Raw genomic sequence first — 56,736 nt, 5'->3', positions numbered from 1 at the left:
CCTCACTCGCCCCCAACACACCCGCCTGCTTACCCTGGTCGGCGAGTGATTGGCGGTGCCCCTTCCGAAGGAGGAGCACCGTACGTCCACTAGTGTGCTCGCTCCGCCAGGAGGCGCATAGTCAGCACTTTAGGGGACTAATCGGGGGACAAATTTCACGTTCCGCGTCGCGGATCGCTCGTTCCCCGACGGGCTGCGTCTGCGAGTCCGCTCAGCCGGAGAAGGAGCGCCACGCTCCGGGTGCCGGCCGGAGCGGCCTGCGGACCGCCGCGGCGCGGTCGTTCCAGCCCCCGCTGAGCTCCTGCGGGGTCTCCGGCTCGGCCTCGGTGCGAGAGGTCAGTGCGGTGACGACGGCCGTGACGGCGGCGATCTCGGCGGCGTCGAGGCCGGGGGTGGAGATGACGACGGCGGGTGCGGAGTCGGAGGCGGTCATCCCGTGACGCTATCGCATGCCGTTCACGGCGCCGGTCGGCGGGGCATGGCTATGCTGACGCCGGATGCCGCCGGAGCGTCGTCCGTCCGTTGCGAACAGGAGCGTCCCCGCATGCCGACGTGGTTCCCGAGGAGCGGTGCCGCGGCGCTGCGCCCCCTGCGTCTGCTGGTCCGGAGGTCGCCCGCGGCCGTCTCGGTCGTCCTGGTCCTCCTGGCCGCGAGCGCGATCACGGGGACGCTCGTCGCCCCCGCGGGAGCCGAGACGACGTCCTGGTGGGCGGCGGGCCCGATGACGACCCTCGACGGCCGTCCGTGGACAGCGGTGACCGCCCTCCTGATCGCGGCGGACCCGCTGCAGCTGCTCCTGGACGTCGTGCTGGTGCTCCCGATGCTCCTCGCCGCGGAGCGCCGCCTCGGCTCGGCCCGCACCCTCCTCGCCTTCCTCGTGACCGGCGCCGTCGGGATCGTCGTCGGGTCCTCCGTGCAGTCGATCGGCGCTCTCGCCGGCGAGTGGTGGGCGGGCGACACCGTCGGCGACCACACCTTCGACCCGCTGATCGGCGCGGTCGGCGCCCTCATCGCCTCGACCGCCTTCATGGGCGCTCTGTGGCGTCGCCGGCTCCGGGTGACCGTCTTCGCCGTCGTGCTGATGTTCGTGCTCTACGCGGGCGACTCCGCCGACGCGTACCGGCTCCTCGCGGGCGGCGCGGGGCTCGTGCTCGGCGCGGTGCTCGCGCGGGGAGCGTCGGGACTGCGTCCGCAGCGTCCGGCCCCGAGCTCGCACCGCGAGTCCCGGGGGCTGCTGGCGGCGGTCGTCGTCGTCACCGCCATCGGTCCGCTCGTCGCCGTCCTCTCGGACTCGGGCTACGGTCCGTTCTCGTTCCTCGGCCGACTGCTGCAGAGCGCCTTCACGGGGACGACGGACCTCGAGGACCCGTGCAGCCGCGCCCTCCGGCACTGCGCGCACCACGTGAAGCTGAGCCTGGTCGCCCCCGGGCCGATCCTGCTGACGTTCGTCCCGCTCCTCCTCCTGCTCGTCGCCGCCTACGGCCTGCGCTCCGGGCGCCGCCTGGGCCTGCTGCTGGCGGTCGGGGTGAACATCGCGATCGCGATCCTGGAGGTCTTCTCCCTCCAGCGCGCCGCCCGTCACCCCGAGTTCCTGTACTACGCCGAGTACCTGCTCTGGGTGGCGACGACGGTGCTGGTGCCGCTGGCCGTCGTGGCGATGCTCGTGATCGGGAGGAGGCACTTCCGCATCCGCGCGCCCCGTGCCGCTGCGAGGCTCTGGACGCGGGTCGTCGCCATCGCCTTCGTCGTGTCCCTCGGCGGCTACCTGGCGCTCTCGGCCGGCGTGCGCACGAGCTTCGAGCCGCTCCTGGGCCTCGGGAGGCTCCTCCTGGACGGGCTGCTGCGCTTCGTCCCGGTGAGCTTCCTCGGCGGCGCCGGACTGCTCGCCGTGCCGCGGGAGCCCGTTGCGCGGATCGTCTTCGAGTGGGTCGGCCCGGTGTTCTGGCTCGTGGTCGTCGTGGCGGTGGTCGCTCTGCTCCGGGCCACCGACGTGCAGCGGAACCGCGGCGACGAGGCGCGGTACCGCGCGCTCCTGTCCGTGCACGGCGCCGGCAGCCTCGGCCACCAGGGGACCTGGGAGGGCAACGCGCACTGGATCTCGGCCGACGGGACCGGCGGAGTCGCCTACCGGGTGATCGGCGGCGTGGCGATCACCCTCTCCGACCCGGCCTGCGCTCCCGAGCGGCGGGAGGACGTCGTGGCCGAGTTCGTGCGTTTCTGCGACGAGCGCAGCTGGACGCCCGTCTTCTACAGCATCCACGACGAGCTGCTCCCCGTCTTCGACCGGCTCGGCTGGTCGCGCCTCTCGGTCGGCGAGGAGACGATCATCGAGCTCTCCTCCTTCGAGCTCACCGGCAAGCGGTGGCAGAAGGTGCGCTACCCGCTCACGCGCGGCATCAAGCTGGGCATCGAGGCGCAGTGGACCAGCTGGCCCGAGCTCTCCCTCGGCATGGCCAACCAGATCGTCGACCTGTCGGAGCGCTGGGTCGCCGAGAAGGCGCTGCCCGAGATGGGCTTCACCCTCGGTGGGATCGACGAGGTCCGCGATCCCGACGTCGCCCTCCTGCTCGCGGTCGGACCGGACGGCGTGCTGCAGGGGGTGACGAGCTGGCTGCCCGTGCATCGGGAGGGGCGCGTGGTCGGCTGGACCCTCGACTTCATGCGCCGCTCCGACGACTCGATGCCCGGGATCATGGAGTTCCTCATCGCCTCCGCGGCGCTGCGCGTCAAGGAGGAGGGTGCCGAGTTCCTCTCGCTCTCGGGCGCACCGCTCGCCACCGCACCGGTCGAGGAGGGGGAGGAGCCTCCGGAGCCGACGGTCCTCTCGCGCCTGCTCGAGTTCCTCTCGCGGACGCTCGAGCCGGCCTACGGCTTCACGTCGCTGTTCCGCTTCAAGGCCAAGTTCCACCCGCGCTACGCGGGCCTCTGGATGACCTACCCCGACGCGCTGCAGCTGCCCCGGATCGGAGCCGCGCTGGGTCGCGCCTATCTGCCCGACCTCTCCGCCGCGCAGGCGCTGGCGTTCGCGCGGGTGGTCGGGGCGAAGCCGGAGGAGAAGCCGTCCGAGGCGTCCGCGGCGAAGCCGGATGCTCCGGCCGCCAGGGCAGGCGCTCCTGCGGCGAAGGCGGGTGCTCCGACAGCCGAGCCGGACGGTCCTGGGGTGAAGGCGGGTGGTCCTGCGGTGAAGGCGGGTGCTCCGGCTGCGAGGGCGGATGCCCGGGAAGCGGAGCCCGATTCCGCGACAGGGAAGCCGGATGCTCCGGCCGCGGAGCCGGACGCTCCCGTCGTGCGGACCGATGCTCCCGCGGAGTCCGCTGCCCGACGGACCGGGCCCGGCTCCTCCGACTGATCGTTCCGCCCCCTCCGCCCCGTGAGGAGGCGGTCGCAGCGGAACGCCGCGGCACGGACGGTCTCCCGTCTCCTGCCGCGGCGTCCGAGCGAGTCGGGTCAGAGCGGGATGTTGCCGTGCTTCTTCGCGGGCAGGTTGGCGCGCTTGGTGCGCAGCGCCCGCAGCGCCTTGATGACGGAGACACGCGTCGCCGAGGGCTCGATCACGCCGTCGAGCTCGCCGCGCTCGGCCGCGAGGAACGGGCTCGCGACGTTGTAGGTGTACTCGTTCGCCAGGCGCGTCCGGACGGCTGCGACGTCCTCGCCGGCCTCCTCCGCCTTGCGGATCTCGTTGCGGTAGAGGATGTTCACCGCGCCCTGGCCTCCCATGACGGCGATCTCGGCGGTCGGCCACGCGAGGTTGATGTCGGCTCCCAGCTGCTTGGACCCCATCACGATGTACGCGCCGCCGTAGGCCTTGCGCAGGATGACCGTGACCAGCGGCACGGTCGCCTCGGCGTAGGCGTAGAGCAGCTTCGCGCCGCGGCGGATGACGCCGGTCCACTCCTGGTCGGTGCCGGGCAGGTAGCCCGGGACGTCGACCAGGGTCAGGATCGGCAGCGAGAACGCGTCGCAGAAGCGGACGAAGCGGGACGCCTTCTCGCCCGCCTCGATGTTCAGCGTGCCCGCCATGGCGCTCGGCTGGTTCGCGATGATGCCGACGGAGCGGCCCTCGACGCGGCCGAAGCCGATCACGATGTTCGGCGCGAACAGCGGCTGCACCTCGAGGAAGTCGCCCTCGTCGACGATGTGCTCGATGACGGCGCGCATGTCGTACGGCTGGTTCGGGCTGTCCGGGATGACCGTGTCGAGGAAGCGGTCCGCGTCGGTCGTCTCGAGATCGACCTCGGTCTCGAAGACGGGTACCGGCGACAGGTTGTTGTCCGGGAGGAAGGAGAGGAGCGTCCGCGCGTAGTCGAGCGCGTCGTTCTCGTCGCTCGCGAGGTAGTGCGAGACGCCCGAGATCTTGTTGTGGGTCAGCGCGCCGCCGAGCTCCTCCATGCCGACGTCCTCGCCGGTGACGGTCTTGATCACGTCGGGCCCGGTGACGAACATCTGGCTGGTCTTGTCGACCATGATCACGAAGTCGGTCAGGGCGGGGGAGTAGACCGCGCCTCCCGCGGCTGGGCCGCAGATGATCGAGATCTGGGGGATCACGCCGCTCGCCGCGGTGTTGCGGCGGAAGATCTCGCCGTACTTGCCGAGGGCGACCACGCCCTCCTGGATCCGTGCTCCGCCGGAGTCGAGGATGCCGATGATCGGGACGCCGGTCTTCAGGGCGAGGTCCATCACCTTGATGATCTTCTCGCCGGCCACCTCGCCGAGCGAGCCGCCGAAGATCGTGAAGTCCTGCGAGTACACGGCGACCTGGCGGCCGTGGATGGTGCCGGTGCCGGTGACGACGGCGTCGCCGTAGGGTCGCTTCTTCTCCATGCCGAAGGCGTGGGTGCGGTGGCGGACGAACTCGTCCAGCTCGACGAACGAGCCCGGGTCGAGGAGGGTGTCGATCCGCTCCCGTGCGGTCATCTTGCCCTTGGCGTGCTGCTTCTCGATCGCCGCCTCGCCACTGGCCGTGACGGCCTCGTGGTAGCGGTTCCTGAGGTCCGCGATCTTCCCCGCGGTCGTGTACAGATCGGGCGCGGGACGTTCGGTGTTCGCGGTCACCCGCTCACCCTACCGGCGGGGCGGACGCCTCCTCTTGTCGCACTCGCACAGGGAGGGCCGCTCCGAACGGGAGGATCCGGACAAGGGCGGGACGTCGCGAGCGGCGCTCGGAGCGGCCTCGCGGGAGCCGCCGCTACCGTGGCGGCATGCTCCTCCCGCTCTCCTCCGCCGTCTCCCCCCGCGTCCTCGCGCTCGAGTCGGCGGGGTCGACGAACGACGAGCTCCGCGAGCGGGCGGCCGCCGACCCCGCCGCGTGGCCGCACCTCTCCGTCGTCGCCACCGGCGACCAGCGCGCCGGGCGCGGCCGGCTGGGGCGCGTCTGGCAGGCGCCCGCGGGCCGCACGCTCGCGGCCTCGACGCTGGTCGACGCCTCCGCCCTCGGCGCCGAGGCCTCCGGCTGGCTGCCGCTCGTGGCCGGCGCCGCTCTCGCCCGGGCCCTCGCACCCCTCGTCGACGGGGATGTCGCCGTCAAGTGGCCCAACGACGTCCTGATCGACGGCCGGAAGGTCGCGGGGATCCTCGCCGAGCGCCTGCCGGACGGGCGGGTCGTCGTCGGCACCGGCGTGAACCTGCTGCTGACGGAGGCGGAGCTGCCGGTCCCGACCGCCACCTCGCTCGCCCTCGCCGGAGCACGGACGACGAGCGCCGACGAGGTGCTCGCCGCGTTCCTGACCGGATTCCAGGGGCTGCTGGCTCCGCTGCTCGCCCAGGGCGACGCCGAGGCCTCCGGAGCGGCCGCCGCCGTCCGCGCCTCCTGCGGCACCCTCGGCACGCGCGTCCGGCTCGAGCTGCCCGACGGCACGCAGGAGGAGGGGACCGCCGCCGCACTCGCCCCGGACGGCTCGCTCCTGCTCGAGCAGGGCGGCGCGCTGCGCTCGTTCACGGCCGGCGACGTCACGCACCTGCGCTCCTGATGGCCAGGACCGACCCCGCCGACCGCGAGCTGGCGCGGCTGACCCCGCGCGCCCGCCGGGCGGTCGCACCGGTCGTCGGCCTCCTCCTGCTCACCTGGACGGGCTTCTACTTCGCCGCGCAGTTCGAGCTCGCCCTGCAGCGCTGGATCATCGGGCTCGGCACCGCACTTCTGGTGCTGCTCCTCTGCGCTCCCGGGATCGCGGGCTGGGCGAGCGTGCGCTACCGCGTCACCGCCTCCGGCCTCAGCGCGCGCCGGGGCGTGGCGTCGATCCGGCGGGCCGAGGTGGTCTTCGATCGGAGGATGGAGGTCGTGGTCGAGCGCTCCCTCGGCCAGCGCCTCGCCCGGTGCGGGGACGTCCGGATCCTGCAGGCGGGAGCCGAGGTGTTCGTGCTGCGGGACCTGCCGGATCCGGAGCTCACGGCCGACCTGCTGCGGGAGGCGATCGGCGCGGCTCCCGCTCTCGAGCCGGAGTGGCCGCCGCCCGCGTGAGCGCGTCGGGGCCTCGGTAGCATGGAGCCGCCCCGCGCCAGCGGGCGGAGACGGAGGAGCGCCATGCGCGTCGGCGTGATCGGGGGCGGCCAGCTCGCCCGGATGATGATCCCCGCGGCGGTGGAGCTCGGCATCGAGATCGCCGTGCTCGCCGAGAGCGAGGGCGCCCCGGCGGGGCTCGCCGCGACACGGGTCGGCGACTACCGCGACGAGGCGACCGTGCTCGCCTTCGCCGAGACCGTGGACGTGGTGACGTTCGACCACGAGCACGTTCCCCAGCCGATCCTCCGCGAGCTCATCGCCCGCGGCGTCGCCGTGCACCCCGGCCCCGACGCCCTGATGTTCGCCCAGGACAAGCTGATGATGCGGCGCCGCCTGACCGAGCTCGGCGTGCCCGTGCCCGAGTGGGCCCAGGTCTCCTCCGCCGAGGAGCTGGGGGAGTTCCTGGCCGAGCACGGCGGCAGCGCCGTGGTGAAGACCGCGCGCGGCGGCTACGACGGCAAGGGCGTGCGCGTGGTGCGCGGCGCCCACGAGGCGGACGACTGGTTCACCGCCCTCGCCGAGGACGGCCGGGGCGGCTCGCTCCTGGTCGAGGAGCTGGTGGGCTTCCGCCGCGAGCTCGCGCAGCTCATCGCCCGGCGCCCCTCCGGCGAGAGCATCCTCTGGCCGGTGGTGGAGTCGGTGCAGCGCGACGGCGTCTGCGCCGAGGTGATCGCTCCGGCCCCCGCGTCCGCCGGCCGGCTCGCATCAGCCGCGGCCGAGATCGCGCAGACGATCGCCGACAGCCTCGGGGTCACCGGCGTCCTGGCCGTCGAGCTGTTCGAGACGACGGACGACCGGATCCTGGTCAACGAGCTGGCCATGCGCCCGCACAACAGCGGCCACTGGACGATGGACGGATCGACCACGTCGCAGTTCGAGCAGCACCTGCGCGCGGTCCTCGACCTGCCGCTCGGCGCGACGGGCTGCCGCGATCCGTGGACCGTGATGGTCAACGTGCTCGGCGGCCCGGTGGGGGAGTCGCTGACCGACCGCTACCCGCGGGTGCTCGCCGATCACCCGGGTGTGAAGGTGCACAACTACGGCAAGGAGCCGCGACCGGGCCGCAAGGTCGGGCACGTGAACGCCGGCGGCGACGACCTCGACCTCGTGGTCTACGAGGCTCGCGCGGCGGCGGCCGTTCTCACGGACTGACCCGTACGATGGTCGCCGTGACGAGCCTGCCGACCTCCCCGACCCCTGCCGGAGCCCTCTCGTGAGCGCGGACGCGCTCGTGAACGGGCCCGCGCCGCTCGTCGGCGTCGTGATGGGGTCGGACTCGGACTGGTCCGTCATGCAGGCGGCGTCCACCGTCCTCGCCGAGTTCGGCGTGGCGCACGAGGTCCGGGTCGTCTCCGCGCACCGCACCCCGGAGGCGATGATCGCGTACGGCCGCGAGGCCCGCGGCCGCGGCCTGAAGGTCGTCATCGCCGGAGCGGGCGGAGCCGCCCACCTCCCCGGCATGCTCGCCGCCGTGACCTCGCTCCCCGTCGTCGGAGTGCCGGTCCCGCTCGCCCGACTCGACGGGCTCGACTCCCTCCTCTCGATCGTGCAGATGCCCGCGGGCGTCCCCGTCGCCACCGTCTCCATCGGCGGAGCGCGGAACGCCGGACTGCTCGCGGTGAAGATCCTCGCGACCGCGGACGACGCCCTCTCCGCAGCGCTCGACGCCTTCGCCGCCGACCTCGAGGTGCAGGTCGCCGCGAAGAACGACGCCCTGGTGGCGGGCCTGTGACGGCCGTCGCCCTGCCGCTGCGGCACCCGGACGTCGCCTCCCGCGCCTTCATGACGCGGCGGGCGTGGTGGTTGCTGATCGTCAACCTGCTGGTGCCCGGGTCCGCTCAGGTCCTCGCGGGCAACCGCCGGCTCGGGCGCCTGGGGCTCGGCTTCACCCTCGGGCTCTGGGTCGCCCTCCTGGTCGCGGTGCTCCTCTACTTCGTCTTCCCGACCGGCCTCTACACGCTCGCGACCTTCGACGTCTCGATGCTCGCGCTCCAGGCCGCGCTCGTCGTCTACGGGGTGGTCTGGGCCGTGCTGACGCTCGACACCCTCCGCCTGATCCGCGTCGTCCGGGTGCGCCCGCGGATGCGCGGCGTGCTCGCGTTCGCGACGATCGCGCTGATGGCGATCTCGGTCGGCACCACCGCCTACGGCACCTACCTGCTCGGCGTGACACGGGGGACGCTGTCGTCGATCTTCGGCGGCGGAGCGATCGAGCAGCCGATCGACGGCCGCTACAACGTGATGCTCCTCGGCGGCGACGCGGGAGAGGACCGCGACGGTCTGCGCCCCGACAGCATCTCGGTGGTCAGCATCGACGCGTCGAGCGGCAAGGCCTCGATCATCGGCGTCTCGCGCGAGTTCGTCGACTTCCCGTTCCCCGAGACCAGCCCGATGCACGAGCTCTACCCCGACGGCTACGACACCGACAACTGCGCCGTCGACGTCTGCAAGCTCAACTCGGTCTACACCGAGGTCGAGCTGAAGCACCCGGAGCTCTACCCCGACGCCGTCGACCACGGCAGCGAGCCCGGCATCGAGGCGATGCGCGACGCGGTCGAGGGCATCCTCGACCTGAGGATCCAGTACTACGCGCTGATCGACATGGAGGGCTTCGCCCAGCTGATCGACGCGCTCGGCGGCATCGACATCGACTACGTGGCCGACGAGCCGCTGCCCCTGGGCGGGCTGCCCGACTCCGACGGCGTGATGCAGGGCGTCAACCAGTGGATCGATCCCGGGCACTGGCACTTCAACGGCGAGCAGGCCCTCGCCTACGCCCGCTCGCGCTACACCACGAGCGACTACGACCGGATGGCGCGCCAGCGGCAGGTGCAGGAGGCGCTGCTCGCCCAGTTCGAGCCGGGCAACGTCCTCGCCAAGTTCCAGGACGTGGCGTCCGCCGGGTCCCAGGTCATCAAGACGGACGTCCCGCAGGGGATGCTCGGCTACTTCGTCCAGCTGGGGCTCAAGACGAAGTCGCAGCCGGTGGACCCGATCGAGCTGGTCCCGCCGGCCGTCGACCCGGAGGATCCGGACTACGACGTCGTGCACTCGCTGGTGAGCGCCGGACTGTCGGGCGACTCCGCGCCGTAGACGGCCGGGTGCCGCACGCCTCAGAGGTCGGCGTGCAGCGCCCAGACGCGCTCGGCGGAGTCGCGCCAGCTGAAGGCGCGGGAGCGGTCGCGGCCGGCCACCGACATCCGCTCGCGCAGCCCGGTGTCGGCGAGCACGCTGCTCATGGCGAGGGCGAGGCGGTCCGGGTAGTCCTTCGCGTCGCCGCGCTCGACGGCGACGCCGGCGTCCGCGGCGACCTCCATCAGCGCGGGGTCGTCGGAGTGCACCACCGGCACTCCGAAGTGCATCGCCTCGAGCACGGGCAGGCCGAAGCCCTCGGCGATGCTCGGGTAGACGAAGAGGGTGGCCCGGGAGAGGACGACGGCGAGGTCGGCATCGCTGAGGACTCCCAGGGCGCGCACGCGCGTCTCGTCGAGGCCCTGCTCGTCGGCGACGGAGGCCACGTCGAGGTCGCCCCAGCCGGTCGGGCCGACCAGGAGCAGCGGGATCGCCGGCGCGGACGCTCCTCCGAAGGCCGCGATCAGCGAGACCAGGCCCTTGCGCGGCTCCAGCGTGCCGACGCTCAGCACGTACTCCGGGGGGAGGCCCAGCGCCGTGGCGCGCTCGTCGGCGTCCTCCGGGACGACCAGGCCGGAGCCGACGGCTCCGCCGATCACGCGCAGTCGATCGCCGAAGTCCATCAGCTGGGAGAGCTGGTGGGCGACGGCGTGGGTGGGGACGACGACGGCGTCCGCGTGCTTGCGGGCGCGCTTGGCCATCGCCCGGTGCCATTTCGCGCCGTGCGGGGTGAGGGTCTCGGGATGCGTCCACGGCACCGTGTCGTGGATCGTGACGGCGATCTGCTCGCCCTCGCTCCCGTCGTGGCTGCGCAACGGGGCGAAGAGGCTCGGGGCGTGGATCATGCCGCCGCCGGCCGGGATGGCGATCCCGTACTGCCAGGCGCGCGAGAGCTCGCGGCGCCCGAGCGGCAGCCGGTGGATGCGCGCGAGGCCGGGCAGGCGCAGGCGCAGCTCCTCCTCCTTCTCGGGCGGGTGGGCGGAGACGACGGCCTCCACCTCGCAGTCGCGGGGAGCCGTCGCGATCAGCTCGCGGGTGAGCTCCTCGGTGTAGCGGCCGATGCCGCCGGGCACGCGGGCGAGCATCTGGTCGACGACGACGCGGAGGGTGGTGGTCACGGGGTCACCGCCTCGAGGGGTGCGGCGGCGAGGGCGTCCTGCCAGGAGCGCAGCGGCGGCAGGCCCGCCCGGCTCCAGCCGTCATGGCCGAGGACCGAGTAGGCCGGACGCGGAGCGGGGCGGACGAACGAGCCGCTGTCGGTCGGGCGCAGGCGCTCGGGATCCAGGCCCGCCTTGGCGAAGACGGCACGGGCGAAGCCGAGCCAGGTCGTCTCGCCGGAGCTGGTGCCGTGGTAGACGCCGGCCGGGGCCTCCGCGTCGACCAGCTCGATCAGGCGCGCGGCGAGGTCGGCGGTCCAGGTGGGCTGGCCGTGCTGGTCGTCGACGACGGTCAGCGTCTCGTGCACGCCCGCCAGTCGCACCATCGTCTTCGCGAAGTTGCCGCCGTGCTCGCCGTAGAGCCAGGCCGTGCGGACGACGTAGCCGCGCTCCGGGTTGGCCTCGAGCACCAGGCGCTCGCCCTCGGCCTTCGTGCGGCCGTAGGCCGAGATCGGATTCCGGGGGTGGTCCTCCGAGTACGGGGTCGTCGCGGAGCCGTCGAAGACGTAGTCGGTGGAGACCTGCACGAGTGCGGCTCCCGTCTCGGCGGTGGCGAGGGCGAGGTTGCGCGCTCCGACGGCGTTGACGCGGTGCGCCTCCTCCTCGTCGGTCTCGGCGTCGTCGACGCGGGTGTACGCGGCGCAGTTCACCACGGCGTCGTGTCCCGCGACGGCGGCGCGCACGGCGTCGAGGTCGGTCACGTCGAGGTCGGAGCGGCCGAGGGCGGTGCTGGGGCGGGAGCCGAGGGCCGCGCGCAGGTCGGTGCCGAGCATGCCGGAGGCGCCCGTGAGGAGGAAGGTCACCTCCTCATCATGCCCGAGCGGTCCGTCGGCCGACGGTCGGCGCTCCGGTACGCCGCCGGGTGGCGCAGAGGGGCGTCGCGGGCCCGTGACACGCCGTCGTTACACTGGCGACCGTGCAGATCCGAGAGCTCGACATCCCCGACGTCTACGAAGTGACTCCGCGCCAGTTCCCCGACGATCGCGGGGTCTTCTACGAGTTCTACCGCTTCGACCGCCTGGCCGAGAAGGTCGGGCACCCGCTCTCGCTGCGGCAGGGCAACACCTCCGTCTCGCGGCGCGGCACCGTCCGCGGCATCCACTTCGCGCAGATCCCGCCGTCGCAGGCCAAGTACGTCTCGTGCTTCTCCGGCGCGGTCCTCGACTACGTGATCGACGTGCGCGTCGGGTCGCCGACCTTCGGGCGCTGGGAGTCGATCCTGCTCGACGACGTCGACCGCCGCTCCGTCTACATCGCCGAGGGCGTCGCGCACGCCTTCGTGGCGCTGACCGAGGGCGCCGTGGTCTCGTACCTCGTGAACGCCACCTTCGACCCGGTGCGGGAGAAGGGGATCGACCCGCTCGACGAGCAGATCGGCCTGCGCTTCCCGGAGGAGGCCGGCGAGCTGCTCCTCTCACCGAAGGACACCGACGCACCGACGCTGGCCGAGGCCGAGGCGCAGGGCCTGCTGCCGACCTGGGACGAGGCGCGGGCCTTCTACACGGAGCTCGACTCCGCGTCCTGACCGCCGATCCGGCGGACGGGCCGCCCGGCGCCGGCCAGGCGGCCCGCCCGATCGGAGCGGATCAGCTCTTCGAGCGCAGGCGCATCAGCGCGACTCGGGCGCCCAGCCCGGCGCGCACCGCCGCACGGATCGGCGCCTGGTACCAGGCCCCGTACTTCTGCGCGAGGTAGAGGTAGGCGCTGCGGTGGTGGACCGCGAGCATCCGCGCCGAGGCCAGGCGGGTGGAGTGCCCGCCGAGGTGGGAGACGACCGCGTCGGCGAGGTAGACGTTGGTCCAGCCGCGCTGTCCGAGCGAGTCGCCCAGCTGGACGTCCTCGAAGTACATGAAGTAGCGGTCGTCGAACCCGCCGATCTCCTCGAAGGCCGTGCGGCGCACCATCACGCAGGCGCCGGAGAGCCAGCCCGCCTCCATCCGGCCGTGGCGGAGGGTCTCGACCGCGCGCGAGCGCCGGTAGGTCGCCGACCACGGGTTGCCGGGCCAGACGTGGGCGAAGACGGCGTGCCCGACGCCCGTGCCGAGCGAGGGCAGAGCGCGGGCGGAGGGGTAGATCGTGCCGTCGGAGTCGAGGATCCGCGGCCCGATCGAGCCGATCCGGTCGTCCGCCGTCGCGGCGGCGTAGAGGGCGTCGATCGAGCCGGGGAGGAAGACCGTGTCCGGGTTGGTCACCAGGATCCACTCCACTTCGGGCCCGAGGCGGTCGACCGCGTAGTTGACGGCCCGGCCGTAGCCGAGGTTCTGCCCGGTCTCGTGGAACTCGACGTGGGGCAGGCGCTCGACGACGCTGCGGACGGAGTCGTCCGTGGTCAGGTTGTCGACCACCACGATGCGCACGTCGTGCTCCGTCGCCTCCGGCACGGACTCGAGGCACGCGCGGAGGACCTCACCCGAGAAGTGGGTGACGACGACGACCGCGATGGGCAACGTCGAGCGGGCGATGGGAGCCTCCGGGTGGTGCGGCGTCGACGGGAGGAGTGCCCCGTCGGAAGAACTCGACGAGGCTAGCACGCGGCTCGAGCGGGGCCCGGGAGCCTGCGGCCCTCAGCGGACGATGTCGACGGGCTCGGTGCTGACGGCCACGGCGGCGGGGGAGACCGTCTCGATCGCGGGCAGCGCATCGTGCGCCGGACGGCGGAAGACGACGAACTTGTACATGCAGAAGTTCCACACCAGTCCCACGAGGACGGCGACGGCCTTGGCGATGTTGATCGCGAGGAAGGCGTTCTCGCCGGAGCTGGGGAGGAAGAGCAGCGAGTTGCCGAAGCGGGTGTCGAAGAAGACCTCGAAGCCGTAGATGATCGCCGACTGCAGGACCAGCGAGCTGAACCCGGTGACGAGGAAGAACTTCGCGAACGTGACGACCGAGACCCTGCCCGGGTGGCGGAAGACGAAGAAGTGGTTCAGCGCGTACGAGATCGTGATGCCGACCAGGACGGAGAAGACGTTGGCGACGAGGGTCGGCAGACCGAGCAGGAGCACGAGCGTGTTGAGGATGAGGAAGTCGATCGCCGTGTTGGTGCAGCCCGCGATGAGGAAGCGGACCTTCTGCGATTCGAGGAGTCTCTTCATCTGCGGTGCTCTTTCCCGTCCCCCTCTGGCGTCGATGCCCGACCGTCGGGCTCCGACGGGCGTCCATCGGGGCAGGCGAACAAGGGGTGAACCGCCGTGCACTGTCGTCCATCGTAACCGCGGACCCCTGCCGGGCGGTCGAACGGCCGGTGCCATGTTCCTGAGAGAGTGCGCGGGCGGGGCGGCGGGGCGGCGGGCCGCGGGGCGCGCTCGGAGGCTCGCGAGCACCGCCTCGTTATACTCGCAGGGCTCTCACCGGTCAGCCGGTGCACCGGAAGAACGGATCCTCCCCGCCTCATGCGCTCCCTCGCCGTCGTCGTCCCCACCTACAACGAAGTCGCGAACATCGCGACGGCGCTGCCGCGGGTCGCGCTCGCGGCGTCCCGCAACCCCGACTTCCACGTGACCGTCGCCGTCATCGACGACAGCTCCCCCGACGGCACCGCGGACCGCGCGCGCGAGCTCGCGGCCGAGCTCGGATCGGACACCTTCGAGGTCCTCGTGCTGTCGCGCGAGAAGAAGGAGGGGCTCGGCGCGGCGTACATCTGGGCCTTCCAGCACCTCCTCGCGGCCGAGCGCCGCTACGACTACCTGCTGCAGATGGACGCCGACCTCTCGCACGACCCGGACTACATCGACGCCTTCCTCCGCGAGGTGCGCGCGGGCGCCGACTTCGTGGTCGCCTCCCGCTACATCGCGGGCGGGGGCACTCCCGACTGGACGCTCGACCGCAAGCTGCTGAGCGGTGGCGGCAACCTTTACACGCGCCTCTTCCTCGGCTCGAAGATCACCGACTGGACCGGCGGCTTCAACCTCTTCAGCGCGGACCTCCTGCGCACCCTCCACCTCGAGACGATCCGCGCAGCCGGCTACGGCTTCCAGATCGTGCTCAAGTACCGGGCGCTGCGCCGGGCCCGCGGAGTGAAGGAGATCCCGATCGTCTTCCTCGACCGCACGGTCGGCAACTCCAAGATCCCGAGCGACACCCTCCTGAAGAACCTCCTGCTCGTCCTGGCCATCCGGTTCGGCGGGAAGCACCGGTGACGGCGGGTCCGACGGGATCCCCTCGGACCCGGAGGGCCCTCCTCGAGCTCGCCGCCCTCGCCGTCGTCGTCAGCGGGACCCTGCTCGTGATCGTATTCATGGTCGGCACGCCGTGGCGGCCGCTGCTCTTCCGCGACGGCGACTCGCTGGCGCTGCCGCTGATCCTGCAGTCCTTCGCCGAGGGCCGCCCGGCGGCGTGGGTGATGACGAGCCAGCTCTTCCTCTTCCCCGAGCTCCCCGTCTTCGGCGTCGCGTGGCTGCTGACCGGTGGCGATCCCGCGGCGGCGCTCGCGGTCAATGCCGTGCTCAACGTCGTCCTCCTCTACGGCGTGCTCCGGATGCTCGCGCGACGGCTCGTCGCGGACCGGCACCGCCGGCTGCGGCCCGCGGCCGCGCTCGCCGGCATCGCCGTGCTGCTGGTGCTCTGCTTGACGGAGGGCCGCGCGCTCAACAACGAGGGGGCCCTGGCGACCACCTTCCTCCTCACGACCTACTACTACGGCGCGGTGCTCACAGGCCTCGCCGGGCTCGCCGTCGCTCTGGGCGCACTGCGCGAGCGCCGTCCGGCCGCGCGTCCGCTGCTCCTGGTCGGGGCGGCCGTCGCCGCGACGACCCTCTCCGATCCGCTCCTCCTGGTGCAGTTCGTCGGCCCCCTGCTGGTGGTCCTCGTCGTGCTGCTGGTGCTCGCTCTCGCTGCTCCCCGAGCGGTGATGATCGTCGCGGGCACGGTCCTCGGGGCCGCCGCGCTCGGAGCCGCGCTGCGGGTCCCGCTCGGCTTCCTGATCGGGACCGACGCCGGCGGGTACCTCCGGCTGCCGCTCGCCGGGACGGCACTGGACGACCTGATCGTGCAGTTCCTGGTGCTGAAGGCGCCGCTGATCGGCAAGCTCGAGGTGGCGCTGCTGGGTCTGCTGCTGCTGGCGGCCCTCGCCGTCGTCGTGGCCGGTGCCGCCCGACTGGCGCGGGGAGCCGCCCTCGACGAGGCGGCCCGTGCGCGCTTCGCGGTGTGCGCGTTCCTGCCGGCGCAGACGGCGGTGCTCCTGGTGGTGCAGGTCTTCACCGGCAGCTCGGTCAGCCGCTACCTGATGCCGATCCCGGTGACCGCGACCGTGGTCGTGATCGCCCTGATCGGCGCCGCGGCGGCGCACCGGCGTGCTGCGGGCGCGCGGCTGGCGCCGGTCGTCCGCGTCGTCGCTCCGCTGGCCGCCGCAGGCCTCGTCGTCGCCGCCGTGCCGGCCACAACGGCGGTCGCCTCCGCGGCGGCCGAGGCGCGATCGGACCCGGACGCCGACTGCCTGGAGCGCTGGATCGACGGCCGCGAGCTCGCGGGCGTCGGCTCGTTCTGGTCCACGCGGCCGCTGGACCTCTACGGACCGGCCTCGCTGCACGTCCAGCAGGTCAACTTCGACTTCACGGTGCAGCTGTGGATGAACAACCTGAGCGACTACCGCGACCGGCAGTACAGCTTCGTCCTGGCCGACCGCTCGCCCGACTGGGCGGGGCTCGCGCGCGGGACGCTCGGCGCTCCCTCCGATATCGTCGCCTGCGGGGGGTTCGACATCTACGACTACGCGGGCACCGACGGCGAGACCGAGCTGAACCGGATCGTCCAGACCAGCGTGGAGGAGCAGCGCCGTGAGCGCGGCTACTGACGTGCGCGGCCCGCGGACGGCGAGTCGGCGGCGCCGGACGCTCGTCGAGCTCGGATGGGCCCTCGTCGCCGCCCTCGTCTCGGTCGTCGCCGCCGTGCTCGCGCTCGGGATCGGGCCGCAGGACCTGACGGGCCGCTGGACCGTGGGCGGCGACGACCAGATCCTGCACTACACGCTCTTCACCAGCGCCACGCAGGCGTTCCCGTTCGACGGCAACGCGGCGCTCGGCTTCCCCGACGGGTTCAACGCCTTCTTCAGCGCGCAGTTCGACGTCGCCTCCGCCCTCGCCGTGTCGGTCCTGGCCCTCGTGGTGCGCGACGGGACGACGCTCCTGAACGTCTTCTACCTGGGCACGTTCGCGACGGTCGCCGTCACCGGCTACGTGTTCTTCCGCGCCCTCCGCACGCGGCCCTGGGTCGCGGCGTTCTCCGCGGTCCTGCTGTCGCTGCTGCCGTACCACTTCCTCCGGATCGGATTCGGCCACGCGTTCCTCGCCAACTACTGGGCGATCCCGCTCCTGGGCGTGATGGTGCTGATGGTCGCCGGACCGCGCACCGATCCTCTCCGAGCCTGGGCCGAGCGGGGCGCGACGCGGAGGAGCCGCGTACTGCGCTCCGTCGTCCCGGGAGTCGTGCTCGGGCTCCTGGTGGCGAGCACGGGCGGCTACTACTACGTCTTCGCGGTCCTGGTCCTCGGAGCGACCTGGGCGGTGAGCACGGCCGCCGGGCTCCTCTCCCGCGAGCGGCTGCGCGTGCTCGCGGTCTCGTCGGTGCCGATCCTCGCGCTCGGCGTGTTCGTCGGGCTCTCGCTGCTGCTGCTCTCGCTCGACTTCGGGGAGCGCTACAGCCCGTACTTCACGTCGCGGACCGTGGGGGAGTCGGAGGCCTACGCCGGCAAGCTCGTGCTGCTGGGCCTGCCCTGGTCGGGGACCGGGCTGCCGCAGGGGTACGGCCTGCTCAACACCTACGCGGGCCAGTCCGGCGTGGCGCCGACGACGGAGCCGCCCGGGTTCTCGATCCTCGCCAGCGTCGCGCTCCTGATCACGCTCGTGGCGCTCCCGATCTCCGCGCTCGGCGGCGGACGGGCGCTCCGTGCGACCGCGGTCGGCCGGTTCTTCTCGGACGCCCGCGTGCGCGTCCTCGCCGTGGCGACACTGGCCGCGCTCCTCTTCTACACGGTGACGGGCCTGGGCGTCGTGGTCTCGCTGGTGGCGGGGCCGACGATCCGTGCGTGGGCGCGGATGTCGATCGTCATCGCGGTCCTCGTCCTCGGCGTGCTCGCGCTCCTGCTCGATCGGATCACGGCCCGTGGCGGTGTCCGGATCCTCGTGGCGGCGCTGCTCGCCGCCGTCGCCGTCATCGATCAGCTGGCCGGAGTATCGGCCGCGGTGCCGATCGCTCCGACCGACGACTCCGAGATGCGCTCGTTCGTGTCGGAGGCCGACGCGCAGCTGGACGACGGCTGCGGAGTAGTGGAGCTCCCCCTGAAGAGCTTCCCCGACAGCGGGCGGATCGGAGCGCTCTCCGACTACGACGAGGCGCTGCCCTACCTCGCGACCGAGGAGGGACGCCTCCGCTGGAGCTACGGGGCGGTGGAGGGCACCTACGGCTGGGACGTCTGGGGCGACGTCGACGACCCCGCGGAGTTCGCCGACGCCGTGGCGGGCAGCGGCGCCTGCGCCGTCTACGTGGACACCGCCGGCTACACCGACGACCCCGACGGCTGGCGGGCCTACGTCGAGGCGGCGACGGGGGACGTCGAGCCCGAGGTCGCCTCCGTCTCCGGGCGCTGGCTGCTGTTCACGACCCGGCGCTGATCAGCGGTCGTCGAAGGCCAGCTCGAGCAGGCGCCGGGCGGTGCGGTCCCACCCCGGGATGGGCTCCGGTGCGAGTCGCCGGGGACGGCGCAGCGCCTCTCCGATCGCGGCCGACCACCCGGTGCGGTCCGCCGGGTCGATGAAGACGGCGGTGGACTCCCGCCCGGCGAGCGCGTCGCGGAGGCCGGGGATGTCTGCCGCGAGCACCGGAGTGCCGCAGGCGACGGCCTCGAGGGCGGGCAGGCCGAAGCCCTCGTGCCAGGAGGGCATGGCGACGGCGTCGGCCCCCGTGAGCAGGGCCGGCAGATCCTCGTCGGCGACGTAGGAGGAGGCGAAGCGCACGTCGGCTCCTGCGGCCACCGCGCGGGCGACGGCGGAGTGGACGTCCTCGTTGTCCCAGCCGTCCCCGCCCACCAGGAGCAGGGTGTGGTTCTCCGGCCGCTCGGCCTGCCGGTACGCGTCCACCAGGGTGACGAGGTTCTTGCGGCGCTCGATCGATCCGACGAAGAGCAGGTAGGACCCGAGCCCGTGCTGCGCGCGGACCCGCGCCACCTCCTCCTCCCCACGGGCATGGAAGAGGTCGGCGTCGATCGTGGTCGGCAGCACGCGGACGCGCTCGAGAGCGACGCCCAGAGCGCTCTCGACCTCGGCTGCGGACGACGGGGTGCCGGTCAGGACCAGATCGCTGCGCCGGATCCACCGGGGCACCGACCGCGACAGCAGCTCTCGGCGCTCGCGAGGAACGAGCTCGGGCATCACAGCGAAGCAGACGTCGTGCACGAAGGTGAGCGAGCGGGAGCGGGCGAGCGGCCAGCTCCGGAAGTTCGGGAAGAAGTAGGCGCCACGGCCGAGCAGGAGGTCGATCCCCGGCGCGGGCAGTCGGGTCAGTGCGCTCCACACCGGCCGGGGCAGCGGCACCGGTCGGACGCGCAGCGTACGGAAGCCGAAGCGCTCGAGCGAGCCGGCCTCGCTCGCCGGCACGACGAGGAGCACCTCGACGTCTGCGGCGGTCGCGTCGGTGTCCAGGGCGTGCAGCAGGCCGAGCAGGACGCGGCCGACCCCGGTCAGGCGCGGCGCCGCGAGGGCGGTCGCGTCGACCAGGAGGCGGCGGCGCCGCGCGGTCACGGCCTGCTGAGGCGGACGGTGGAGTCGATGTCGACGACGCCGTCGTGCACGGAGGCCCGCTCGACCGTGAAGGTCGCGGCGACCGGGATCCGCATGGTCTCGCCCTGCGAGAAGGTGGCCGAGGAGGCGTGCACGGCGTAGTTGCCGGCGCCGAGGTGCAGGTCGGGGAGGGTGAACGTGACCGTCATCTCTCCGTCGACCGCGCTCAGCGGCGTGCCGATGCGCTCGGTGTTCGTCCCGAAGACGCGCTGGCCGAGGGGGGTGTCGATGCCCATGCCGATGTTCCAGTCGTCGACCGGGCGGCTGGTGCGCACCGTGACGTCGAACTCGAGGGTCTCGCCGCTGCGGACGACCGTGCCGCCGTGCTCGATCGATCCGCCGCGCAGTCGGCAGCCCAGGATCTCGATGAGCTGGGGGGCGGGCTCGTCCGCGGCCTCGGCGGCCTCGGCCTCGCGCTCCTGGCGGGCGGCCCGACGGTCCTCGAAGCTCTCGCGGAGGACCTGGAGTCCCTCGGAGGTCTCGCCGTCGAAGACGACGGTGCCCTTCTCGAGGACGATGGTGCGGTCGCAGAGCTCGCCGACCTGCTCGAGCGAGTGGGTGACCAGCACGATGGTCTTCCCCGCGCGCTGGAAGGCGCGGATGCGGTCCATGCACTTGCGCTGGAACGGCTCGTCGCCGACGGCGAGCACCTCGTCGACCAGCAGCAGGTCGGGATCGGTGTGGATCGCGATAGCGAAGGCGAGCCGCACGTACATGCCCGACGAGTAGAACTTGACCTGGGTGTCGATGAACTCGGCGATCTCGGAGAAGTCGACGATCGAGTCGAACTTGCTGTCCAGCTCGCTGCGCGAGAGTCCGAGGATCGCGCCGTTGAGGTAGACGTTCTCGCGCCCGGTGAGGTCGGGGTGGAAGCCCGCTCCGAGCTCGAGGAGCGCGGCGAGGCGTCCGCGGCGCTCCACGGTGCCGGTCGTCGGCTGCACGATGCCGCCGATGAGCTTGAGGAGCGTGCTCTTGCCCGATCCGTTCGCGCCGATGAGGCCGACGGTCGAGCCCAGTGGGATCTCGAGGTCGACGTCGCGGAGTGCCCAGAACTCGTCGCGGTGCTTGCGCCCGCGGCCGAAGTTGACGATCCGCTCCTTGAACGACTTGTCCTTGCGGATGACGAAGCGCTTGGAGGCGTTGCGCACCCGGACGACGGTCGGGGTGCCGGAGGAGGCGGGCACGGACTCCTGCTTGCTGGTGAGGGTCACGATCAGATCTCCTGGGCGAAGTTGCCCTCGAGGCGGCGGAAGATCCGGTGGCCGATCCACACGAACACCAGCCCGACGACGAGGACGATGAGAAGGCGCAGCTCCATGTCCGGCGGCCACACCTGGGGGGCGATCTCGTTGCCGTCGATGATGCTGACGCGCGAGCCGTCTCCCCAGATCGCGCGCTGGAAGGCGAGGATCGCGTTCGAGATCGGGTTGATGAGGTAGAGCTGCTCGGCCCAGCCGTGGCCCGCTCCGGTGGAGGCGGCGACGACGAAGTTCCACGCGTAGACGATGGGGGAGAGCCAGAAGAAGATCTGCAGCCCGACCTCGACGAGGAACTGGACGTCGCGGAGGTAGACGTTGAGGGCCGAGAGGGCCAGGGCCAGCGCGAGGCCGTACACGAGCACGATCGCCAGCGCGGGCACGATGTAGAGGAGCTGGACGCCGAAGATCAGCGAGCCCGTGAGGACGGCTCCCGCGATCAGGACGACGAACTGCACACCGAAGTTGAAGAGGGCCGAGCCGATGGCCGCCACCGGGAAGATCTCCCGCGGCAGGTACACCTTCTTGATCAGTCCGCCGTTGCCGAGGATCGACGTGGTGCCCGCGGTCACGATCTCGCTGAACAGGCCCCAGAGGGTGAGCCCCGAGAAGACGAAGATCGCGAAGTTCGGGACGCCGCGCGAGGCCCCGAGGATCTGGCCGATCGCCACGTAGTAGATGAGGAGCATGATCAGCGGCCGGACGAGGCTCCAGACGAAGCCCAGGCTGCTGTCCTTGTAGCGCGACTTCAGCTCGCGCCCGACGAGGAGGCGGAGCAGCTCGCGGTGCCGCAGGATCTCGGCGAGGGAGGCGACGAAGCCGCCCGAGCCGCCGCCGACGGCCGACGTGGTGCCGGCGATCTGGAACGGCTCGTCGGCGATCGCGCGCGCGCGATCCACAGCTTTGCTGGGCATGGAACTCCAAGCTCTCGGCCTCCGCCGGGCGACGGACCGCATCATTATACGTGCGGCCCACCCTGGAGCCCCCTGGCTGGCGTGCCGGTGCGCGGCGCATGGCGGGTAGTCTTGCTCCCGCTCGCCGACTGAACGACACGAACGAGGTGTTCGCCATGCCCACGCAGCCATCCGACGTCCCCCTGGACCCGGCGCCGCAGAGCGCTGGGGACCCCGCCCCCGTCCTCGGCGGCACGGGCGAGGACGCTCCTCCCGCTCCCGACCCGAGCCTCGAGTCGGCGGTCGGCGACGCCGCTCCCGCCGCCGTCCCGGCCGAGCCCGCCCGCACGTCCGGGGCTCCCATCGAGCCCCGTCTCGCCGAGCCCGAGTCCCCGGACGAGGAGCTCGCCCGCCTGCGCGCGCAGGTCGACTCCCTCCTCAACGACCCCTTCGACGAGTGGGTCGAGCGGATCCAGGTGGGCGGAGTGACCGCCTCCGGCTTCGAGCGCACCCTCTCCTGGCGGGTGACGAAGCCGCTCCGCCTGGTGCGAACCTTCCAGATCCGCGTCGAGCAGCTCGGGCTGTCGGGCGCCGTCGGCCACAGCGCGCGCTTCGTGAAGCGCCGCCTGTCCGGTCGGGCGCGATGAGCGACCGGTCGCAGGTCTCGGCCGCCGGCGCGGCCGCCGCGCGCGCCCACCGCACGGAGGCGATGCTGCAGCGCCTGGAGCAGATCGGCGCGCTCCTCTTCGACGAGGAGCGCCGCGCCTCGCTGCGCACCCGCGGGCCCGGCCCGTACCTCGACGAGGTGGCCCGCGAGATCCGCTCGCGCCAGGACGACGAGTTGACCTGGGTCGCGCTGGTGTCGTTCACGGCCGCGTACCCGACGAGCGAGCTGTTCGACTGGTTCCGCCGCGCCCTCGAGCTCGCCCCCGAGGAGGCGGCGCTGCGCATCTTCCTCGAGGCGGGCTCCCGCACCGCGACCGGGTTCGCCGATCTGGACGCCCGTGTCGAGGTCGTCACCGGGGCCGTCCTGATCGACGTCGACTTCCCCGCCCGCCACGGTCACAACACCGGCGTCCAGCGGGTCGTGCGCCAGACCGTGTCCCGCTGGGACGCCGAGCACGAGATCGTCCCGGTCGCCTGGGTCCACGGATCGATGTCCTTCCGGCGCCTGAGCGCGATCGAGCACGAGCGCGTCGTCGACTGGTCCTCCGCCGGGCGGCGCGACTGGGAGCACGGCGATCCGGAGCGCATCGAGTTCGTCGTGCCCTACCGCAGCGTCGTCGTCATCCCCTCGGTGCCCGACTACAACCAGTGCGGGCCGCTCGCGGCCCTCGCCGAGTACTCCGGCAACGAGGTCGTCGTCCTCGGCCACGACGCCATCCCCGTCGTCAGCGCCGACACGGTGCCGCCGGAGGAGACGGTGCGCTTCGTCAACTTCCTCTCCGTGGTCAAGCACGCCGAGCGCGTCGCCACGGTGAGCGCCGCGGCTGCGCTGGAGTTCGAGGGCTTCGTGCGAGCGCTCCCCGCTCAGGGCCTCACCGGCCCGACCGTCGTCCCGGTCCCGCTGCCCGTGGAGCTCCCGGACGGCCTGCGCTCCGAGGGCCGGAGCGCGTCCGGCCTGCCGCTCGTGCTCTGCGTCGGCAGCCAGGAGCCCCGCAAGAACCATCTCGCGGTGCTGCACGCCGCCGAGGTCCTCTGGCGCGAGGGCCTGCGCTTCCGCGTCCGCTTCATCGGCGGGGCCAACCCCTGGGCGCACCAGGTCTTCGATCCCCGCGTGCGCGAGCTGGTCGCCGCCGGACGCCCGGTCGAGGTGCTCCGCGGAGCCGACGACGACGTCCTGATCGCGAGCTACCGGGAGGCGCTGTTCCTGGCGTTCCCGTCGCTGCACGAGGGGTACGGCCTGCCGGTCGCCGAGGCGCTGTCGATCGGGCTCCCCGTGCTGACCTCGCGCTACGGCAGCACGGCGCAGATCGCCGAGCACGGCGGATGCGTCCTGATCGACCCGGAGTCCGACGAGGAGATCACCGACGGCATGCGCCGCCTGCTGACGTCGCCGGAAGTCGTCGACGAGCTCCGCCTCGAGGCGGCAGAGCGGCCCGAGCGCACCTGGGACGACTACGCCCGGGAGCTGTGGGCCGCCCTGATCGGCCCCTCGGCCCTCATCGAGCACGAGGAGGCGCCCCGTGCGCTCTAAGCAGTACCTGGTCGACCGTCTCGCCACCCTGGTGCGCACCCTGGCCCCCTCCGTGGAGCCGCTGGGCAGCGTCGACGCCCTCACCGGACAGCTGAGCGTTCTGCTGCCCGCCCCCACCGACCGCGAGGTCTGGCTGGTGCTCGCCGTCCTCCGCGGCACGCTCCCGCGCCGGGAGGACGTCGTCGACGGCCGCCGCCGGGCCCGGCTGGACGGCACCGCCGGTCTGCTCACCCACGCCGCGTCCACCATCGCCTCGAACCGGGTCTTCGCCCGCTTCCACCACCCCGAGGTCGAGGTGGTCGTCGGCGCGGTCGTCGTCGACGTGCACCACACCGCGCGCACGGGGCTGGCCACGGGCATCCAGCGCGTGGTGCGCCAGAGCCTCGTCCGATGGACGCGCGACCACGAGATCCTGCTCGCCGGCTGGGACTCGACCCACGAGTCGCTCGTCATGCTCACCCCGGAGCAGAGCCGGAACGCCGTCTCGGGCGACGTGCCCGACGCCGCCGAGGACCGCTCCCGCGTGATCGTCCCGTGGCAGGGCACCTACCTCCTGCCCGAGCTCGCCGTGGAGGACGAGCGGACGTCGCGCGTCTCCGCTCTGGCCGAGTTCAGCGGCAACCGCACGGGCACCATCGGCTTCGACTGCGTGCCGGTCACCACCGCCGAGACGGCGAGCACCGGCATCAGCGCCGCCTTCTCGCGCACGCTCGTCGCCGTGTCGCACATGGACCGCATCGCGACCATCTCCGAGGCGGCCGCGACCGAGTACTCCGGCTGGCGCCACATGCTCGGCAGCGTCGGGATGCAGGGGCCGGACATCCGGCCGATCCTGCTGCCCTCGCAGCCGGAGAGCGTCTCGGACGAGGAGCTGGCCACCGCCGCGCGCTCGCTGGTGACCGGTGACCTCCCGCTCGTCGTCTGCGTCGGCAGCCACGAGCCGCGGAAGAACCACCTGGCTGTGCTCCAGGCGGCCGAGCTGCTCTGGCGCCGGGGCGTGCGCTTCAGCCTGGTCTTCATCGGCGGCAACGCCTGGAGCAGCGCCGAGTTCGAGTACCGACTCGAGGTCCTCGAGGGGCAGGGCCGTCCGGTCCGCTCGCTCTCCAAGATCACCGACGCGCTGCTCTGGAGCGCCTACCGCCTGGCCCGGTGCACGGTGTTCCCCTCGATCAACGAGGGCTACGGTCTCCCGATCGTGGAGTCGATCTCGGTCGGCACCCCGGTCGTGACCTCCGGCTTCGGCAGCATGCACGAGGTCTCCGCCTCGGGTGGCGCGCTGTTCGTCGATCCGCACGACGACCACGACATCGCCGCGGCCCTCGAGCGGCTGCTGACCGACGACGAGCTGCACGCGCGGCTCTCGGCGAAGGCGCTCGCGATCGACGGCGGCACCTGGGACGAGTACGCCGCCCGCGTCTGGTCGTACCTCGTCGAGGGCGAGGGCGTCGACGAGCGGGGCCGGGCCGAGCAGTCGGACGCGACCGCCTAGGCGTCCTCGACCCACCGCGTGCAGAAGGCCCCCGCTCCAGGAGCGGGGGCCTTCTGCACGCGGTGGGCGCGGCTCAGTCGGAGCGGCGCGCCAGCTCGAGGTCGTTCTCGACCATGCGGGCGACGATCTCCTCGAAGCTGACGGTCGGCGCCCAGCCGAGCACTTCGCGGGCCCGGGAGGCGTCCCCGCGCATCTCGGGGGCGTCCACGGGGCGCGCGAACCGCGGGTCGATCGTGACCCGCTGCTCCCAGTCGTCGATGCCGGCCGCGGTGAAGGCGGCACGGACGAAGTCGCGGACCGAGTGCGCGACTCCGGTCGCCACGACGTAGTCGCCCGCCTCCTCGGCGCGCGAGGCGCGCACGAGGGCGTCCACGTAGTCGGGGGCCCAGCCCCAGTCGCGGCGCGCGTCGAGATTGCCGAGCGAGAGCACCGACTCGGCGCCCGTCGCGATCGCCGCGACTCCGGCGGTGATCTTGCGGGTGACGAAGCCCAGCGGCCGTCGAGGCGACTCGTGGTTGTAGAGGATGCCGGACGAGGCGTGCAGCCCGCGGCCACGGTAGACCGCGACGAGGTGGTGCGCGAACGCCTTCGCGGCTCCGTAGGGCGAAACCGGGCGGATCGGGGTCCGCTCGGTCTGCGGGTTCTCGGTCGCGGCCCCGAAGATCTCGGAGGACGAGGCCTGAACGAAGCGGACCTCCCGGCCCGCCGACTCCTGGAGCGCCAGCGAGGCCTCCAGGAGCGCGGCGACCGCGGTGCCGGTCACCTCCGCCGTGAGCACGGGCTCCTTCCACGAGAGCGCGACGGAGGAGAGGCCGGCGAGGTGGAAGACCGTGTCCGGCTGCGCCTCCGCGACGATACGGCCGAGGCCGGAGGCGTCGCGGAGATCGCCCTCGAAGGCGCGGACGGAGGCGGGAAGAGCGGCGTCGTCGGTCCCGCGCACGAGCGCGGAGACCTCCCAGCCGTCGGCGAGCAGGCGCTCGACGAGGTAGCCCCCGTCCTGACCGCTCGCTCCGGTGACGAGAGCGGCAGGCATGACTACTTGATCAGCGCGGACTGCTCGGCGAGGTCGTTCTCGACCATCATCGCCACGAGCTCGGGGAACGAGACCTTCGGCTCCCAGCCGAGGACGTCGCGCGCCTTCGCCGGGTCGCCGATCAGCAGGTCCACCTCGGCGGGACGCATGAACGCGGGGTTCTGGGTCACGTACGGGGTCCAGTCCTCGATGCCGACGTGGTTGAAGGCGATGTCGAGGTACTCGCGGATCTCGTGGGTCTCGCCGGTCGCGACCACGTAGTCGTCGCCCTCGGGCTGCTGCAGCATGCGCCACATCGCGTCGACGTAGTCGCCGGCGAAGCCCCAGTCGCGCTTCGCGTCGAGGTTGCCGAGCTCCAGCGTCTCCTGGAGGCCGAGCTTGATGCGGGCGACCGCGAGGCTGATCTTGCGGGTGACGAACTCCGGGCCGCGGCGGGGCGACTCGTGGTTGAAGAGGATGCCGGAGGAGGCGTGCATGCCGTACGACTCGCGGTAGTTGATGGTCATGTAGTGGCCGAAGACCTTGGCCACTCCGTAGGGCGAGCGCGGCCAGAGCAGCGTCTCCTCGCTCTGCGGGACCTGCTGGACCTTGCCGAACATCTCGGAGGAGGAGGCCTGGTAGAACTTCACGCGCGACATGTCGGAGCCGGCGTAGAGGCGGGTCGCCTCGAGGATGTTGAGCACGCCCTTGCCGGTCACATCGGTGGTGAGCGACGCGTTCTCCCACGAGTAGGCGACGAACGAGATCGCACCGAGGTTGTAGACCTCGTCGGGCTGGGCGGCGGCGAGCACGCGCACGAGGCTCGACACGTCGGTCAGGTCGCCGGTGAGCAGGGTCACCTCGGGCACGGTGCGGCGGACCAGCTCGTACTTGGGGTTGTTCTGCCCGCGGACGAGCCCGAAGACCTCGTAGCCCTTCGAGAGGAGGAGCTCGGCGAGGTAGAGGCCGTCCTGGCCGGTGATTCCGGTGATCAAAGCGCGGGGCACGTGGTGGTCCAATTCGTCGGGGTCGATGACAGCGGGACACATACTACCCACGGGCACGGCCGGGCGCCGGGAGCGGTGCGGCCCGCCGGTATCCTGGCCGGGCTTCGGACCGATTGGACGCCATGCCGGAACTCCGCCCCGTCACGCTCGCCGTGCTCACCGTCGACCCGGGCGGGATGGGCGGCGGCGAGACCTACGCGCGCGCGCTCACGCGCCTCCTGGCGCCGCGGCCGGGGGAGGAGGGGCCCGCCGTGCAGGTGCTCGTCCCCGAGAACGCGCGCGGCTTCAGCGAGGGCGTGCCCGAGGTCGTGGCCGAGGGGGTCGTCAGCGGGGCGGGCCACCGCCGCCGGGCCGTGGGGATGCTCCAGGCGCTCCTGCGCACGCCGCGCCTGCGCCGGCGCCTCGGCCGGGACGCGGTGCTCTACTTCCCGTTCACGGTCCCGCTCCCGTGGCCGTCGCGGCGGCAGGGGCACGTGCAGATGCTGTTCGATCTGCAGCACCGCGACCTCCCGCACCTCTTCCCCCGCGTCGAGCGCGTCTTCCGCCGGCTCGCCTACGAGGCGACCGCTCGCCGCGCCGACGCGGTCATCACCATCAGCGCCTTCACCAAGGGGCGGATCGTCGAGCTGCTGGGCATCCCGGAGGAGCGGATCCACGTGTCGCATCTCGGCGTGGACACCCGGCGCTTCGTCGCGAATCTGGGCACACGCGAGGACTTCGTCTTCTACCCGGCGCGCGCCTGGCCGCACAAGAACCACGCCCGCCTGTTCGAGGCGGTGCGCCTGCTGCGGGAGGAGGGGCACGCCCTCCGGCTCGTGCTGACGGGAGGGGACCTGGACCGCCTCGGCCCGCTGCCGGACTTCGTCGAGTGGCGCGGCCACGTCACTCCGGAGGAGCTCGCCGACCTCTACCGCCGAGCCGCGGTGCTGGCGTTCCCGAGCCTCTACGAGGGCTTCGGCCTCCCGCCGATCGAGGCGATGGCGTCGGGATGCCCGGTGGCCGCCTCCGACGCGGGCTCGCTCCCGGAGATCTGCGGGGACGCCGCGGTCTACGTCGATCCGCTCGAGCCGCGCTCGATCGCGGACGGGATCCTCGAGGCGATCGAGCGGACCGGCGAGCTCGGCCCGCTCGGCGTCGAGCGCGCCCGGTCCTTCAGCTGGGAGCGCTGCCGGGAGGAGCACCTCGCCGTGCTCCGCCAGGTGGCGCGGCGGCGCGGGCGCTGAGGAGTCCGGTCAGTCCCGCGGGTGCAGGAGCCGGCGCCAGCTCAGTCCCTGGGCCGCGCGCATCGCGCAGAGCACCACGAGCAGCCAGCCGGCGTCGAGCAGGATCGAGCTCTCGGCCAGTGCGGTGACCATCAGCACGGTCAGCACCAGCACCGGCCAGACGTGCACGACCGCCTTGCGCTCGGAGGCGATCAGCCAGGAGCGCCAGAGCGCGAGGCCGATCAGCACGACGAAGAGGACCACCCCGACCGCGCCGACCTGCAGGGCCACGTCGAAGAGCGCGTTGAGGCTCGACGAGTGCGGGCGGCCCGAGAGGTAGTCGATGGCGGTGAAGGGGTAGAGGTCGGGCCGCCAGTAGCCCACCCAGCCCCAGCCGACGATCGGAGCGAGGTCCGTGAAGCGCCAGACCTGCTGCCAGAGCCGCAGCCGGAACTCGAACTCGCTGCCCGCGTTCAGCAGCTCGATCACCCGGTAGCGCAGGAGCCACACGGTGAGGGCGGCCGCGGCGGCGACGCCGAGCACCGCGAACTGCCGCCGACGGCGGTGGGTGCCGTCGCCGTGGCGCACCCAGCGCAGAGCGAGGGCGACGACGACGGCCACGGCGAGCACGCCCGCGCTCACGGCGGAGCGCGTGAAGAGGAGGGTGACCGCGGCGAGGGCGAGCGAGGCGACGGCCGGCCCGCGGGCGACGGAGCGGGTCATCAGCTCCACCGAGAACGTCACGATCGCCAGCAGGCAGACCAGCCCGAGCTGGTTGCGCGTGCCGACGAGTCCCTGGATCGGCCCGCCGACCGCGAGCAGGCCCTCCACGCCGAGGAAGCGCAGCGGCTGGTCGATCAGCACCCCCGAGAGCACCTCCACGGCCAGCGAGGCGATCAGCACGACCCGCAGCACGTCGCCGACCGAGCGGATGATCTGGATGATGTCGCGCGTGAGGCCGATCGCGATCGCCAGGAACGCCAGGGCGAACTGGTAGACGACGCTCGAGACCGTGGCCCAGGTGTAGTCGCTCCACAGCACGCTGAGCGCGATCCAGCCGAGGAACACCAGGATGCTCGTGGGCAGCAGGCCCTCCCAGTCGAGCCGCCCGCGCCGCAGGACGAGCATGACCGCGGCGAGGGCGGTGAGCGTGGCGACGGCGGCGATGTAGCCGGGCCAGCCGAGGAGCCCGCGGACCGCCGGGGCGCAGAGGACGGTGACGAGAGTGGTCTGCGCGAGGGCCGCCGCGAACTGCGGGGACGCCGTCGCGTCGGCGACGGAGGCGGGGAGCGAGGGGCGGCGGGGCCTCATCGCCTCGGGGAGGCGTCGGCGAGGGGGAGCGGGGTCGCGGCGAGGACCTCGGGCGTCTCGGTCGCCGGTCGCTTGGTCTGCACCGCGAAGAGGACGAGGAGCAGCCAGCCTCCCTCGATCAGGATCCGGCTCTCGAACAGCGACTGCGCCAGGAGGGCGACCACGATCAGCAGCGGAGCGAGGCTGACGGCCGTGTAGGGGAGGGTCGAGGTCGCGTCGCGCCGCGGGCGGTCGACCGCGCGGAACCAGGAGCGCCACAGCGTCGAGACGGCGAGCGCCGCGAAGAGGACGAGGCCGAACGCTCCGAGCTGGAGGGCGACGTCGAGCCAGGCGTCGTGGGCCTGCAGGTAGAGCACGCCCTTGCGCTCGGCGAGGGTGTCGAACGGGGCGGCCCAGGGAGCCCAGTAGCTGACCCAGCCCCAGCCGAGGACCGGGCGCTGCAGCGTGAGCGCGATCACCGAGTCCCAGATGTCGAGGCGGCCCGTGGCGTCCTCGCTCTTGCCGAGCAGGCCGAGGAGGGCGCCCCAGCCCGCGGCGCCTCCGGCGACGGCGGCCACCGCCAGCCCCGCGGCGGTCAGGTAGACGGGACGGCGGCGGGACTCGCCCCTCCGGCGAGCCCAGAGCGCGAACGCGGCCGCGAAGACGACGGCGACGAGGCAGAGCAGGACGGTGGCCGAGCGGGTGAGCAGGAGGGTCGCGACGAACAGGGCGACCCAGACCGCTCCCCAGCGGCGCCGGACCGAGTGGGCCGCCAGCTCGATCGCGATCACGATCAGGCCGAGCAGGGCGAGGAAGCCGAGGAGGTTGCGGTTGCCGACGATCCCCTGGACGGGCTCGCCGGTGAAGAGGGCTGCCTGCGACCAGTAGAAGGCGTCGGGCGTCGGTCCGTCGGCGGGAGGCTCGACGCCGAACGGCAGGACGGGCTGCCGCACGACGACCGCGATCACGAGCTCGAAGAGGAGCGAGAGGCCGACGGAGAGGCGCAGTGCCCGTCCGAGAGCCGTGAGCAGTTCCCGGCTGCTCAGCGTGACGGCGAGGACGACGCCGCCGAGCGTCGTCGCGAGCTGCGCCGTGACTCCGATCGCGCTCGCTCCCGGATAGGCGGACCACAGCAGCGAGAGCACCGCGAGCCCGAGGAAGAGGACCAGCGACTTCGGCGTGCGGGCCCAGCGCGGGCGGGGGCGGGCGCGGACGAGCACGGCGATCGAGGCGCCCAGGAGCAGCGCGACGACGACGCCCCAGCCCCACCATCCGGCGAGGTTCCGCAGCGACTGGCCGGCCAGCAGCACGGCCAGCACCGCCACCGCGAGCGCTCGGGGAGCGGCGGGGGCGGCGCGTCGGATCATGGCGACCAGTCTAGGGAGCGGGGGCGGCGCGGCGGCGTGCCGGGCGCGCCGCCGCTCGCTCCCCGGCCGGGGCGTCCCCTCGGGGAAGACGGCTTGGACGGGAGGCTCAGACGAACGCGGCGGTGCCGGTGATCGAGCGGCCGACGATCAGCGTGTTCATCTCGCGGGTGCCCTCGTAGGAGTAGAGGGCCTCCGCGTCGGCGAAGAAGCGGGCGACGCCGTAGTCGAGGACGATGCCGTTGCCGCCCATCACCTCGCGGCACCAGGCGACGGTCTCGCGCATCCGGGCCGTCGCGTAGGCCTTCGCGAGGGCGGAGTGCTCGTCGCGCTGCTCGCCGGCGTCGAGCATCTCGGACACGCGGGTCGCCAGGGCGATGCTGGCCGTGATGTTGCCGATGCTCTTGACCAGGAGGTCCTGCATCAGCTGGTGCCCGACGAGCGGCTTGCCGAACTGCACGCGCTCCTTCGCGTAGCGCAGCGCCGCGTCGTAGGCGCCGATCGCGACGCCGATGGCCTGCCAGGCGACCTCGGCACGGGTGAGCCGGAGCACCTTCGCGGTGTCGCGGAACGAGTTCGCGCCCTGCAGGCGCAGCGACTCCGGGACGCGGACGCCCTCGAGCACGATGTCGGCGTTCTGCACCGTGCGCAGGCTCTGCTTGCGCGCGATGGCGGTGGCGCGGTAGCCCGGCGTCGAGGTGGGGACGAGGAAGCCCTTCACCTGGCCGTCCTCCGCGTCCTTCGCCCAGATCACGGTCACGTCGCTGAAGGTCGCGTTGCCGATCCAGCGCTTCTCGCCGTCGAGGATCCAGTCGTCGCCGTCCAGGCGGGCGGTGGTGCGCAGGCCCTGGGCGGAGTCGGAGCCGGAGTGCGGCTCGGTGAGGCCGAAGGCGCCGACGACCTCGCCCGAGGCGAGCTTCGGCAGCCACTCGGCGCGCTGCTCCTCGGAGCCGGCGACGCCGACCGTGCCCATCACCAGGCCGTTCTGCACGCCGACGTAGGTCGCGATGCCCGCGTCCACCCGGCCCAGCTCGAGTGCCACCCAGCCGCGGAACACGGCGGAGTTCTCGATCGCGCGGGTCTCGGGCCAGGAGAGGCCGATGACGCCGGTGGCGTGGATCCCGGGGATCAGCTGCCGCGGGAACTCCGCGCGCTCCCAGTACTCGTCGGCGATCGGCCGCACCTGCTCCTCGAGGAACGCGCGGACGCCGACCAGCAGCTCCTTCTCGGCGGGCGTGAGCGCCGCCTCGAACCCGTAGAAGTCGGCCCCCAGGGTCTCGAAGGTCGTGCTGTCCATGCTCTGTGCTCCCTCGCTCGTCGGATGCGGCACGGCGACCGCTCCGACGGCGACAGTGCTGCGACTCCCAGCGTACGAAGCGCGCCTGCGAGTGCCGCGTCCTCTGGCGGAGAGCACCAACAGGCGGGCCCTCCTCCCGGGCCCGCGTTGTGGATCCTGCTAGCGTCGCAGCGGAGCGGCCCCGGCGCGTCCGGCTGAGCGGCTCGGACCCACCCCTCGGACGGAAGGCCAGCGCTCCCGTGTTCATCCCGATCGGCAACACCCCCCGCGACTACGCCTGGGGCTCGCTCACCGGCATCTCGGAGGCCCTCGGCACCGCGCCCTCCGGCGCCCCCGAGGCCGAGCTCTGGCTCGGCGCGCACCCGGGCTCGCCCGCGCGCATCCTCGACCCCGCCTCGGTCGGCGCCGGCACGCTCGCCGAGTGGATCGGCGAGCACCCCGAGGCGGCGCTCGCCGGAGTGGAGGGGTCGGTCGATCCGGTCTCGGGCGCTCCCCGTCTGCCGTTCCTGCTCAAGATCCTCGCCGCGGGCGGGCCGCTGTCGCTCCAGGCCCACCCCTCGTCCGAGCGGGCCCGGCGCCGGTTCGTCGAGGAGGAGGAGGCCGGCATCCCGCGGGACGCCGCCGATCGCAACTACAAGGACCCGTTCCACAAGCCCGAGCTGATCTACGCGCTCAGCGAGAGCTTCGACGCGCTCTGCGGCTTCCGCGAGCCGGCGGACGCCCGGGCGCTGCTCGCCGAGCTGGCCGGGCGCGCCCCGGCGGAGGAGGCGGCCGCGATCGCGCGGTTCGCCCGGACGCTCGAGGGCGAGCCCTCGGAGGTCCTCCGCGGCGCCCTGTCGTGGCTGCTCGCCGACGGCGACCGCGCCGAGGTCGCCGCGCTGGTGTCCGCGGTCGTCGCGGCGTCCACGGGCGACGACCGCCTCGAGACGACCACGGTCCGGGACCTGGCCGAGAGCTACCCGGGCGACCCCGGCATCGTGCTCTCGCTCCTGCTCAACCGCGTCCGCCTCGCCCGCGGCGAGGTGCTCTACCTGCCTGCAGGCAACATCCACGCCTACCTCGCGGGCACGGGCGTGGAGCTGATGGCCGCCTCCGACAACGTGCTGCGCGGGGGCCTCACGCCCAAGCACATCGACGTGCCCGAGCTGGTGAGCGTGCTGGAGTTCTCGCCGCTGCCCGTGCCCTACCTCCCGGCCGAGCAGGCCGGACCGGGCGTGCGCGTCTACCGTCCGGACGTCCCCGACTTCGTGCTCGCCGTCGTGCAGCCGGCGTCGGAGGAGCCGGCCCGCGTCGCCCTGCACGGGCCCGCCATCGCGATCGCGACCGAGGGCTCGTTCTCGCTCGAGGGCGCCGAGGGCTCGGTCCGCGTCGAGCGCGGCGGCAGCGTGTTCGTGACCCCGTCGGAGGGCGCTCTCGCCGTCACCGGACGGGGCACGCTCTTCGTCGCGACGGTCTGACCCCTCCAACGACCCGGCCGCTCAGGCGGCGAAGGTGCGGCGGTAGGCCACCGGCGTGGTCCGCAGGACGCGCGTGAAGTGGTGGCGCATCACCGCGGCCGTGCCGAAGCCGACCCGCGCGGCGACCGCCTCGAGGGTCAGCTCCGTCTCCTCCAGCAGCACCTGCGCCCGGAGGAGGCGCTGGCGGGTGAGCCAGGCGAGCGGAGTCGTGCCGAGGTCGGCCCGGAAGCGGCGCGCGAAGGTGCGGGGGGCCATCAGGGCCCGACGGGCCAGCGCCTCGATCGAGAGGTCCTCGTCGAGGTGCTCCAGCATCCACTCGGTGACCTCGGCCAGCGAGTCCGCGCGCGCCTCGGGAACGGGGGTCCGCAGGTACTGCGCCTGCCCGCCGTGGCGCTGCGGGGGTACGACCATCCGCCGGGCGACGACGCTCGCCGCCGTCGCGCCCAGCTCCTCGCGCACCACGTGCAGCGCCGCGTCGATGCCGGCCGCGGTGCCCGCGCTCGTCACGATGCGCCCCTCCTGCACGTAGAGGACCTCCGGGTCCACCGTGACGGAGGGGAAGCGCCGGGCGAGCTCCGCGGCGTGCATCCAGTGGGTGGTCGCGCGCCGACCGTCGAGCAGGCCCGCCTGCGCCAGGGTGAAGGCCCCGCTGCAGACGCTGAGGATCCACGCGCCGCGCCCGTGAGCCTCGCGGAGGAGGTCGAGCACCCGCTCGTCGGCGGGCCCGCGGCCGTGGGCGGGGACGGCGATCAGGTCCGCGTCCCGGGCCGCGTGGAGACCATCGGCGATCAGCAGGTCGAATCCGAGGCTCGTGCGGACGGGGCCCGGATCGGGAGTGGCGATCCGGAAGTCGAGGGCGGGACCTCCGTCGGCGCCGCGGTCGATCCCGAACACCTCGCAGACGACCCCGAACTCGAACGGCGCGAGGCCGGGCAGGGCGAGGAGGGCGACGGAGCGGAGCACGACGGCAGGATATCGCGTCACGTCGTCATCCGGCCTATCCACGCCGTCGATCCCCGCCGCTAGGGTGTCTTCCGGCGCGCGGAGTCGCGGGCCCGCACCGAGGAGGATCCACATGGCATGGCTGGTCACCGGGGGAGCCGGGTACATCGGGGCGCACGTGGTGCGCGCGTTCTCGGAGCAGGGCATCGACCCCGTCGTCCTCGACGACCTCTCCTCGGGGCACGCGTCGTTCGTGCCCGAGGGCGTCCCGTTCCGCCAGGGCTCGATCCTCGACGAGGCCCTGCTCGACCGCGTGCTCGCCGAGCACGACATCGAGGGCGTCGTCCACGTCGCCGGGTTCAAGTACGCCGGAGTCTCGGTGCAGCGCCCTCTGCACACCTACGAGCAGAACGTCACCGGCACCATGCGCGTGCTGGCGGCGATGGAGCGCGCCGGGGTCTCCTCGATCGTCTTCTCCTCGAGCGCTGCCGTCTACGGCGCGGTCGACGTCGAGATCGTCACCGAGGACACCCCCAAGAGCCCGGAGTCGCCCTACGGCGAGTCGAAGCTGATCGGCGAGTGGCTGCTCGCGGACGCGGGGCGGGCGCACGGCGTCAGGCACGCCTCCCTGCGCTACTTCAACGTCGTCGGGTCCGGCTACCCGGACGTCTACGACACCAGCCCCCACAATCTCTTCCCCCTCGTCTTCGAGGCGCTGCTGGACGGCCGCACGCCCCGGATCAACGGCGACGACTACCCGACACCGGACGGCACCTGCGTCCGCGACTACATCCACGTCGCGGACCTGGCGCTCGCGCACGTCGCCGCGGCGCGCCGCCTGGCCGCCGGCGAGCCGATCGACCCGGTCTACAACCTGGGCAGCGGATCCGGGGCCTCCGTCGGGGAGATCATGCGCGCGATCGCCGACAGCACCGGCATCGCCTTCACGCCCGAGGTCGCCCCGCGGCGGCCGGGCGATCCGCCCCGCATCGTCGCCTCCGGTGAGACGGCGGCCCGCGACCTGGGCTGGGAGATGCGGCACACCGTCGCCGAGATGGTGGAGAGCGCCTGGCGCGCACGGAGCGCCGCGACGGCCTGATCGGATCTCACGTTCGCGACACGCCGGTGTGTCGTGAACCCTCCACGGCGGGTTGAGGGTTTATGGTCTGCGACTTGACCTGAGCGAATGACACCGCTGTAATTACCTAGGCAGCGGCTCCGGGAGGAGCGGCCGCCGATCATCGGTTCGCAGGCGGGGTAGGAGACGGCATGACGCTTCCGGAACAGCACTCCGGAGTCCCCGAGGACTGGTTCGTCGATCCGGTCCGTCTGGGCGTGCCCGGGGTCCGACCCGGGATTGACACCGCGACCGAGGCGCCGGGGGGCGCGCTCTCCTGGCAGGTCGACTCGCTGTGCGCGCAGACCGATCCCGAGGCCTTCTTCCCCGAGAAGGGCGGCTCGACCCGCGACGCCAAGAAGATCTGCACCTCGTGCGAGGTCCGGGCCCAGTGCCTCGAGTACGCGCTCGAGAACGACGAGCGGTTCGGCATCTGGGGCGGCCTCTCCGAGCGCGAGCGCCGGAAGCTGCGCCGCCGGGCCTAGTCCCCTCCTCGCCGCGACCCGACCGACGGGGCGGCGAGCCGCAGGCGGGCGGCGCGGCGGCATCGCTTAGGGTGGTCCGCGATGTATCCACGAGTCACCGCCGTCCTCGTCGCGCGCAACGGCGCGGCCTATCTGGAACGAACCCTCGCGGCTCTGCGGGCGCAGACCCGTCAGCCCGACGCGACGGTGTTCGTCGACGGAGGCTCGAAGGACACGACCGACGAGCTCCTCGCGTCCTGGGGTCCGACGCAGCTCGTGCAGGTCGCCGAGCACCTCCCCTTCGGCCAGGCCGTGGCCCGCGCGGTCCGCGTGATGCAGCCGCCGGCCGGAGAGGACGAGTGGCTGTGGCTGCTCGCGCAGGACTCCGCCCCCGAGCCCGGCGCCCTCGCGGCGCTGCTGGGAGCCGTCGAGGTCGCCCCCTCCGTCGCGGTCGCCGGCCCCAAGATCATGGACTGGACGCGCTCCGGCTACATCCGCAGCTACGGCGAGTCGATCACCAAGCACGGCACGACCGTCCACCTCGTCGAGGACGAGCTCGACCAGGGCCAGCACGACTCCACGCCCGACGTCCTGGCCGTCGCCGCCGGCGGCATGCTCGTGCGCCACTCCCTCTGGGAGGAGCTCGGCGGCTTCGACCCCGGCCTGCCGGTCGTCGACGACGCGCTCGACTTCTCGATCCGCACCCGGCTCGCCGGGCACAGGGTCAGCCGCGTGCCGGACGCCCGCGTCACCACCGCCCGCATCGGGCTGCAGCGCCCCGACGGCCGCCGCATCGACAGCGGCGAGCGGCGCCGGGCGCGCCAGCACCGCACCGCGCAGCTGCACCGCCGGCTCGCCTACGCGCCCGTCGCGCTCCTCCTCCTGCACTGGCTCTCGCTCGTCCCCCTGGCGATCGGCCGCGCGGTCGTGCGCCTGCTGCGCAAGCAGCCCGGGCTGGTCGGAGGGGAGCTGCTGGCGGCCCTCGTCGTCGCCTTCGGGGGGACGAAGGTGCTGCGGGCCCGCACCGTTCTCCGCTCGTCGAAGAACGTGGGCTGGAAGGCGATCGCGCCGCTGCGCATCCCGCTGGACGTGGTGCGGCAGCTGCGCTCGGTGCGCCACGACGCCGTGCGCGTGCAGGCCGGGCGGGACCGTCATCCGCTGCACTTCTTCCAGGGCGGGGGAGTGTGGGTCGTCCTCGTCGCCGCGCTCGCCGGCCTGGTGATCTACACGCCGCTCCTCGCTGCTCCCGCGCTCAGCGGCGGTGGTCTGCTGACGCTCTCGCCGACCGTCGGCGAGCTGTGGCGCAACGCGGCCTACGGCTGGCGCGACCTCGGCTCGGGGTTCATCGGCGCGGCGGACCCGTTCGCCTCCGTCCTCGCCGTGCTCGGCTCGCTGACCTTCTGGTCGCCCAGCTACTCGATGGTGCTGCTCTACCTCGTCGCGCTCCCCGCTGCCGCCCTCGGCGCCTGGCTGATGATCGCCCGGCTCACCCCGCGCGCGACCGCCCGCGCCGCCGGAGCCCTCGTCTACATCCTCGCTCCCGCCTTCTTCGCCGCGCAGGCCGACGGGCGCCCCGCCCCGCTGATGGTGCACGTGCTGCTGCCCTGGCTCTTCTTCGCCGGGTTCGGCGCGTACCGCTCCTGGTCCGCCTCCGCGAGCGCCTCGATCCTGGCCGCGGCTGTCGTGGCGTGCGCGCCGGTGCTGGCCGTGCCGCTCCTGGTGATCTGGCTCGTCGTCGTCGCCACCTCGGGGCGGCGGATCGGCCGCTTCCTCGGCCTGCCGATCCCCGCGGCCGTCCTGCTCTTCCCGCTGGTGGTCGCCCGCGCACCGCGGGGCGACTGGCTCGGCGTCCTCGCGGATCCGGGCGTCCCGCTGCCCTCCGCGCAGTCGGACCTCGTCGCGCTGCTCGCCGGCTTCCCGGCCGGTCTGCCCGACGGATGGCTCGCGTTCCTCGGCGGTCTGGGGATCGGCGCCTCCGCCGCCCCGCTGGTCACGGCCGTGCTCGTCGTGCCGCTGATCGTCGCGGCGCTGGCCGCCCTCCTCCTCCCGAACAACCTCTCGGCCCTCGGCGGAGTCGGCGTGGCGGCGGCGGGTCTCGTGACCGCCTCGCTCGCCCAGGGCGTGCAGGTCGCGACCACCGGCTCCGAGGCGGTCTCCGTCTGGAGCGGTACCGGTCTCAGCCTCTACTGGCTCGGCCTGGTGATCGGCGCGTCGCTCTCGCTCGCCGCCGTGCGCTCCGTGCGCGTGGTGCCGGCGCTCGTCGTCACGGCCGCGGCAGCAGCACTGGTCGGTCCGCTCGCGGTGGCCTTCCCGTCCGGCGCCGGCACGTCCGTGTCGACCACGTCGGACCGCTCGCTCCCCGCCTACGTGGCGGCCGAGGCCCGGAACGACCCGCGGGTGGGCACGATCGTGCTCGTCCCGCAGGCGGACGGCGGCGTCCTCGCCCGGCTGGAGCGCGGAGCGGGCGCGACCCTCGACCAGCAGTCGACCCTCGCGAACACCGGCGCCGAGAGCACGGACGCGATCGACGAGCTGGCGGGCAACCTCGTCTCGCGGACGGGCTACGACGTCCCCTCCGCGCTCGAGAGCCTCGGCGTGCGCTTCGTCGTGCTGACCGAGCCGGCCGGCACCCAGGTCGGCGACGCGGCCGCCGCCGTGCGCGCGCGGGCGGCCGTCTCCCTCGACGGCAACGCGGCGTTCTCGGCCGTCGGCGACACCCGCTACGGGCTCCTCTGGACGGCCGTCGACACCGAGGGGACCCGCACCGAGGCCGCTCCGTCCGGCGTGGTCGGGCCCTTCGGGATCGCCTACACGATCGCCCTCCTCCTCGTCTTCGTCGTCGCCCTCCTGCTGGCGGTGCCCACCGGGCTCTCGCTCGAGCGGGGCCGCTCCAGCGGCGCGGTCGCCGGGATCGACGACGAGCCGGGCGAGGCCACCGGCCAGTTCGACGACGGGAACGACGATGTCTGACCCCGCCGACCAGGAGAAGCAGATGCCCGAGTCCTCCGCCCGCCGCTCCCGCGCGGAGCGCCGCGCCGATCGCTCCGCGGCATCGACGCCCGATCGCGCACCCTCGGCCGCCCGTCGGCGCCGGACGGCCCTGCGCGGTGCGGTGGTCGCGGCCGGAGTCGTGATCGCCGCGGCCGCCGTGGTCGTGCCCCAGCTCCTCCCGTCCCCCCTGGTCTCGAGCGCCGCGGAGGGCGTCGTCGTGACGCCCGTCGCGGCCGACAGCTCGCTGGTCTGCGGCGGCGATCTGATCGACGCCGGAGAGCCGGAGCAGCTGCGCGCCCTCGACGGCGCGGCGACCGCGGTCCGGCCCGAGGGCTCCACCTCGGACCCCACGGTCCTCGACGAGGACGATGTCGCCGCACCGGGCACCGGCATCACCGGTCTGAGCGTGCCCGCGGGCTCCGACCCCGCTCCCGGTGGAGCCACCGTCCAGGCCATCGGCACGGACACCCTCTCCGGACTGTCCGCCCGCGCCTGCGCCGAGCCCTCGGCCGACAGCTGGCTCGTGGCCGGCTCGACCGACGTCGGGCGCACCTCCGTGCTGATCCTGGCGAACCCGAGCGAGGTCGCCTCCACCGTCGACCTCACGCTCTTCTCCGAGACCGGCACCGTCCAGGCCACCGGCGCCACGGGCATCGTCGTTCCGGCCGGAGCGGTCCGCGCGCTCCCGCTCGCGGGGCTCGCCCCCGGGGTCGTCCAGCCCGTCGTGCACGTGACCGCACGGGGCGGCGAGGTCGCCGCGAGCATGCAGAGCAGCGCCATCTCCGGGCTCACCCCGGAGGGCGTCGAGACCACCGGCCCCTCCGCCGGCCCGGACACACTCGCCGTGATCGCCGGCTTCACCGTCACGTCGCCTCCGGCCGAGACCGCGAGCGACGACGGCAGCGGCGGCGCGGGCAGCCCCGTGCTGCGCATCCTCACCCCCGGCGACGCCGACAGCACGGTCTCGGTCGAGGTCACCAACGAGGACCCGAGCGGGTCGGGCGCCTCCACCCAGGTCGTCGTCCCCGCCGGCCTCGTCGGCGAGGTCCCGCTCACGGGCCTGGCGGACGGCTCCTACCGCATCGTCCTGCGGGCCGATCAGCCGATCGTCGCGGCGGGGCGGACGACCTCGACCGGCTCGGCCGGCACGGACTTCGCCTGGTTCGCCTCCGGCACCGCGACCACGACGCCCTTCGGCGTCGCCGGCACGGGCGAGGGCGACGCGCGACTGCACCTGGTCAACGGCAGCGACTCGACCGCCTCGGTCGAGATCGAGGCCCCGGGCGGCACCCGCACGCTCGAGCTCGGCCCGTTCGCGGCTCTCGCGACCCCGCTGGACGGCGACGGCGCGGTCGTCAGCAGCACCCAGCCGGTGCAGGCCTCGGTCTCGATCGCGCGCGACGGGCGGATCGCCTCGTACACGATCGTCCCGCCGGGACCGCTCTCCTCGCCGATCACGGTCTACTCGCACTGAGACGCGGGGCGGCGGCGCCTCGGCGGTGCCGGCGCCTCAGAGCTGCCGGCGCATCAGGGGTGCCGGTAGCGGTCCGGGGAGATGTCCCACGGGTCGCGGCCGAGCAGCTCCGCGACGGCGCGGAACACGTAGCTCTCGATCAGCATGCGCTGGTGCCACTCGTCGCGGCGGTGCAGCTTCGCCAGGCGCTCGATCGGCACGCGGTAGAGCGTGATGCGGCGCGCGGCGTGGTCGACGCGCCACCGCGCGATGCCCGTGCCCTGCAGCCGGTCGGGGTCGACGTCGGGAGTCGCAGCGACGTCGACGCGGATGCCGGCGAGCTCCTCCGGCCAGGTGCCGCGGAGGTAGTCGAAGGCCGAGCCGATCGTCGCCTCGAAGAAGTCGGAGCGGGTCTGCAGCAGGGGGAGGTGCGGACCGGTGATCGGCCCTCGTGCGCCGCGGCCGTGCCGGTCGCGGGAGCCTCCGCGCGACCCGCTCGTCGGGCGAGCGGCGGAACGACGAGCACGGGGCATGGCTCCAGCCTATTGCTACTGTGGGCGGCGATGACCGGACGGCACTGCTCGCGGACGGGCTGCCGCGCGCAGGCCGTCGTCACGCTGACCTACGACTACCGCGACTCGCTGGTGGCGGTCGGGCCGCTGAGTCCTGCGCCGGATCCGCACGGCTACGACCTCTGCGCCGAGCACGACCGGCGGCTCCTCGTCCCGCGCGGCTGGGAGACCGTCCGCTACGGCGCGGGGCCCGCCTAGGCCGCTGCCGCGCGCGTCAGGGCCGCTCGGGGAAGCCGCGCGGCGTGCTCGAGAGCACGGGGGCCAGCCGCTCGAGGCGCTGGTCGGACAGGAGCAGGGCGCGCTCCTCCCGCGCCCGGCGGAGTGCGGCCACGGCGAGGAGGAAGTCCTCCGCGGGCGCGGCGGGCAGCGGGGAGACGTGGACCGCGGTCTCGTCGGCCAGCGCGGCGGCGAGCTGCGAGCGCGACGGCTCCGTCATGCCGTGGCGCTGGCGGAGGAACTGCGCCAGTCGGCGCGCCAGGGCGTCGGGGAGGCGCGCGGTGTCCGCCGTGACGGCCCAGCCCCGCAGCGGCTCCGGGATCTCGACGACCAGCGGCTCCGCGCGGGGAACCCGCTCGAGCTGGCTGTGCGTGCCCGCGAGGACGTCGCCGAGACGGCGCGATCGGCGCGAGAGGAGGCCGACGACCGCGGCGAGCCCGCCGAAGGTCATCAGGATCTCGAGGACGCCGGTGAGGCCGCGCACGAGGGCGTGCCGGAAGCCGATGGAACCGCCGTCGTCGCGGACGACGCGAGCGCCGACGGTGAGCTTCCCGAGCGAGCGGCCGCGACTGGCCGTCTCGACGGTGACCGGCACGATCACCACGGCGATGACGAGGGCCGCGATCGCCACGGCGGCCGAGGCGGCGGGGTCCAGGCCGCCGTCCCCGGAGAGGGAGGAGACCAGCAGGAACAGGCCCAGCGCGAGCAGGAGCTCCGCGATCAGGTCGATGATCGCGCCGACCGCGCGGAGCACGAACGAGGTGACGGGCACCTCGAGCGCGATCGCCTCGCCGGTGACCAGGTCGGCGTCGTCGAACTCGGTGCGCTGCTCCTCCACGGTGCTCCTCCCGGATGCTCGGCCTCGGCGGCGTGCCTGGCTATCCTGTCAGGAGATGGACATCGACGCTCTCTCGGCCGCCCGCACTGCGCAGTGGACCCGCCTCGACGAGCTCTCGCGCAGGCGCCGCCTGACCGGAGCCGAGGCGGACGAGCTGATCGAGCGCTACCAGGCGGCATCCGCGGACCTCGCCACGATCTCCTCCACCGCCGGATCGACGGCCGTCGGCACTCGGCTCGCCGTCTCGCTCTCGCGGGCTCGGGGACGCCTGACCGGCACGCGAGACGAGCCGCTCGCCGCGGTCTCCCGCTTCGTCGTCCTCTCGCTCCCGGCCGCTCTGCACCGGCTGCGCTGGCTGACGCTCGCCGTCGCCCTCGCGACCGCGGTGGTGGCGACGCTCTACGCGCTCTGGATCCTCGGCGACCCGCGCCTGCTCGCCGCGCTGGGCGACGACGAGGAGCTGCGGCGCTTCGCCCGGGGCGACTTCATCGACTACTACTCCGAGAACCCCGCCGCCTCGTTCGCCGGGCAGGTCTGGACGAACAACGCCTGGATCGCGGCGCAGTGCGTGGCCTTCGGGATCGTCGGCGTCTACGTGCCGTACATCCTGCTGCAGAACGCGCAGAACCTCGGCACGTCGATCGCGGTGATGTTCCATGTGGGGGAGGGCGACACGTTCTTCCTCTACATCGCGCCGCACGGACAGCTCGAGCTGACGGCCGTGTTCGTCGCCGCGGCCGCGGGCCTGCGGATCTTCTGGGCCTGGATCGCTCCCGGCGCGCGCACCCGCGGCCAGGCGCTCGCCGAGGACGCGCGGAGCCTGTTCACGGTGGCGATCGGCCTGGTCTTCGTGCTGCTCGTCTCGGGAGTGATCGAGGGGTTCGTCACTCCGGCACCCTGGCCCTGGTGGCTCAAGATCGGGATCGGGGCGCTCGCCCTCGGCGCGTTCCTCTTCTACATGATCGTCGTCGGCGGGCGCGCGGTGCGGGCGGGGGAGACGGGCGACCTCGACCGGTTCGAGGCCGGGTCGCGGAGCATCGCGGCCGGCTGAGCCGAGCCGGACGAGCGCGGCCGTCGGAGCGGGGCCGTCGATCAGCGCTCCCGGGACCGACGACGGCCCCTCTCGCAGGTCAGAGCCGTCCGGCCGCCTTGAGCGCGAGGTAGCGGTCCGCGAGCGCCGGCGGGAGCGCGGAGGGGCTGCCGAGCACGACGTCCCCGCCGAGACGGCGGACGGCGGCCGAGAGCCGGTCGACGTCCGCGAGCGAGCGCTCCGCGGCGGCGGCGGAGTAGACCGCGGCCCGGTCGCTCCGGTCCTCCGCCATCCGCTGCAGCTCGGGGTCGAGCGCGCAGGCGACCACGACCGTGTGCACGCGGGTGAGCTGCGGGAGCACCGCGAGGAGCCCCTCCGCCGAGCCGACCGAGTCGAGCGCGGTGAGGAGGACCACCAGCGAGCGCTGGGAGGCCAGGGTGCGCACCTGCGCGGGGACCGCCGCCCAGTCGGTCTCGATGAGCTGGGGCTGCACGGGGGCGAGGGCGTCCACGACGCGGGTCAGCACCTCCGTGCCGGTCGCGCCGTGCACGCGGGCTCGCCGGGTGCGGTCGAACGCGAGCACGTCGACCCGGTCGCCGGCCGAGGCCGCGAGGGCCGCCAGGAGGAGCGACGCCTCGATCGCCGTGTCCAGGCGCGGCTCGTCCTCGATCCGTGCGGCGGACGTGCGGCCCGTGTCGAGCACGACGATCACGCGCCGGTCGCGCTCCGGGCGCCAGGTGCGGACGACCGGCTCCCGGCGCCGCGCGGTCGCCCGCCAGTCGAGCGAGCGGACGTCGTCGCCGCGGACGTACTCGCGCAGGCTGTCGAACTCGGTCCCCTGGCCGCGGATCATCACGCTGGTCCGCCCCTCCAGCTCACGCAGCCGCGCCAGGCGCGAGGGCAGGTGGCGGCGGGAGCGGAAGGCGGGCAGCACCCGGACGACGGCCGGCGCGGCCCGCGTCGCCTGGCGGCCGGCCATCCCGAGCGGCCCGCGGGAGCGGATGGTGACGTGGAGTGCCCGGCGCTCGCCGCGGCGGATCGGCTCCAGGACCGTGGTCACCGCGCGGCGCTCGCCCGGCGGCAGACGCAGGGGCGACCGGGTCTCGAGGGCACCGGCCGAGGGCTCCCAGGCGTCGCGGAGGACCCCCGTGATCCTCCTGCGGCCGGTGCTCGTGACCAGGAGGGTCGCTTCGGCCCTCTCGCCGAGCCGCACCCGGTCCGGCACCCGCCGCTCGAGCACCACGGCCCGGGGCGAGCCCGCGACCGCGACGTCGATCCCGACGAGGACCGCCCAGGCCAGGAGCCAGAGGCCGAGCACGGCGAAGGCGACCTCGGGGCGGCCGCCCAGGAGGACGACCGGCACCAGGCCGACGAGGAGGACGAGGACGCTGCGTCCGGTGAGGTGCACGGCTCAGACCGGGACGCGGACCTGCTGCAGGATCCCGCCCAGGACGGCCTCGGTGCGGACGCCCTCGAGCTCCGCCTCCGGCTCCAGCTGGATGCGGTGGCGCAGCACGGGCAGGACCATCGCCTGCACGTGGTCGGGGGTGATCGAGCCGTAGCCGTTGAGCCAGGCCCAGGCGCGGGACGCCGCGAGCAGGGCGGTCGAGCCGCGGGGGCTGGTGCCGAGCTTGACGCTCGGGCTCTCGCGGGTGGCGCGGGCGAGGTCGACGATGTAGCCGAGGACGTCGGGACCGGCTCCGACTCGCCGGGCCGAGGCCTGGGCGGCGCGCAGACGGGCGGCGTCGAGCACGGGTCGCACGCCCGCGGCGTCAAGGTCGCGCGGGTCGAAGCCCGCGGCGTGGCGCGAGAGCACCTCCACCTCGACGTCGCGCGGCGGGATGTCGAGCACGAGCTTGAGCAGGAACCGGTCCAGCTGGGCCTCCGGGAGCACGTAGGTCCCCTCGTACTCGACCGGGTTCTGGGTGGCGGCGACGAGGAACGGGTCCGGCAGAGGCAGGGTGCGCCCGTCGACGCTGACCTGGCGCTCCTCCATCGCCTCGAGCAGCGCGGCCTGGGTCTTCGGCGGCGTGCGGTTGATCTCGTCCGCCAGCAGGAGATTCGTGAAGACCGGGCCCTCGCGGAAGGCGAAGCCGGAGGTGGAGGCGTCGTAGACGAGGGAGCCGGTGATGTCGCCGGGCATCAGGTCCGGCGTGAACTGCACCCGGCGGGTGTCGAGGCCGAGCGAGACGGACAGGGCGCGCACGAGCAGCGTCTTCGCGACTCCGGGGACGCCCTCGAGCAGGACGTGGCCGCCCGCGAGGAGGGCGATCAGGAGCCCGGAGACGGCGCCGTCCTGGCCGACGACCGCGCGGCCGACCTCCGAGCGGACCCGGTCGAGCTCGGCGCGCAGGTCGTCGTCGGAGACCGGCGCTCCGTCGCGGGCGGAGGGGGTGGTGTCGCTCATCGGGAGGGGCCTTCCGGTCGTCGGGCGGTCGTCGGGGAGAGGGCGGCGCGGAGCGCGCTCTCGAAGCGGAGGAGCTCGTCGGAGGCGGCCACGAGGGCGGCGTCGTCGCCCGGCAGGTCGTCGACGAGCAGCCGGCGCAGCGCGGCCTGATCGCGGCCGAGGCGCTCGGCGGCGACGGCGACGATCTCGTCGACCCCGGTCGCCGGAGCGAGTCCCAGAAGCGCGGCCGTCCGCCGGAGGGTGCCGATGCGCAGTGCGTCGAGGGCGCGGGGCCGCAGGGCTCCGCGCGCGTAGAGCCGCGCGCGGCCGCGGGCCGTCTCGCTCGCATGCACGACGACCGGCAGCGGCTCGACCGCGAGCGGGCCGAGCCGGCGGCCGCGCCAGACGGCGGAGGCGACGAACACGGCCACCAGCAGCAGGAGAGCCGGAGTCACCCAGCCGGGGGCGAGGTCGGCGGGTGCAGGGGCGGTGCTCGCCGAGTCGGCGGCTCCGGCGCGGTACCAGACCAGCCGGTCCTCACCGCCGAGCAGTCCGAGTGCGAGAGCGGCGCGGCCGTCCTGGCCGATGGTGCCGTTGCGGAGGAGGTCGGCGTCGCCGATCGCGGTGACGTCGGCGCCCTGCGGGAACCCGGTGCTCACGAGCAGGAAGCCGTCGTCGCCCGAGGGGAAGCAGCCGACCGCGTCGCCGTCGTCGAGGATCCGGTACGTGCTCCCTCCGGCGGGGAGCGTCCCGGCGCGCTCGGCCGCCGGGAGCGGGCACTCGGCGCGGAAGGGGCCGTCGCCGGCCGGGGAGCCGGCGAAGCGGACGTCCGGCAGCAGGGCGTCGAGCGCGGCTCCTCCCGGGGTCACCAGGACGAGCGATGCCGAGGCGCGGGCGAGCCGGCGGTACTGGGCCTCGTCGAGGGCCACGTCCGGGTCGTCGACGAGCAGTGTCGCGTCCGGGGAGGAGGCGGCGAGAGCGGAGTCCAGGTCGTCGGCGCGGACGACCTCGACGCCCTGATCGCGCAGCACCTGGGCGAGCGCGCGGGCGCCGTCCGGGGTCGCGCTGTCGACGTCGAGGTCCGGGGCGACCACCCGGGTCCCGGTCGCGACGGTGAGCAGCAGAGTGCCGACCGCGACGATCACGAGCAGGAGCACCCACACCCGTCCGCGGCGCAGCAGCGCGCCGAGGGTCGGGCTGGAGACCGTGTCGGCGCTCACCGGGGCGCCGCCAGGGCGTCCAGGACCGGCGAGGCCGCGGCGAGCTCGCGGTCCAGAGCCGCGACCCGCTCGTACTCGGCCGGGCCGCAGGGCTGCCCGAGGTAGCGCACGCGGTCGAAGTCGTCTGCCGTGCGGCGCAGCGCGGCGGCGGAGGAGGGGAAGGCCGCAGAGGCGCGCGACGCCAGGCCGAGCGCGGTCGTGCCGGGCGAGACCCGCAGGACGGTCCGCTCGTCGAGGGAGCGCACCAGGGCGCGGAAGCGCTCGACGAGCGCCTCGTCCCAGTCCCCGCGGGCGGCCGCGGCCTCGGCGAGCGAGCGGAGGATCGCGGCCGAGCGGGTGTCGTCGTCGGCGAGCACCGCTCCCGTGACGGTGCTGCGGCGACCGGCGCGGGGCCGTCCCGCGATGACGAGCGCGGCGACCACGAGCGCCACCAGCACCAGCACGCCGATCACGGCGGCGATCGGCACCGGCGGGCCGTCGCCCTGCAGCGTGAGGGAGGCGAACCAGTCGCGCACCGCCTGCACCACCCGGTCGAAGAGGGTCGGCTCGGCCGCCCGGTAGCGCGGGTCGGCGAGCTCCTCGAGGAGGAGTCGGCGCGCCTGCTCCGCGTCGGGCTCGAGAGGGGCCGCGGCGAGGATCACGGGCGCTCCGGCACGGGGAAGGGATCGGGGGAGGGGCGGCCCGCCGCGCGCTCCTCGACGTGGCGCATCAGCACCAGGTCGAAGCCCTCGCGGCGCATCCGTCGGTCGAGGTAGACGAGGCCCGTCACGGCCGACTGGAGCACGGTGCCGACGGCGCCGATCACGAAGCCCACGGCGACGGAGGCGATCGTCACCACGAGCGAGGTGACGAGCTGCGCGTCCGGGTCGGTCGGGGCGATCAGGGCGCCGGCGATCGGGATGAGCAGGCTGAACGGCGTGGCCACGATCTGGCCGGCGACCTGGATGATCACGGTCATCAGCGCGAGCGCGCCGAAGGTGCGCCAGAAGCCGCCCGCCACCAGCCGCCAGGAGCGCGCCACCGCACGGCGCAGCGGCAGCCGCTCGACGACGATCAGGCTCGGAACCAGGGCGAGCTTCGTCGACAGCCAGACCCCCAGCGCGAGGGCGACCAGGCCGGAGCCGACGAGCACCAGGATCCCGCCGACGATCGCGCTCGACGTCCCGTCCATCGCTCCGATGACGAACAGCGGCACGGCGAGCGCCACGGCGAGGAGCACCAGGAGGAGGTAGCCGACGCCCTGCAGGACCGTCCAGCCGATCAGCGCCCAGAAGCGGCCCCGCAGCCGGGCGAGCAGCTGTCGGAAGGTCGCCCGCTCGCCGAGGACGCCGCGGGTGACCTCGAGCACGACCACGCCCTGCACGAGAGCGCCGCTGGCGAGCGAGACGGCGAGGGGGATGAGGGCGGCCAGGACCACGACCGCGAGGGAGCCCGCGCCGACGGCGTCGCGGTCGGCGGACTCCGCCTGCGCGATGCGCCCGACGGCGAGCACCGCGATCAAGCCGTAGACCGCCAGGGCGAGCACCGACCCGAGGCCCTGCACCAGCAGGGCGACGCCCAGGGTCGTGCGGGGGCTGCGGCGGAGGACCTGGAACGGGGCGCCGAGCAGGGTGCCGAAGCCGAGCGGGCGCAGCGGCACGAGACCGGGCTTGGGCGGGGGAGTCCAGCCGGGCGCTGGGCGTCCGGGCGACCAGGGGCCGGCGCCGGCGGGCGACCAGGAGCCCCCGGCGGGAGCGGGTGGTACGGGGCCTGCGCTCGGCGGCGCGGGCGACCAGGCCGGGGCGACGGGAGCGGGCAGCGGCCTGCGCCGGTCGCCGTCCTGCGCCGGGACGGCCGCGTCGTCCGGACGCCCTGCGGGCGGGGGCCACTGAGCTGCGTCGGTCATCCCCTCCATGCTGTCACAGGCGTGCGGGCGGGGTCCTCCCCCGAGCGGACCCCCTTAGCCCGCAGAGCCCGCTCCCCGCCCGCGGAGAGGTGCGTCGGTTAGCCTGGGTCGGGTCACCGTGCGCGCCGTGGGCGGGCGCGACCCGAGACGAGGAAGAGCAGACCGATGAGCGCGCGCATTCTGGTGGTCGACGACGACGCCGCCCTGGCCGAGATGATCGGCATCGTCCTGCGCGCCGACGGGTACGACGTCTCCTTCTGCGCGGACGGCTCAGGCGCCCTCGAGGCCTTCCGGCGGGCCCGGCCGGACCTGGTCCTGCTCGACCTGATGCTGCCCGGGATCGACGGGATCGAGGTGTGCCGCGCGATCCGCGCCGAGTCCGGCGTCCCCGTCATCATGCTGACGGCCAAGTCCGACACCTCCGACGTCGTGCAGGGCCTCGAGTCCGGCGCCGACGACTACATGGTCAAGCCGTTCGACCCCAAGGAGCTCGTCGCGCGGATCAGGACGCGCCTGCGTCCCGCCACCGCCGCCGCGAACGCGGTGCTGCAGGTCGGGGACCTGAGCCTCGACGTCGCCGGCCACGAGGTCCGCCGCGGCGAGACGCGCATCGGCCTGACCCCGCTCGAGTTCGACCTCCTCCTCGCCCTCGCCTCCAAGCCCCAGCAGGTCTTCACCCGCGAGATGCTGCTCGAGCAGGTCTGGGGCTACCACTACAAGGCCGACACCCGCCTCGTGAACGTGCACGTCCAGCGCCTGCGCGCCAAGGTCGAGAAGGACCCGGACGACCCCCGCATCGTGATGACCGTGCGCGGCGTCGGCTACCGCGCCGGCGCCGTCCTCCCGGGCTGACCGTGCCCCGCCTCGCCGCTCCCGACGTGCGCCGGTGGCCCCGCCGCGTGCTCGGGGTGTGGCGCACGTCGCTGCAGTTCCGCGCGGTCGCGATCACGGTCCTGCTCAGCGGCATCGCCATCGGCTCGACCGGCGTCTACCTCTCGTACAGCATCAGCGACAACCTGTTCCAGTCGCGGCTGACGCAGGTCACGGGCGACACGTCGCGCGCGACCCGGGCCGCGCAGGGATACCTCGACGCCGCCACCGTCTCCACCCGCCAGGACATGGAGGAGGTGATGAGCTCGGTGCGCACCGCCGTCCGGGACGCCTCCTCCTCCGCGCTGATCGCCGTCGTGCGCTCGCCCGACCAGGAGGCGTCCTCGCTGGCGCCTCAGGACATCTACAACCGCGAGCTGCAGAACGGCGTGATCAGCGACGCGCTGCGCGAGCGGGTGCAGGCGGGCTCCGACGGGCAGTACTGGCAGTCGGTGACGCTCGACGCCTCCGGTCAGCAGCAGCCCGGCATCCTCGTCGGCTCGACCCTCGAGCTGCCGAGCTCGGCCGGGCGCTACGAGCTGTACATCGGCTACTCCCTCGCGGACGCGGAGCGCACGCTCCAGTTCGTGCAGCAGGTGCTCAACGTGGCGGGGATCCTGCTCATCCTGCTGATCGGAGCGGTCAGCTGGGTCGTCGTGCGGATCGTCGTCGCCCCGGTCCGGGTCGCGGCCGAGACGAGCCAGCGCCTCGCCGCCGGCGACTTCGACGTGCGGATCCCCGAGCGGGGCCAGGACGTGATCGCGACCCTCGCCCGGTCGTTCAACGGCATGGCCGACAGCCTGCAGGACCGGATCAGCGAGCTCGCGACGCTCAGCCAGGTCCAGCAGCGCTTCGTCTCGGACGTCTCGCACGAGCTCCGGACGCCGCTGACGACGATGAAGCTGGCCGGGGACGTGCTGTACGACCAGCGCGAGGACTTCGCCCCGGTCGCCGAGCGCACGGTCGAGCTGCTGCACAGCCAGATCGACCGCTTCGAGAGCCTCCTCGCCGACCTGCTCGAGATCTCCCGCCACGACGCGGGATCGGCCGAGCTCGAGCTCGAGCCGGTCAACCTGGTGAAGCTGGCCGGCGACGAGATCGAGGCGATGCGCGGGATCGCGGAGGCGAACGGCTCCCGGCTCACTCTCTCCGCCCCGGGCGGCTACTTCGACGCCGACCTCGATCCGCGCCGCATCCGCCGGATCGTCCGCAACCTGCTGGGCAACGCGATCGAGCACGGCGACGGCCGCGAGGTCGTCGTCACTGTCGACAGCAACGCCAGCGCGGTCGCCCTCGCGGTGCGCGACTACGGGCACGGCATGAGCAGCGAGGAGGTGGTGCGCGTCTTCGACCGCTTCTGGCGCGCCGACCCGTCCCGCCGCCGCACGCTCGGCGGCACCGGCCTCGGCCTCTCCATCGCGCAGGAGGACACCGCCCTGCACCACGGCTGGCTGCAGGTCTGGTCAGTGCCCGATCGCGGCGCCTGCTTCCGCCTGACCGTGCCCCGCCACCGCGGCGAGCGGATCGAGGCCTCGCCGCTCCCGCTGCCCCCGGTCGACGCGGGCGAGCAGGCCTACAGCGGCCCGATCGTCCTCCCGCCGCTGCAGGCTCCTCCGGTCGGGGCCGCGGGGGTGCTCCCGTGAGGCGCGGCGTCCTCCGCGCCGTCGCGGCCGCCGCGCTGCTCGCGCTCGGGCTGGCCGGGTGCGCCGGCATCCCGCGGGACGGCGACGTCGGAGTCGGACGGCCCGACACCGCGCCGCAGGACCTCCAGTACGACTTCCTCCCGTCGGGACCCGCCGTCGGTGCGTCGCAGCGCGACATCCTGACCGGCTTCATCGACGCCGCGTCGAGCCCGCAGAACAACTACAAGATCGCCCGCGAGTTCCTCTCCACCGGAGCCGACTGGACGCCGGGCGAGCACGTGACGGTCGACGAGGGCCAGCGCTCCGCCTCGCCGCAGTCGGGATCCACGCTCTCGCTGACGATCACGCCCGTCGCCGAGGTCGACGCGACGGGCGTCTACACCGACGTCGCCACCACGGCCGGCCTGACCCTCGACTACGGCTTCGTCCAGGAGAACGGCGAGTGGCGCATCAGCGCGCCGCCGAGCGGCGTGGTGATCGACCGCACCACCTTCGAGCAGGTCTTCTCGACGCACGCGCTCTACTTCTTCGACCCCGGATACCAGTACCTCGTGCCGGACCTGCGCTGGTTCGCCTCGCGCGCCGACAGCTCCACCAGCACCACGATCGTCACCGAGCTGCTGCGCGGCCCCACGCCGTGGCTGCGGGACTCCGCCGCCGTCGTGTCGGCCTTCCCGACCGGGACGACGCTGGCGGCCGAGACCGTCCCGGTCGAGTCGCAGCGCGCCGTGGTCGACCTGAACCCGGCCGCTCTCGAGGCCGATCCGGCGCAGTGGCGGCTGATGGCGCTGCAGCTGAACCGGAGCCTCGCGAACGTCTCGAACGTCACCGGAGTCGCGCTCTCCGTCGAGCAGAACCCGATCGACGTCCCCTCCGAGGTCACCGGGCTGCCGACCTCGCCCCGCGTCGACACCCGGCCGCTCGTGCTGACCGACGACGCTTTCGGATTCCTCGGCTCCTCCGGGCTGGCCGGCCTCGGGATCTCGGATCGGATCGAGGCGCTGCAGCCGCGGGCCGCGGTCCTCGGCGAGCAGCGCGGGGCCGACTCGGACGCATCGGCCGCCGTGCTCACCGCCGCGGGCGTGAGCCTCGTGGAGCCCAACGGTGCCGACGTCCTCCTCGACGCGCGGTCGGGCCTCGTCGCGCCGTCCATCGATCCGCTCGGGTACGTCTGGTCGGTGCCGTCGGCCTCGCCCGGGCAGCTGGTGGCGTACTCCGCGGACGGCTCGCGCTCGATGCAGGTCGCGACGGCCTGGAGCGAGGTCGAGTCGCTCGCCTCGATCGCCGTGTCGCGCGACGGCACCCGGATGCTGGCGCTCGCCCAGGACGGGCAGCAGGCCACGGTGCTGGTGGCCGGCATCACCCGCTCCCGGGACGGCGACCCGGTGGCGGTCGGCGAGCCGGTCGTCCTCCGCTCGACCCTGGGGACCGCGGTCGCCGCGGCCTGGACGGACGAGCTCGACGTGGTGTCGGTCGTGCGCGGCTCGACGGGGGAGGACGCCGTCACGATGAACCTGCTCGGCGGAGGCGCCACGGCGCTCGGCACGACGACGGGCACGGTCCAGATCGCCGCGGGCAACACCTCGACCCAGATCCGCATCCTCGCCGAGGGCGGGGAGCTCCGGCAGCAGCGGGGCTCGGCCTGGCAGACGACCGCGACGGACATCCGGCTGCTCGCGGCGCAGACCGGCATGGGGTCCTGACCGGTCCTGTCGGCGGCGACGAGCCCTTCCGACGGCGGCGCGCTCCGGATGCTCCTCCCCAGGCGCGTCGGGCAGGCGGATCGTCCCGATCCGACGGATCCACCCCCCGCGCCGCGGCCCGGACGGCGAACGTGGAGGCATGCTCTCCGATCACCTGCTCGACGCCCTCGCCGTCCTCCTCCCGCTGGAGTGCCCCGCCTGCGGAGAGCCGACGAGCCGGGCGCCCTGTCCGGACTGCTCGGCCGACGCGGCCGCCTCGGCCTGCCTGCTGACCCGCGTCGTCGGGCCGCCGGACGATCCGCTCCTCGTCGTCACCGGTGCCCCGTACGAGGGCACGGTGCGCCGCCTCGTCGTCGCGCTGAAGGAGGAGGGCCGCACGGCCTGCCTCGCCCCGCTCGGCGCGCTGTTGCGTCCGGCCCTCGGCGCGGCGCTCGCCGGCAGCCCCGCGATCCTGGTCGTCCCGCCCGGCTCCTGGCTCGGCCGCGTGCGGCGGGGCGCCGATCCCGTCGCGCAGCTGGTCGCCGCGGCGGGAGGGCGGGCGGCGCGTCCTCTCCGGCGGTCGCGGATGGTCCGCGACCAGGTCGGGCTCGGCCGCATCGAGCGGCGCGGCAACCTCGACGGGGCGTTCCGCGCCCGCCGTCCGCTCTCGTCGTGGCCGCCGGTGGTCCTCGTCGACGACGTGGTCACCTCCGGCGCGACCCTGCTCGAGCTCCGGCGCGCCGTGCGTGCGGCCGGCGGGACGGTCCGGGCCGCGGCGGCCCTGGCCGGCACCGCGCAACGAAGAGGGAACGTAGCAGCAGAATCCGGACGAACTCCCGGTGACGATCCGGTGGCCGGGGTCTACGGTGGGGGCACGGCGTGAACGGTCCGCCCCGGAGAAAGGCGGCACGCCGTACTCGACTGGGAGGTTGTCATGGACATCGACATCACAGGACGCAACATCGACATCACCGATCGCTTCCGCGCGTACGCGACGGAGAAGTCGGACAAGGTGGCGCACCTCGCCGATCGTGCTCTCGCACTCGAGATCAAGGCGAGCAGGCACGCCGAGGGCAAGGGCTCGGCCGGCGGCGACCGCGTGGAGCTGACGCTGATCGGCAAGGGGCCCGTGGTCCGGGCCGAGGCGAGCGGAGCCGACAAGTACGCGGCGTTCGACGTCGCCATCGGCCGGCTGCTCGAACGGGTGAGACGCGCCAAGGACCGGAAGAAGGTCCATCGGGGCCAGCATCGGCCGACCTCGCTCCGCGACGCGGCCGCCGACGACTTCAGCGTCGTCGCCATCCAGCCTGCCGACGCGGCGGTGCTGGAGCAGCTGAGCACGGGCGTCATCCCCGTGCAGGAGGCGCCGGAGCCGGTGGAGGACGAGGTCGAGGAGCCGTACTGCCCCGTCGTCATCCGCAAGAAGGTCTTCGCCTCCGTCTCGATGACCGTCGACGACGCCGTTGACTACATGGAGCTGGTCGGACACGACTTCTACCTCTTCATCGACTCCGACACGAACCGCCCGAGCGTGGTCTACCGCCGCAAGGGCTGGGACTACGGCGTGATCGGCCTCGGCGACGAGGCCGACGAGCTCGCCGAGCAGGCCGCCGGCTGAGATCCGACCCCGGGCCCCGGAGCATCCGCTCCGGGGCCCTCCCCGTGCCCAGGCAGGGAGTCCGCCCAGGGCGGACGCGTCGCCCCGACCGCTCGCCGCCCGCCCCGGCTAGGCTGGTCGCGGTCCGCGCTCCGGCGCGCGACTCCTGTCTTCTACTTTTTTGGAGTACCCCGTGGCCTCTGTCCTCGAAAAGGTCCTTCGCGTCGGGGAGGGGCGGGTCATCCGTCGCCTCGAGAACTACGCGAAGGCCGTCAACGCCCTCGAAGAGGACTTCACGCACCTCAGCGACGAGGAGCTGAAGAACGAGACCGTCGAGCTGCGCGAGCGCTACTCGAACGGCGAGTCCCTCGACGACCTGCTGCCGGAGGCGTTCGCCGCCGTCCGCGAGGCCTCGCGCCGGACGCTCGGCCTCCGCCACTTCGACGTGCAGCTCATGGGCGGCGCCGCCCTGCACCTGGGCAACATCGCCGAGATGAAGACCGGAGAGGGCAAGACGCTCGTCGCGACCCTCCCGGCCTACCTCAACGCGATCGCCAGCCGCGGCGTGCACATCGTCACGGTCAACGACTTCCTCGCGTCGTACCAGTCCGAGCTGATGGGGCGCGTATTCCGCGCCCTCGGCATGACGACCGGAGTGATCCTCTCGGGCCAGACCCCGGAGCAGCGCCGCGAGCAGTACTCGGCCGACATCACCTACGGCACGAACAACGAGTTCGGCTTCGACTACCTCCGCGACAACATGGCGTGGCAGGCGCAGGACATGGTCCAGCGCGGCCACTTCTACGCCATCGTCGACGAGGTCGACTCGATCCTCATCGACGAGGCCCGCACCCCGCTGATCATCTCCGGACCGGCCTCGGGCGAGGCGAACCGCTGGTTCGCGGAGTTCGCCAACCTCGCCAAGCGCCTCGACGAGGGCGAGGACTTCGAGGTCGACGAGAAGAAGCGCACCGTCGGCGTCCTCGAGCCCGGCATCGAGAAGGTCGAGGACTACCTCGGCATCGACAACCTCTACGAGTCGGCGAACACCCCGCTGATCTCGTTCCTCAACAACGCCATCAAGGCGCGCGCGCTGTTCAAGAAGGACAAGGACTACGTCGTGCTGAACGGCGAGGTCCTGATCGTCGACGAGCACACCGGCCGCATCCTGGCCGGACGCCGCTACAACGAGGGCATCCACCAGGCCATCGAGGCGAAGGAGGGCGTGCAGGTCAAGGCCGAGAACCAGACACTGGCCACCGTCACGCTCCAGAACTACTTCCGCCTCTACGCGAAGCTCTCCGGCATGACCGGAACGGCCGAGACCGAGGCCGCCGAGTTCATGTCGACCTACAAGCTCGGCGTCGTCCCGATCCCGACGAACCGCAAGATGCAGCGCATCGACAACGCCGACCTCGTCTACAAGAACGAGCAGGTCAAGTTCGCCCAGGTCGTCGAGGACATCGCGGAGCGCCACGCGGCCGGGCAGCCGGTCCTCGTCGGCACGACCAGCGTCGAGAAGAGCGAGTACCTCTCGCGCCTGCTCGCCAAGAAGGGCGTGCGCCACGAGGTCCTGAACGCCAAGAACCACGCGCGGGAGGCGGCCATCGTCGCCCAGGCCGGCCGCCTCGGCGCCGTCACCGTCGCGACCAACATGGCCGGTCGAGGCACCGACATCATGCTCGGCGGCAACGCCGAGTTCCTCGCGGTCTCCGAGATGACGGCCAAGGGCCTGAACCCCTCCGAGACTCCGGAGGAGTACGAGGCCGCGTGGGACGAGGTCTTCGCCGCCGTCAAGGAGAAGGTGGGC

49 protein-coding genes (1 of these 49 cut by a window edge) are annotated in these 56,736 nt (G+C 73.4%); 27 read left to right on the top strand and 22 right to left on the bottom strand.

Features of this window, described 5'->3' with window-relative positions; genetic code table 11:
- Window positions 1-211: 211 nt before the first annotated feature.
- Complete coding sequence (locus tag C5C37_RS08160) at window positions 212-433, bottom strand: acyl-CoA carboxylase subunit epsilon (protein WP_104225462.1); 222 nt, start codon at window positions 431-433, stop codon at window positions 212-214.
- Window positions 434-544: 111 nt separating this feature from the next.
- Here C5C37_RS08160 and C5C37_RS08155 point away from each other — a divergent pair, with 111 nt between their 5' ends.
- Window positions 545-3,349, top strand: a complete 2,805-nt coding sequence (locus C5C37_RS08155) for a DUF2156 domain-containing protein (protein WP_181127389.1) — start codon at window positions 545-547, stop codon at window positions 3,347-3,349.
- Window positions 3,350-3,447: 98 nt separating this feature from the next.
- Here the strand turns inward: C5C37_RS08155 and C5C37_RS08150 are convergent, their stop codons facing one another.
- Complete coding sequence (locus C5C37_RS08150; protein WP_104223164.1) at window positions 3,448-5,052, bottom strand: acyl-CoA carboxylase subunit beta; 1,605 nt, start codon at window positions 5,050-5,052, stop codon at window positions 3,448-3,450.
- A gap of 146 nt (window positions 5,053-5,198) precedes the next feature.
- Here C5C37_RS08150 and C5C37_RS08145 point away from each other — a divergent pair, with 146 nt between their 5' ends.
- The 5 genes from C5C37_RS08145 to C5C37_RS08125 all read left to right on the top strand — a co-directional run bounded on the left by C5C37_RS08145 (window position 5,199) and on the right by C5C37_RS08125 (window position 9,592).
- The gene (locus C5C37_RS08145; protein ID WP_104246681.1) at window positions 5,199-5,966 is read left to right on the top strand and encodes a biotin--[acetyl-CoA-carboxylase] ligase; all 768 of its coding nucleotides are present in this window, start codon (window positions 5,199-5,201) and stop codon (window positions 5,964-5,966) included.
- On the top strand, window positions 5,966-6,457 hold the full coding sequence (locus C5C37_RS08140) for a PH domain-containing protein (RefSeq protein ID WP_104246680.1): 492 nt from the start codon (window positions 5,966-5,968) through the stop codon (window positions 6,455-6,457). The genes C5C37_RS08145 and C5C37_RS08140 overlap by 1 nt, the downstream gene beginning before the upstream one ends.
- A 63-nt stretch (window positions 6,458-6,520) precedes the next feature.
- On the top strand, window positions 6,521-7,651 hold the full coding sequence (locus tag C5C37_RS08135) for a 5-(carboxyamino)imidazole ribonucleotide synthase (protein WP_104338767.1): 1,131 nt from the start codon (window positions 6,521-6,523) through the stop codon (window positions 7,649-7,651).
- 112 nt (window positions 7,652-7,763) lie between these two features.
- Entirely contained in the window at window positions 7,764-8,231 is a 468-nt protein-coding gene (gene purE / locus C5C37_RS08130) for a 5-(carboxyamino)imidazole ribonucleotide mutase (RefSeq protein ID WP_104225651.1), read from the top strand.
- Window positions 8,228-9,592, top strand: coding sequence for an LCP family protein (locus C5C37_RS08125; RefSeq protein WP_258062231.1), 1,365 nt, complete (start codon window positions 8,228-8,230; stop codon window positions 9,590-9,592). Before purE ends, C5C37_RS08125 begins: the two co-directional genes overlap by 4 nt.
- 20 nt (window positions 9,593-9,612) lie before the next feature.
- On the opposite strand, the gene C5C37_RS08120 is transcribed toward C5C37_RS08125, so the two are convergent.
- Window positions 9,613-10,749, bottom strand: a complete 1,137-nt coding sequence (locus C5C37_RS08120) for a glycosyltransferase family 1 protein (RefSeq protein WP_244229467.1) — start codon at window positions 10,747-10,749, stop codon at window positions 9,613-9,615.
- On the bottom strand, window positions 10,746-11,591 hold the full coding sequence (rfbD, locus tag C5C37_RS08115; protein ID WP_104338766.1) for a dTDP-4-dehydrorhamnose reductase: 846 nt from the start codon (window positions 11,589-11,591) through the stop codon (window positions 10,746-10,748). The genes C5C37_RS08120 and rfbD overlap by 4 nt, the downstream gene beginning before the upstream one ends.
- Window positions 11,592-11,704: 113 nt before the next feature.
- Here rfbD and C5C37_RS08110 point away from each other — a divergent pair, with 113 nt between their 5' ends.
- A complete protein-coding gene (locus C5C37_RS08110) occupies window positions 11,705-12,313 on the top strand; it encodes a dTDP-4-dehydrorhamnose 3,5-epimerase family protein (protein WP_104232821.1) in 609 nt (202 codons plus the stop codon).
- A 61-nt stretch (window positions 12,314-12,374) separates the two neighbouring features.
- Here C5C37_RS08110 and C5C37_RS08105 read toward each other — a convergent pair whose 3' ends face one another.
- Both C5C37_RS08105 and C5C37_RS08100 read right to left on the bottom strand, forming a co-directional pair.
- Complete coding sequence (locus C5C37_RS08105) at window positions 12,375-13,235, bottom strand: glycosyltransferase family 2 protein (protein ID WP_258061235.1); 861 nt, start codon at window positions 13,233-13,235, stop codon at window positions 12,375-12,377.
- Window positions 13,236-13,352: 117 nt separating this feature from the next.
- Window positions 13,353-13,880: a GtrA family protein gene (locus tag C5C37_RS08100; RefSeq protein ID WP_104338765.1), complete on the bottom strand. Its 528-nt coding sequence runs from the start codon at window positions 13,878-13,880 to the stop codon at window positions 13,353-13,355.
- 297 nt (window positions 13,881-14,177) lie between these two features.
- On the opposite strand from C5C37_RS08100, the gene C5C37_RS08095 reads away from it, so the two are divergent.
- The 3 genes from C5C37_RS08095 to C5C37_RS08085 are packed head-to-tail and all read left to right on the top strand — an operon-like array spanning window position 14,178 to window position 18,392.
- On the top strand, window positions 14,178-14,924 hold the full coding sequence (locus C5C37_RS08095) for a polyprenol monophosphomannose synthase (RefSeq protein ID WP_104223157.1): 747 nt from the start codon (window positions 14,178-14,180) through the stop codon (window positions 14,922-14,924).
- Window positions 14,921-16,576 (top strand): hypothetical protein, encoded by a 1,656-nt coding sequence (locus C5C37_RS08090; RefSeq protein ID WP_104338764.1) that lies wholly within the window; start codon window positions 14,921-14,923, stop codon window positions 16,574-16,576. Before C5C37_RS08095 ends, C5C37_RS08090 begins: the two co-directional genes overlap by 4 nt.
- Window positions 16,560-18,392 carry a hypothetical protein gene (locus C5C37_RS08085; RefSeq protein ID WP_146085203.1) on the top strand — a complete coding sequence of 611 codons (1,833 nt, stop codon included), beginning with the start codon at window positions 16,560-16,562 and terminating at the stop codon, window positions 18,390-18,392. The genes C5C37_RS08090 and C5C37_RS08085 overlap by 17 nt, the downstream gene beginning before the upstream one ends.
- Here C5C37_RS08085 and C5C37_RS08080 read toward each other — a convergent pair whose 3' ends face one another.
- The 3 genes from C5C37_RS08080 to C5C37_RS08070 are packed head-to-tail and all read right to left on the bottom strand — an operon-like array spanning window position 18,393 to window position 21,726.
- Window positions 18,393-19,517: a glycosyltransferase family 1 protein gene (locus C5C37_RS08080; RefSeq protein WP_104260497.1), complete on the bottom strand. Its 1,125-nt coding sequence runs from the start codon at window positions 19,515-19,517 to the stop codon at window positions 18,393-18,395. It lies immediately after the preceding gene.
- A complete protein-coding gene (locus C5C37_RS08075; RefSeq protein ID WP_244229465.1) occupies window positions 19,514-20,767 on the bottom strand; it encodes an ABC transporter ATP-binding protein in 1,254 nt (417 codons plus the stop codon). Before C5C37_RS08075 ends, C5C37_RS08080 begins: the two co-directional genes overlap by 4 nt.
- Before the next feature lie 2 nt (window positions 20,768-20,769).
- Complete coding sequence (locus tag C5C37_RS08070) at window positions 20,770-21,726, bottom strand: ABC transporter permease (RefSeq protein ID WP_104223153.1); 957 nt, start codon at window positions 21,724-21,726, stop codon at window positions 20,770-20,772.
- 155 nt (window positions 21,727-21,881) lie between these two features.
- On the opposite strand from C5C37_RS08070, the gene C5C37_RS08065 reads away from it, so the two are divergent.
- From C5C37_RS08065 to C5C37_RS08055, 3 genes are read left to right on the top strand one after another with little or no spacing between them, the layout of a single operon-like run.
- The gene (locus tag C5C37_RS08065) at window positions 21,882-22,352 is read left to right on the top strand and encodes a hypothetical protein (protein WP_104223152.1); all 471 of its coding nucleotides are present in this window, start codon (window positions 21,882-21,884) and stop codon (window positions 22,350-22,352) included.
- On the top strand, window positions 22,349-23,902 hold the full coding sequence (locus tag C5C37_RS08060; RefSeq protein ID WP_104260496.1) for a glycosyltransferase: 1,554 nt from the start codon (window positions 22,349-22,351) through the stop codon (window positions 23,900-23,902). The genes C5C37_RS08065 and C5C37_RS08060 overlap by 4 nt, the downstream gene beginning before the upstream one ends.
- Window positions 23,892-25,391 (top strand): glycosyltransferase family 1 protein, encoded by a 1,500-nt coding sequence (locus C5C37_RS08055; protein WP_104260495.1) that lies wholly within the window; start codon window positions 23,892-23,894, stop codon window positions 25,389-25,391. The genes C5C37_RS08060 and C5C37_RS08055 overlap by 11 nt, the downstream gene beginning before the upstream one ends.
- Window positions 25,392-25,464: 73 nt before the next feature.
- Here the strand turns inward: C5C37_RS08055 and C5C37_RS08050 are convergent, their stop codons facing one another.
- Entirely contained in the window at window positions 25,465-26,424 is a 960-nt protein-coding gene (locus C5C37_RS08050) for a GDP-mannose 4,6-dehydratase (RefSeq protein ID WP_104260494.1), read from the bottom strand.
- Window positions 26,425-26,426: 2 nt separating this feature from the next.
- Window positions 26,427-27,410, bottom strand: coding sequence for a GDP-mannose 4,6-dehydratase (locus C5C37_RS08045; RefSeq protein ID WP_104275317.1), 984 nt, complete (start codon window positions 27,408-27,410; stop codon window positions 26,427-26,429).
- A 122-nt stretch (window positions 27,411-27,532) separates the two neighbouring features.
- On the opposite strand from C5C37_RS08045, the gene C5C37_RS08040 reads away from it, so the two are divergent.
- Complete coding sequence (locus tag C5C37_RS08040; RefSeq protein ID WP_104246673.1) at window positions 27,533-28,633, top strand: glycosyltransferase family 1 protein; 1,101 nt, start codon at window positions 27,533-27,535, stop codon at window positions 28,631-28,633.
- Window positions 28,634-28,642: 9 nt separating this feature from the next.
- Here the strand turns inward: C5C37_RS08040 and C5C37_RS08035 are convergent, their stop codons facing one another.
- From C5C37_RS08035 to C5C37_RS08025, 3 genes are all read right to left on the bottom strand, one after another.
- Window positions 28,643-29,923, bottom strand: coding sequence for an O-antigen ligase (locus C5C37_RS08035; protein WP_104260493.1), 1,281 nt, complete (start codon window positions 29,921-29,923; stop codon window positions 28,643-28,645).
- A complete protein-coding gene (locus tag C5C37_RS08030) occupies window positions 29,920-31,269 on the bottom strand; it encodes an O-antigen ligase (RefSeq protein WP_104260492.1) in 1,350 nt (449 codons plus the stop codon). The genes C5C37_RS08035 and C5C37_RS08030 overlap by 4 nt, the downstream gene beginning before the upstream one ends.
- A 106-nt stretch (window positions 31,270-31,375) precedes the next feature.
- On the bottom strand, window positions 31,376-32,563 hold the full coding sequence (locus C5C37_RS08025; RefSeq protein WP_104338763.1) for an acyl-CoA dehydrogenase family protein: 1,188 nt from the start codon (window positions 32,561-32,563) through the stop codon (window positions 31,376-31,378).
- Between the two features lie 239 nt (window positions 32,564-32,802).
- Here C5C37_RS08025 and manA point away from each other — a divergent pair, with 239 nt between their 5' ends.
- Window positions 32,803-34,020 (top strand): mannose-6-phosphate isomerase, class I, encoded by a 1,218-nt coding sequence (gene manA / locus C5C37_RS08020; protein ID WP_104246670.1) that lies wholly within the window; start codon window positions 32,803-32,805, stop codon window positions 34,018-34,020.
- 21 nt (window positions 34,021-34,041) lie between these two features.
- Here the strand turns inward: manA and C5C37_RS08015 are convergent, their stop codons facing one another.
- The gene (locus tag C5C37_RS08015) at window positions 34,042-34,983 is read right to left on the bottom strand and encodes a GlxA family transcriptional regulator (protein ID WP_104338762.1); all 942 of its coding nucleotides are present in this window, start codon (window positions 34,981-34,983) and stop codon (window positions 34,042-34,044) included.
- Between the two features lie 112 nt (window positions 34,984-35,095).
- Here C5C37_RS08015 and galE point away from each other — a divergent pair, with 112 nt between their 5' ends.
- The 4 genes from galE (at window position 35,096) to C5C37_RS07995 (ending at window position 41,008) form a co-directional block, all read left to right on the top strand.
- Window positions 35,096-36,061: a UDP-glucose 4-epimerase GalE gene (gene galE / locus C5C37_RS08010; RefSeq protein WP_104246668.1), complete on the top strand. Its 966-nt coding sequence runs from the start codon at window positions 35,096-35,098 to the stop codon at window positions 36,059-36,061.
- Between the two features lie 170 nt (window positions 36,062-36,231).
- Window positions 36,232-36,564, top strand: coding sequence for a WhiB family transcriptional regulator (locus C5C37_RS08005; protein WP_104224145.1), 333 nt, complete (start codon window positions 36,232-36,234; stop codon window positions 36,562-36,564).
- Between the two features lie 81 nt (window positions 36,565-36,645).
- Window positions 36,646-39,513 (top strand): glycosyltransferase family 2 protein, encoded by a 2,868-nt coding sequence (locus tag C5C37_RS08000; RefSeq protein ID WP_104260491.1) that lies wholly within the window; start codon window positions 36,646-36,648, stop codon window positions 39,511-39,513.
- Window positions 39,506-41,008, top strand: a complete 1,503-nt coding sequence (locus C5C37_RS07995) for a DUF5719 family protein (protein ID WP_146085202.1) — start codon at window positions 39,506-39,508, stop codon at window positions 41,006-41,008. The genes C5C37_RS08000 and C5C37_RS07995 overlap by 8 nt, the downstream gene beginning before the upstream one ends.
- A 53-nt stretch (window positions 41,009-41,061) precedes the next feature.
- Here C5C37_RS07995 and C5C37_RS07990 read toward each other — a convergent pair whose 3' ends face one another.
- Window positions 41,062-41,520 (bottom strand): metallopeptidase family protein, encoded by a 459-nt coding sequence (locus C5C37_RS07990; RefSeq protein ID WP_104224142.1) that lies wholly within the window; start codon window positions 41,518-41,520, stop codon window positions 41,062-41,064.
- Window positions 41,521-41,550: 30 nt separating this feature from the next.
- On the opposite strand from C5C37_RS07990, the gene C5C37_RS07985 reads away from it, so the two are divergent.
- A complete protein-coding gene (locus tag C5C37_RS07985; RefSeq protein WP_104224141.1) occupies window positions 41,551-41,757 on the top strand; it encodes a DUF3499 family protein in 207 nt (68 codons plus the stop codon).
- A gap of 16 nt (window positions 41,758-41,773) precedes the next feature.
- Here the strand turns inward: C5C37_RS07985 and C5C37_RS07980 are convergent, their stop codons facing one another.
- Window positions 41,774-42,613, bottom strand: a complete 840-nt coding sequence (locus C5C37_RS07980; protein ID WP_104224140.1) for an RDD family protein — start codon at window positions 42,611-42,613, stop codon at window positions 41,774-41,776.
- 55 nt (window positions 42,614-42,668) lie between these two features.
- Here C5C37_RS07980 and C5C37_RS07975 point away from each other — a divergent pair, with 55 nt between their 5' ends.
- The gene (locus C5C37_RS07975) at window positions 42,669-43,664 is read left to right on the top strand and encodes a stage II sporulation protein M (RefSeq protein WP_104224139.1); all 996 of its coding nucleotides are present in this window, start codon (window positions 42,669-42,671) and stop codon (window positions 43,662-43,664) included.
- Window positions 43,665-43,743: 79 nt separating this feature from the next.
- Here the strand turns inward: C5C37_RS07975 and C5C37_RS07970 are convergent, their stop codons facing one another.
- Genes C5C37_RS07970 through C5C37_RS07950 form a run of 5 tightly spaced genes read right to left on the bottom strand, consistent with a single transcriptional unit; the run spans window position 43,744 to window position 49,134 of the window.
- Window positions 43,744-45,051, bottom strand: a complete 1,308-nt coding sequence (locus tag C5C37_RS07970) for a DUF58 domain-containing protein (protein WP_104246665.1) — start codon at window positions 45,049-45,051, stop codon at window positions 43,744-43,746.
- Window positions 45,052-45,054: 3 nt separating this feature from the next.
- On the bottom strand, window positions 45,055-46,050 hold the full coding sequence (locus tag C5C37_RS07965) for a MoxR family ATPase (RefSeq protein WP_104224137.1): 996 nt from the start codon (window positions 46,048-46,050) through the stop codon (window positions 45,055-45,057).
- Window positions 46,047-47,249, bottom strand: a complete 1,203-nt coding sequence (locus C5C37_RS07960; RefSeq protein WP_104297199.1) for a DUF4350 domain-containing protein — start codon at window positions 47,247-47,249, stop codon at window positions 46,047-46,049. The genes C5C37_RS07965 and C5C37_RS07960 overlap by 4 nt, the downstream gene beginning before the upstream one ends.
- Entirely contained in the window at window positions 47,246-47,890 is a 645-nt protein-coding gene (locus tag C5C37_RS07955; RefSeq protein ID WP_104232800.1) for a DUF4129 domain-containing protein, read from the bottom strand. The genes C5C37_RS07960 and C5C37_RS07955 overlap by 4 nt, the downstream gene beginning before the upstream one ends.
- Window positions 47,887-49,134, bottom strand: coding sequence for a hypothetical protein (locus C5C37_RS07950; RefSeq protein ID WP_146082323.1), 1,248 nt, complete (start codon window positions 49,132-49,134; stop codon window positions 47,887-47,889). The genes C5C37_RS07955 and C5C37_RS07950 overlap by 4 nt, the downstream gene beginning before the upstream one ends.
- A gap of 165 nt (window positions 49,135-49,299) precedes the next feature.
- On the opposite strand from C5C37_RS07950, the gene mtrA reads away from it, so the two are divergent.
- The 6 genes from mtrA to secA all read left to right on the top strand — a co-directional run.
- Complete coding sequence (gene mtrA / locus C5C37_RS07945; RefSeq protein ID WP_104224133.1) at window positions 49,300-49,986, top strand: MtrAB system response regulator MtrA; 687 nt, start codon at window positions 49,300-49,302, stop codon at window positions 49,984-49,986.
- 2 nt (window positions 49,987-49,988) lie between these two features.
- Window positions 49,989-51,647: an MtrAB system histidine kinase MtrB gene (gene mtrB / locus C5C37_RS07940; RefSeq protein ID WP_244229464.1), complete on the top strand. Its 1,659-nt coding sequence runs from the start codon at window positions 49,989-49,991 to the stop codon at window positions 51,645-51,647.
- Complete coding sequence (locus tag C5C37_RS17460) at window positions 51,644-53,350, top strand: LpqB family beta-propeller domain-containing protein (RefSeq protein ID WP_181127388.1); 1,707 nt, start codon at window positions 51,644-51,646, stop codon at window positions 53,348-53,350. The genes mtrB and C5C37_RS17460 overlap by 4 nt, the downstream gene beginning before the upstream one ends.
- Before the next feature lie 139 nt (window positions 53,351-53,489).
- A complete protein-coding gene (locus C5C37_RS07930; RefSeq protein ID WP_104260487.1) occupies window positions 53,490-54,212 on the top strand; it encodes a ComF family protein in 723 nt (240 codons plus the stop codon).
- A gap of 51 nt (window positions 54,213-54,263) precedes the next feature.
- A complete protein-coding gene (hpf, locus tag C5C37_RS07925) occupies window positions 54,264-54,947 on the top strand; it encodes a ribosome hibernation-promoting factor, HPF/YfiA family (RefSeq protein ID WP_104224131.1) in 684 nt (227 codons plus the stop codon).
- Between the two features lie 172 nt (window positions 54,948-55,119).
- Window positions 55,120-56,736, top strand: partial view of a preprotein translocase subunit SecA gene (gene secA, locus C5C37_RS07920; protein ID WP_104338761.1) — the 5' portion only. Its footprint extends 1,179 nt past the window's final position; the window shows 1,617 of its 2,796 coding nt (coding positions 1-1,617); it begins with the start codon at window positions 55,120-55,122; its stop codon lies beyond the right edge, outside the window.

The sequence above is a fragment of the Rathayibacter sp. AY1F9 genome, from assembly GCF_002932155.1.
GTDB lineage: Bacteria > Actinomycetota > Actinomycetes > Actinomycetales > Microbacteriaceae > Rathayibacter.
Note: the sequence above shows the minus strand (reverse complement) of the source record. Positions and strands in the feature narration are given on the sequence as shown.

Excerpts from the sequence above, each read along its gene's own strand:
- C5C37_RS08160 (WP_104225462.1), bottom strand. The coding sequence starts at position 433 with ATGACCGCCTCCGACTCCGCACCCGCCGTCGTCATCTCCACCCCCGGC.
- C5C37_RS08155 (WP_181127389.1), top strand. The coding sequence starts at position 545 with ATGCCGACGTGGTTCCCGAGGAGCGGTGCCGCGGCGCTGCGCCCCCTG.
- C5C37_RS08145 (WP_104246681.1), top strand. The coding sequence starts at position 5,199 with ATGCTCCTCCCGCTCTCCTCCGCCGTCTCCCCCCGCGTCCTCGCGCTC.
- C5C37_RS08140 (WP_104246680.1), top strand. The coding sequence starts at position 5,966 with ATGGCCAGGACCGACCCCGCCGACCGCGAGCTGGCGCGGCTGACCCCG.
- C5C37_RS08135 (WP_104338767.1), top strand. The coding sequence starts at position 6,521 with ATGCGCGTCGGCGTGATCGGGGGCGGCCAGCTCGCCCGGATGATGATC.
- purE (WP_104225651.1), top strand. The coding sequence starts at position 7,764 with ATGGGGTCGGACTCGGACTGGTCCGTCATGCAGGCGGCGTCCACCGTC.
- C5C37_RS08100 (WP_104338765.1), bottom strand. The coding sequence starts at position 13,880 with ATGAAGAGACTCCTCGAATCGCAGAAGGTCCGCTTCCTCATCGCGGGC.
- C5C37_RS08095 (WP_104223157.1), top strand. The coding sequence starts at position 14,178 with ATGCGCTCCCTCGCCGTCGTCGTCCCCACCTACAACGAAGTCGCGAAC.
- C5C37_RS08070 (WP_104223153.1), bottom strand. The coding sequence starts at position 21,726 with ATGCCCAGCAAAGCTGTGGATCGCGCGCGCGCGATCGCCGACGAGCCG.
- C5C37_RS08065 (WP_104223152.1), top strand. The coding sequence starts at position 21,882 with ATGCCCACGCAGCCATCCGACGTCCCCCTGGACCCGGCGCCGCAGAGC.
- C5C37_RS08060 (WP_104260496.1), top strand. The coding sequence starts at position 22,349 with ATGAGCGACCGGTCGCAGGTCTCGGCCGCCGGCGCGGCCGCCGCGCGC.
- C5C37_RS08050 (WP_104260494.1), bottom strand. The coding sequence starts at position 26,424 with ATGCCTGCCGCTCTCGTCACCGGAGCGAGCGGTCAGGACGGGGGCTAC.
- C5C37_RS08040 (WP_104246673.1), top strand. The coding sequence starts at position 27,533 with ATGCCGGAACTCCGCCCCGTCACGCTCGCCGTGCTCACCGTCGACCCG.
- C5C37_RS08035 (WP_104260493.1), bottom strand. The coding sequence starts at position 29,923 with ATGAGGCCCCGCCGCCCCTCGCTCCCCGCCTCCGTCGCCGACGCGACG.
- C5C37_RS08030 (WP_104260492.1), bottom strand. The coding sequence starts at position 31,269 with ATGATCCGACGCGCCGCCCCCGCCGCTCCCCGAGCGCTCGCGGTGGCG.
- C5C37_RS08025 (WP_104338763.1), bottom strand. The coding sequence starts at position 32,563 with ATGGACAGCACGACCTTCGAGACCCTGGGGGCCGACTTCTACGGGTTC.
- galE (WP_104246668.1), top strand. The coding sequence starts at position 35,096 with ATGGCATGGCTGGTCACCGGGGGAGCCGGGTACATCGGGGCGCACGTG.
- C5C37_RS08005 (WP_104224145.1), top strand. The coding sequence starts at position 36,232 with ATGACGCTTCCGGAACAGCACTCCGGAGTCCCCGAGGACTGGTTCGTC.
- C5C37_RS08000 (WP_104260491.1), top strand. The coding sequence starts at position 36,646 with ATGTATCCACGAGTCACCGCCGTCCTCGTCGCGCGCAACGGCGCGGCC.
- C5C37_RS07995 (WP_146085202.1), top strand. The coding sequence starts at position 39,506 with ATGTCTGACCCCGCCGACCAGGAGAAGCAGATGCCCGAGTCCTCCGCC.
- C5C37_RS07990 (WP_104224142.1), bottom strand. The coding sequence starts at position 41,520 with ATGCCCCGTGCTCGTCGTTCCGCCGCTCGCCCGACGAGCGGGTCGCGC.
- C5C37_RS07985 (WP_104224141.1), top strand. The coding sequence starts at position 41,551 with ATGACCGGACGGCACTGCTCGCGGACGGGCTGCCGCGCGCAGGCCGTC.
- C5C37_RS07975 (WP_104224139.1), top strand. The coding sequence starts at position 42,669 with ATGGACATCGACGCTCTCTCGGCCGCCCGCACTGCGCAGTGGACCCGC.
- C5C37_RS07965 (WP_104224137.1), bottom strand. The coding sequence starts at position 46,050 with ATGAGCGACACCACCCCCTCCGCCCGCGACGGAGCGCCGGTCTCCGAC.
- C5C37_RS07950 (WP_146082323.1), bottom strand. The coding sequence starts at position 49,134 with ATGACCGACGCAGCTCAGTGGCCCCCGCCCGCAGGGCGTCCGGACGAC.
- mtrA (WP_104224133.1), top strand. The coding sequence starts at position 49,300 with ATGAGCGCGCGCATTCTGGTGGTCGACGACGACGCCGCCCTGGCCGAG.
- C5C37_RS07930 (WP_104260487.1), top strand. The coding sequence starts at position 53,490 with ATGCTCTCCGATCACCTGCTCGACGCCCTCGCCGTCCTCCTCCCGCTG.
- hpf (WP_104224131.1), top strand. The coding sequence starts at position 54,264 with ATGGACATCGACATCACAGGACGCAACATCGACATCACCGATCGCTTC.